This window comes from Nonomuraea sp. NPDC049758, assembly GCF_040674635.1.
Taxonomy (GTDB): domain Bacteria; phylum Actinomycetota; class Actinomycetes; order Streptosporangiales; family Streptosporangiaceae; genus Nonomuraea.
This window is the reverse complement of sequence record NZ_JBFAMZ010000017.1, coordinates 56315-112779: the sequence shown is the minus strand read 5'-3', so window position 1 is coordinate 112779 and position 56465 is coordinate 56315. Positions and strand designations below refer to the sequence as shown.

The window sequence follows — 56465 nt, the reverse complement described above, 5'->3', positions numbered from 1 at the left end:
GCACGTCCACGCCGAACAGCAGGCCGGTCAGCGCGGCGACGGCCGTCACGTACGCGCCGTGCCGGTAGAGCGAGCGGGCCAGCCGCGCCGAGAACGCCCGCGGCCGCACCCCGGCCGCCGCCGTCGCCACCACCGCGAACGCCGCGTTCGTCGCGATCAGCGCGACCAGGTACGGCCCGGCGTCCCTGATCCCCAGCACCAGCAGGCAGAAGCAGGCGGCGCCCAGGTAGGCGGCCGCGACCGCCAGCTTGAGCCGGGCCACCAGCGCGAACCGGCCGAGCCCGCGCAGGAACCCGTCCGCGAGCTGGTTGACCGTCATCGACGCCGCCAGCGCCAGCCCGTAGGCCAGCGCCGGGACGTCCACGTTCAGCGCGGGCGTGAGCAGCGGGGCGGCCAGCAGGCCCAGCCCGGCCAGCCCGGCGCTCATCGCCAGCGTCGCCGCCAGCGCCGTCGTGACCAGCGCCGGACGCTCGCCCGGCGCGGCCCGCGGCAGTTCCTGGAGCACGACGTAGTGCAGGCTCGTCAGCATGACCACGGTGACGATCAGCGCGATCGACAACACCACCGTGAACCGCCCGAACGCGCTCGCCCCCGCGCCGCGCGCGACGACCAGCGTGGTGGCCGCCGCGATGCCGCTGGCCGCCGTGCTCACCAGCGTCGGGCCCGCCGCCCACCGGCGCCCCCGGACCAGGCCCGCCGCGCGGCCCCTCAGCCCGTGCACCGCGCGTACGCCCGCCGGGCGAACTCCAGGTCGTCGGCCGTGTTGACGCCGCGCGCCTCGGCCGGGTCGGTCACCGGCACGACCGTCACCGGCCAGCCCTCGGCCCGCGACAGATGCGCCAGGAACGGCAGGAAGTTCACCTCGCCGGTGGCCGCGCCGCGCGCCGCGCCCGCCGCGTACCGCTCCCACGCCTCCCGCAGGCCCGCGGTGGCCAGGCAGAACACCCCGATGTCGCTGAGCCCGCCCGGCCGGCACACCTCACCCTCGCGTGACTGCCGCACCCGGACGAGCGCGTCCCCGGCCAGCTCGTACTCCACGTACGGGTCCTCCATCGGCACCAGCGGCAGGGTCAGCCCCTCGCCCGGATGGGCGGCGACGACCCGGCGCACGGTCCGCGCCGACAGGTTCGCCTGGTCGCCCCAGACCACGAGGATCGTCTCGTACCCGGCCCAGTGCCCGGCCGCGCCGAAGATCGCCGCGCCCATCCCGGTCGGCCGCTCCTGCACGCTCACCGACACCCCGGGCGTCCCCGCCACCAGCTCGCCGAACGGGCCCGCGCCCGCCGGGGACACCACGACGTGCACGTGCCCGGCCGCCGGGCGCAGCCGCCGGTGCAGCACGTCCCACACGGTGACGCCGTCGGCCAGGCCGATCATGATCTTCGGGAGGTCGTGGCCGAGCCGCGTCCCGCGTCCGGCGGCCGGGATCACCGCGCACACCCGCCGTTCACTCACGTCGCCGATCACCTCTCCAGCAGGGACACGATGTGGTCCAGGTCGGGGGCCGCGACCGCGCCGGGCGCGGGCTCGGCGGTGTGCACGTGCAGCGTCGCCAGCCCGGCGCCGACGGCCGAGGCCACGCCGTGCGCGCAGTCCTCCAGCGCGACGGCCGCGGCCGGCCGCACGCCCCAGCGGCGGCAGGCCGCGGCGTAGAACGCCGGGTCGGGCTTGCTCACCGGCACGTCGTCGGCGGTCAGCACGTCGCGCACCGGCAGCGGGCACGCGGCCAGCACCCGCTCCACCGAGGCCCGGCTGCCGCCCGTGACCAGGTAGGCGGCCCGGCCCGCCGCGCCCAGCGCGTCCAGCAGCCGGCGCACGCCGGGGAACGGCCGCACCAGGCCCGCCTCGACGTAGCCGCGGTAGAGCCGCTGCTTGTGCCGCGCCAGCCGGCCGGCCGCCGCCGGGTCGCCGGTCAGCCGGGCGGCCACCGCGGCGGTGCTCGCGCCCGCGTGGTCGGCGTAGCGGAAGGTCTCCAGCGCGCCGGGCGCGTGCTCGGCCAGGGCGTGGCGGAAGGCGGCCTCGTGCGCCGGGGCCGAGTCCACCAGCGTGCCGTCGAGGTCGCACAGCCAGACCGTCCAGGGCAGCATCCGGCTCACCCGGCCCGCGCCAGCGGCGCCTCGCCGAGCACCGCGAGCAGCGCCTCGGCCGTACGCGGGCCGCGGTGGGCGCCGGGCCTGGCCGGGTCCTCCAGGTCGGCGCTGATCCAGCGCGCCCCCGCCCACGAACCCCGGTCCAGCACCCGGGCCGGCACGGCGGGCGCGCCCGCGCCCCGGCCGCTGAGCACGTGCGTGATCGTGGCCCGCTCGTTGCCCGGGTCGCCCAGGTAGGCCAGCGTGCGGTCCACCAGGTCGGTGGCCGTCAGCCCCTGGACGTCGTGGTCGCCGCCGACGTTCACGACGAACACCCTGGCCGCGGCCCGGCTCCCGGACACCGCCTCGGCCAGGCCCGGGGTCAGGTAGCTGGGCAGCAGCGAGGAGTGGGGGGTGCCGGGGCCGTACACGATCAGGTCGGCCTCGGCCAGGGCCAGCAGCGCCTCGGGGTTCGGCGTGACCGCGGCGGACCGGCGGGCCAGCAGCTCGCGCACCCGCTCGGCCGGGCGGCCCGCCAGCGCGGCGCGGTCGGCCGCCGACAGCGGCTCGCGCAGCAGGAACAGGCCGGTGATGGGCAAGCCGTCCTGCGGCGCGACGATGTCGGCCTCGTCGGCCAGCACCCGGCCGTCCTGCTTGAGCGCGACGAGGAACGCGTTCTCGCCGCCGGTCACGTTCAGCAGCCGCACCGGCGAGCCGAACGTGCGCGCGCACGCCCGTACGGCCGCGTTGAAGCCCTCGCCCAGCCGCAGGTACGCCCCGGCGAACACCAGGTTGCCCAGCGCGCAGTCGGCCAGGTCCAGCCCGCCGGGCCGGTCGGCCAGACGGTCCGCGACGACCCGCAGCTCCCGCGCCGCCTCCGCCGGGCCGGTCGCGGCGACGTCGCCGATCAGCGCGTCCAGGTCGGCCGGGGTGGTGCCGGGCGGCAGCCGGCGTTCCAGCAGCGTGTGGCGCGGGTCGCCGGGGTCCAGGTGCAGCAGCAGGTTCTTGCGGAAGTCGGACGGGCCCAGCATGCCCGGCAGCCAGCGGCGCAGCGCGCCCGTGGACAGCCCGTTGTCGTACCCGTTGACCAGCAGCGACAGGCTCGTCCCCGGGGTGCGCAGCAGCGCGCGGGCGATGCCGGCGCCGCCGCGCCCGCCGCCGAACAGGGCCACCGACACGGTACTCGTCACGGTGCTCGTCACTGTGCTCATCGCACCTCCTCCAGCGGGGAGCGGCCCAGCGGGAACGGCGCGAGCGGCGCCCGCAGCACGCCCCGGCGCAGCAACCAGCGGCGCAGCCCGAGGTAGCCGACGAACAGCGCCCGGTCGCGCGCCCCGCGCCAGAACCGCCAGCCCCGGCTGCCGCCGCCCCGCTCGCGGTGCTCGATCGGCAGCTCCTCCCACACGTGCCCCAGCTCGGCCACGCGGGCGGTGATCTCGGTGGAGCAGTTCATCCCCGCCGACTCCAGCGGCAGCGCCCTGAACAGCGGGCCGCGCACCACCTTGAAGATCGAGTTGAAGTCGCGGTAGCGGGTGCGGTGCAGCAGGTTGCTGACCGCGCCGCTGGCCGCCGACCCCCACCGGTACGGCAGGCTGTCGGCCTTCCTGACCCGCGCCCCCGAGAAGGCGGGCCCGCCGCCCGCCCGGATGCGCTCCAGGAACGCGTCGAGGTTGGTGATCGGGAACTGGCCGTCGGAGTCGAGCAGCACCACCCAGTCCAGCCGGGTGCGCGCGACGGCCGCGGCGATGGCGGCCCCCGCGCCCCGGTTGCGCGCGAAGGTGACGACGACGAGCTGCGGGCAGTCCTCCCGCAGCTCGCGCAGGATCCGCCCGGTCGCGTCGGAGCTGCCGTCGTCGCACACGACGATCTCCCACGTGGCCACCCCCGGGTGGCGTTCCAGGTAGTCCCGCCATTCCGTCACCGCCGCCGCGATGTTGTCCGCCTCGTTGTACGCGGGTGCCGCCACGGAGACGTCGACGGCCGGCCTGTTCGGCAAGGGGTCACCTCCTCCGGGTGGCGTCCGGGTCGGCGCCGGCCCCGGTCAGGCGCCCGATCCAGCGGTCCAGGGGCAGCAGGTTGATCCCGGCGAGGACCGGGACGTGCGCCAGCGTGAACACGACCGCCCCCCAGAACGGGATCGGCCCGCCGGTGAACAGGTTGATGTGCGGGGCGTCGATCCGGTCGGGGATCTCGACCGGGTTGACCACCTGCCACATCACGTCGAGGAAGCCCGAGAACACGATCAGCACCCCGCTCGCCATGATCTTCAGGCAGCGGCCCGGCGAGCCGCCCCCGATCCGGTACGCGGCGGCGACCGTCAGCACGATCCCCGGGTAGAGCAGCAGGTACAGGTGCGTGTAGAAGTCGTCGCCCTGGGCCCGCGCGCCGTCGCCGTAGTAGAACCAGCTGATTCTCGGGATGAGGTAGCCGGTCAGGAACACGAACGGCGCGTACAGCAGCCAGTGCAGGCGCGGCGACACCCACGGGAAGAACGCGATCGCGCAGCACAGGCAGGCGAAGGCGAGCAGCTTGGCGGCGAGCTGCCAGGCGGCGTCGATCTCGCGGGCGTGCGGGGTGGCCAGCCAGACGAAGGCGAAGCCGGCCGCGCCGACGGCCAGGGCGATCCACCAGATGTGGGCGGCCCAGGGGCGCGGGGCGTCGAGCAGGGGGTCGGGATGGTTCACTACCGGTCCTCGTGGGCGTCATCGAAGGGTCACGGGAGCGCTCCCAACGCAGTATGTCACCTGTCACGGCGGCGGCCACCGCAATATCGGATAACGGACTCACCGGAACTTGCGGGCATGCTGACTAACCGTAGTGTCCGCCTGAAAGTCCAGCTCAGCGGCTATGGCGCGGCTGGTGGAACGATGCAGGAGAAGAGTGACCGCAAATGGCCTGCCTGCGATGTCAAGACCCGGCGCGGAGTCCGGAAGTACGGCGTTCCGCCCCTCGCTTTTTACGTGAACGTTTGACCATCTTCGGATAACTCCAGCTCGGCGGGTATTTCTGTCTGTTGGGAGCGCTCCCGCGAGTTCTCATCTTTCAGGCCCGGAACCCCTGTTTCGGGCAGGTCCAAAATGCCCGTCAGCCGACCACGCCCTCCGCGCGCAGGACGGCCACCTGTGCCGGGGGCAGGGACAGAAGCTCGCCGAGCACCTCGTCGGTGTGCTCGCCCAGCTCCGGCGCGGGCGACGGCGGGGCCTGGCGGCCGTCCAGGAGCAGGGGGCCGCCAGGGGCCAGGTGCGGGCCGACGCCCGGCTGGTCGAGCGGGGCCATCAGCGGCTCGGCGCGCAGCGCCGCCGCCCCGCCGGCGGCCAGCTCCTCCAGCGTCCGGTACCGCGACCACAGCACCGACGTGCCCTTCAGTCCCTCCTCGGCCTCGGCCGCCGTACGCGCGGCGAACCAGGGCGCGAGCAGCCCGCCCAGCGCCTCCCGGTGGGCGTAGCGGTCGGACTCGGAGCGGAAGTCGGCGGGCAGCGCCTCCTCCAGCGCCGACACCACGCGCGACAGCCCGGTGGCGGCGACCAGGTCCCGCCAGTGGCGTTCGGTGAGCACCAGGACCATGAGCCGCCGCCCGTCGGCGGTGGCGAAGTCACGGCCGAAGTCGCCGTAGAGGTCGTTGCCGATGCGCGGCCGGCCGGCGCCGCGGAGCTGGGCCTCGGCCAGCAAGCCCAGGTTGCCCATGGTCGCCAGGGCGACGTCGTGCAGGGCCACGTCGAGGCGGCGTCCCCGGCCGGTCGCGGCCCGGTGGCGGTCGGCCGCGAGCAGGCCCACGGCCAGGTACAGGCCGCAGGCGACGTCCCAGGCCGGCAGCACGTGGTTCACCGGGCCGTCGTGGCCCGCGGGGCCGGTCGCGTACGGCAGGCCGAGCCCGGCGTTGACCGTGTAGTCCACGGCGGGACGGCCGTCGCGGTGGCCGAGCAGCCGCGCGTACACCAGATCGGGACGGCGTCCGGCCAGCTCCTCGTACGACAGCCCGGCCCGGGGCGGCGCGTTGGTGAGCACCGTGCCCGCCGCGACGGCCAGGTCGGCGACCAGCGCGCGCCCCCGGGCCGAACGCAGGTCGACGGTGACCGAGCGCTTGCCCTTGTTCAGCCCCGCCCAGTAGAGGCTGCGGCCGGAGGGCGCGAGCGGCCAGCGCCGCGCGTCGGGGCCGCCGCCGACCGGATCGATCCGGACGACCTCCGCCCCGAGCTGGGCCAGCGTCATTCCCCCGAGCGGCGCGGCGACGAAGCTGGACAGCTCCACGACCCGCATCCCGGCCAGCGGTGCGGCCTGCTCCTGCGCCACGGCCACCTCCATGTCGATCCGCCGATCCTACGCGCGGACGGCGGCCTGATGATCTAGCCCGGAAGTTCTGGTAACAAACATTTCCCGAAATAACCGGTCTGCCCCATTGTCATTAACTGGAATTGTTGGAACATATGGTCTGAGTCACGAGTGAAGTCCAAAGATCGCCTACCGCAAGAGGGTGGCGGCGAGGGGAAAGGGGCAACGCTCATGCGCCAGCGTGCTGTCCGCAACTTGGCCAGGCTTGGCACGGCGCACGCCAGGATCACGCGGATACTTGACGCCGCCGCGGGCGGGAAGAACAACTTCCTCGCCGACAGAGACCTGGTGCGCCATTTCGATCAAGTAACTCCCGTCGCCACCACCGCGGCCCGTGCCGTTCTTGAATACCTGTCGCGGGTGATCCGTCATTTGGCCGCTGTCGAAGGCGTGGACCAATTCATGATCGTGGGAAGCGGGGTGCCGAACGGCCCTTCGGACGGCAGCCGCCTGCACGAGGTGGCCCGCCTGACCTCGCCCGGCCCGGACGTCCGCGTCGTGTACGTCGAGAGCGACCCGATGGCTCTGACGCTGGCCCAGGCCACCATCGAGCCCTTCTGCGACCTGGTCCGCGTGGTCGACGGCGACGTGCGGGAGATGGACGAGATGCTCGGCGACCCGGTCGTGCAGACGTTCCTCGACTGGGACCGGCCGATCGCCGTGCTGCTGCTGTCGGCCCACAGCCTTGACGACGAGTGCGCCCGTACCGTCGTCAAGCGGCTGCGGCACGCCGTCCCCGAGGGCAGCTTCCTCGGGCTGCTGCACATCACGTTCGACGGCGTGCCGGGGGAGCTGGCCCCGGCCGTGCGGGGCATGCTGGCCATGACGTTGCCCGGCCTGAACGTGCGCACCCGCGCCGAGGTCGCGGACCTGCTGGACGGTCTCGACCTGCTGGAGCCGGGGCTGGTGTGGGTGCCCGAATGGCGTCCCGCCGACGGCGACCCGGCCTGCGCGGACGCCCCGGCCTCGTCCGGCAACTACGGAGCCGTGGCCCGCATCCCCTGACCCCCCACCGGACGGCCCTCGCGGCCTCCCCGCCCCCGCCGCGAACGATGACGCGGCCTCTCCGCCCCTGCCCTGAACGATGACGCGGCCTGCGGGCGACGGCGCCGCGCTGTTCGACCGCCACGCCCGGCGATCCACCTCGACGTCCCCGCGCCGGCTCGGCCCGCAGGCCGCCGACGACATCGTGGCGCAGACGTTTCCGGCCGCCTTCCGCCGCCGCGGCTCCTGCGACCCCGCCACCCGCCTGGCGGCCAGGCCCTGGCCGTACGTCATCGCCACCAAGCTGATCGCCCGGCACCGCCGCGCCGAGGCGTGCTCCCGCATGCGCCGCGTGCGGGTCAGGCTGCTGACCGCAGTGCGGGCCTCGCGCCGCCCCGGTGGCGTCCCGCGCGTCCGGTGTGGCGGCTCGCGGCGGCTCCCGGGCACGTACGGCGTCCCTGAGCGCCCGCAATTCATCACCATTTGAAAACCTCAGGTGAAAACTACTGTAATGGGTAGTGAACACCGTCGCTCCGCCGGACGGCGGCGTCGTCCTGGCCCGTACCGGCCGGGGGGTGCGTCGAGGGCGGCCCGCCTGCTAGGACTTTCCTTTTGGTCGTCGGTGGTGTGATGAATAGGTGGCCCGTTATGTGGAAAAATGTCGGACCAGCGGCCTCGGTATTCCAGGGCCGCTCCACGACGCCGCTCGAAGGTACGGGCATGGACGACTCGGCATGGCACATCGAGGAGGCGTCCCTGGTGCTGGTGGAGGCGACGCTCGACGCCATGGCCGCGCTGGGCGACCTGTCGGTGCCCCGCCTGCGGGTGCTGCTGGCGGTCGAGCGGCACGGCCCGATGAACCTCCGCTCCCTGGCCGACCGCCTGGACATGTCGCTCTCTGCGGCCGGCCGGGTCGTCGATCGCCTGGACACCGCCGGCCTGTTGAGCCGGGCCCCGGCCGCCCACAGCCGCCGGGAGATCCGCATCAGCACGACCCCGGCCGGCCGGGAGGTGCTGGAGCGACTGCGCGCCGCGCGCCGGCAGCGCATCGGCCAGGCGCTGGAGAAACTGGCCCCGGACGACCACAGGACGCTCGTCCACGTGTTGCGGCGGCTGACCGAGGCGGCCGACTCCTGAGCACCTGATCCGCCCACATCAGCCGCTTTTTCCCCTTATTTCGCGAAATTTCGGCCAATAGACCTAATTGTGTTTTCGGGGGCGGCGAAACCCTTCTCGCGGAACTAACAGATTCCATATGGACACTGTCGCATGCTAGAAACAGTCGTCTGACTGCACGCATCAACTTTCAGTCGATTCGCCGGTTTCCGGGCGCAGGGGGAGGACCGCGTCCCGGCCGGGCCGGCGCGCATACCCGAAAGCATCATCTCCATGTGAGGAGGTCATGTGTCGTGCCTGGCGGAATACGCATGCATCTGACACGAGCCGAACGCGCCGCCGACACGGCGGCCGCGCGGTTGCTGGCGGCGGGCACCCACCTGCTGCGCGCCGACACCACGCCCGACCGGCGGGCGGTGTACCGCGGCGAGGACAAGGTCAACGACTCCCCGTACCGGCGCCGGTGGGCGCACGACAAGGTGGTGCGTTCCACCCACGGGGTCAACTGCACCGGCTCGTGCTCCTGGAAGGTCTACGTCAAGGACGGCCTGATCACCTGGGAGACCCAGCAGACCGACTACCCCAGCGTCGGCCCCGACCGTCCCGAGTACGAGCCGCGCGGCTGCCCCCGCGGCGCCGCCTTCTCCTGGTACACCTACTCGCCCACCCGGGTGCGCTACCCGCACGCCCGCGGCGTCCTGGTGGAGCTGTACCGGGAGGCCAGGGCGCGGCTGGGCGACCCGGTCGCGGCCTGGGCCGAGATCACCACCGATCCCCGCAAACGCCACCGCTACCAGTCGGCGCGCGGCCAGGGCGGCCTGGTCCGCATCGAGTGGGACGAGGCGCTGGAGATCGCCGCGGCGGCCCACGTCCACACGCTCATGACGTACGGGCCCGACCGGGTCGCCGGGTTCTCGCCGATCCCGGCCATGTCGATGGCCTCGCACGCGGTGGGCGCCCGGTTCATGTCGCTGATCGGCGCGCCGATGTTGTCCTTCTACGACTGGTACGCCGACCTGCCCGTGGCCTCGCCGCAGGTGTTCGGCGACCAGACCGACGTGCCGGAGTCGGGCGACTGGTGGGACGCGGCCTACCTCATGCTGTGGGGGTCCAACGTCCCGGTCACCCGCACCCCCGACGCCCACTGGGTCACCGAGGCCCGCTACCGGGGCCAGAAGGTCATCGTGGTCTCGCCCGACTACTCCGACGCCACCAAGTTCGCCGACGAGTGGCTGCACCCCCATCCCGGCACCGACGGCGCGCTGGCGGTCGCCATGGGGCACGTCATCCTGCGCGAGTTCTTCGCGGAACGGCAGGCCCCGCACTTCACCGGCTACGTCAAGCGCTTCACCGACCTGCCCTTCCTGGTGCGATTGGAGGAGCACGACGACGGCGGGCTGCGTCCCGGCAAGTTCCTGACCTCGGCGGACCTGGGCGGCCAGGAGGAGTCGGCCCGCTGGCGGCCGATGATCCTCGACGCCGCGACCGGCCGCCCGGTCGCGCCCAACGGCACGCTGGGCGACCGCTGGAGCGCCGAGCAAGGGCGCTGGAACCTCGACCTCGGCGACCTCGACCCGCTGCTCACGCTGCACGCGCCCGGCTGCGACGGCGCCGAGGTGGTCCTGCCGCGCTTCGACGAGCCGGGCGTCGTCCGCAGGGGCGTGCCGGTCCGGCGGGTCGGCGACCGGCTCGTGACCACCGTCTTCGACCTGCTCATGGCCCAGTACGGCGTCGCCCGCCCCGGCCTGCCCGGCCAGTGGCCCACCGGCTACGACGACCCCGACGCCCCGGGCACGCCCGCCTGGCAGGAACGCATCACCTCCACCCCGGCCGCGCAGGCGATCAGGATCGCCCGGGAGTTCGCCGCCACCGCCGAGCGCACCGGCGGCCGGGCCATGATCATGATGGGCGCGGGCACCAACCACTGGTTCCACTCCGACACCATCTACCGCTCGTTCCTGACGCTGCTGCTGCTCACCGGCTGCCAGGGCGTCAACGGCGGCGGCTGGGCCCATTACGTGGGCCAGGAGAAGGTCCGGCCGCTGGCCGGCTGGCAGCAGCTGTCCACCGCGGCCGACTGGGTGCGCCCGTCCCGCCAGATGGCCGGCACGCCGTACTGGTACCTGCACACCGGCCAGTGGCGCTACGAACGGTTCTCCGCCGGGACGCTGTCCAGCCCCGCCGGGCCCCGGCGGTTCGCCGGGCGGCACACCCTCGACCTGGTGGCGCAGTCGGCCCGGCTGGGCTGGATGCCGAGCTATCCCACCTTCGCCGCCAACCCGCTCGACCTGGGCCGCCGCATCCACGACAGCGGCGCCGACCCGGCCCGCTGGATCGCCGGCGAGGTGGAGGCCGGGCGGCTGGCGTTCGCCTGCGAGGACCCCGACGCGCCGGAGAACTGGCCGCGGGTGCTCACCGTCTGGCGGGCCAACCTGATCGGCTCCTCGGCCAAGGGCAACGAGTACTTCCTGCGCCACCTGCTGGGCGCGCCCGACAACGCCACCGCCGAGGAGGCGCCGCCGCCCGACCGTCCACGGGAGGTCACCTGGCGGGACGCGCCGCGCGGCAAGCTCGACCTGCTGCTCGCCCTCGACTTCCGGATGACCTCCACGACGCTCTTCGCCGACCTGGTGCTCCCCGCCGCCACCTGGTACGAGAAGCACGACCTGTCCAGCACCGACCTGCACCCGTTCGTGCACGCCTTCACCCCGGCGATCAACCCGCCCTGGCGGGCCCGCACCGACTTCGACATCTTCCACTCCCTGGCCCGCAAGCTGAGCGAGCTGGCCGCCGGCCGCCTCGACGTCGCCCACGACCTGGTGGCCACCGCGCTCCAGCACGACACGCCCGGCGAGATCGCCCAGCCCGGCGGCGGCGTCCCCGACTGGCGCGAGAGCGGCGAGACGCCCGAGCCCGGCCGCACCATGCCCGCGGTGACGCTGGTCGAGCGGGACTACACCGCGATCGCCGACAAGCTGGCCGCCTTCGGCCCGCTGGCCGAGCGGCAGGGCATGACCGTCAAGGGCGTCACCGTGCGGCCCGGCCCCGAGTCGGCCTGGCTGGCCGCGCGCTGCGGCACGGCCGCCGGCGGCCCGGCCGAGGGACGTCCGCTGCTGGACAGCGACGTCAAGCTGTGCGAGGCGATCCTGGCGCTGTCGGGCACCACCAACGGCAGGATCGCGGCCGAGGGCTTCGACCGGCTCGCCGAGCGCTGCGGGCCCGGCTCCGGGCTGTCGGAGCTGGGCGCGTCGGTCGCCGGGCACCGCACGGTGTTCTCCGACACCCAGGACCGGCCGGTGGCCGCCGGGGCCAGCTTCGAGTGGTCGGGCGCGGAGGGGCACGACCGCCGCTACGCGCCGTTCACCATCAACACCGAGCACCGCAAGCCCTGGCACACGCTCACCGGCCGCCAGCACTTCTACCTCGACCACGACTGGATGGCCGAGCTGGGCGAGCAACTGCCCGTCTACCGGCCGCCGCTCGACCTCGACGCGCTGGGGGAGTGCCTGCCCGCCGCGCCCGACGGCGGCAAGGGGGTGAACGTGCGCTACCTCACCCCGCACTCCAAGTGGTCGATCCACTCCGAGTACCAGGAGAACCTGCTCATGCAGACGCTGGCCAGGGGCGGCCCGGTCATCTGGATCAGCGTCGAGGACGCCGCCGCGATCGGCGTGGCCGACAACGACTGGATCGAGGCCGTCAACGTCAACGGCGTCGTGGTGGCCCGCGCCGTCGTCTCCCACCGCATGCCGCCCGGCACCGTGTTCATGTACCACGTCCAGGAGCGGCTGGTGAACGTGCCCAAGTCGCAGGCCACCGGCCGGCGCGGCGGCGTGCACAACGCGCTCACCAAGCTCCTGGTCAAGCCGACCCACCTGATCGGCGGGTACGGCCAGCTCTCCTTCGCCCCCAACTACTACGGCCCCACCGGCAACCAGCGCGACGCGGTGACCGTCATCCGCCGCCGGGATCAGGAGGTGCGTTACTGATGCGACCGATGGCCCAGATCGCCATGGTGATGAACCTGGACAAGTGCATCGGCTGTCACACCTGCTCGGTGACCTGCAAGCAGACGTGGACCAACCGGCCGGGCACCGAGTACGTGTGGTTCAACAACGTCGAGACCCGCCCCGGCCAGGGCTACCCACGGGGCTGGCAGGACCAGGAACGCTGGCGGGGCGGCTGGCGGCTGCGCCACGGCCGCCTGGTGCCCCGCGCCGGCGGCCGGCTGCGCCGCCTGGCCACGCTCTTCGCCAACCCCGAGTTCCCCGGCCTGGACGACTACTACGAGCCGTGGACCTACGACTACGACAACCTCACCAGCGCGCCGCTCGGCGACGACGTGCCGACCGCGCCGCCCCGCTCGCTGATCGACGGGCGGCCGACCAGCGTCACCTGGGGCCCGAACTGGGACGACGACCTGGGCGGCGGCCCCGAGCAGCTCTCCGCCGACGTCGTGCTGCGCAAGGTGAGCGACACCGTGCGGCTGGACTACGAGCGGGCGTTCATGTTCCACCTGCCGCGCATCTGCGAGCACTGCCTCAACCCGTCCTGCGTGGCCGCCTGCCCGTCGGGCGCGATGTACAAGCGCATGGAGGACGGCATCGTGCTGGTCGACCAGGACCGGTGCCGGGGGTGGCGCATGTGCGTGTCCGGCTGCCCGTACAAGAAGGTGTACTTCAACCACCAGACCGGCAAGGCCGAGAAGTGCACGTTCTGCTACCCGCGCATCGAGGCGGGGGAGCCGACGGTCTGCTCCGAGACGTGCGTCGGCCGCCTGCGCTACCTCGGGGTCATGCTCTACGACGCCGACCGCATCGGCGCGGCCGCCGCCGTACCGGACGAGCGTGACCTCTACCCGGCGCAGCTCGACTGCTTCCTCGACCCCGCCGACCCCGAGGTGATCGCCGCCGCCGAGGCGGCGGGCATCCCGCACGACTGGCTGGAGGCGGCCCGCCGCTCGCCCGTCCACCGGCTCATCACCGAGTTCCGCATCGCGCTGCCGCTGCATCCGGAGTACCGCACGATGCCCATGGTCTGGTACGTCCCGCCGCTGTCGCCCATCGTCGACGCGCTGGCCGAGACCGGGCACGACGGCGAGGACGCGGGCAACCTGTTCGGCGCCATCGACTCGCTGCGCATCCCGGTCGGCTACCTCGCCGAGCTGTTCACCGCGGGCGACCCGGCCCCGGTGGAGGCCGCGCTGCACCGCCTGGCCGCCATGCGCGCCCACATGCGGGCCCGCAACCTCGGCGACGAGCCGGACCCCGGCATCGCCGCCGGGACCGGCCTGTCGGCCGCCGACCTGGAACGCATGTACCGCCTGCTCGCCATCGCCAAGTACGACGAGCGGTACGTCATCCCCACCGCCTACGTCACCTCCGACCACGCCGACCATGCCGACCACGCCGGCTGCAGCCTGGACGCCCCCGGCGGCCCCGGCATGCTCGCCGAGAGCTTCCACAGCGCGCCCGTCACCAGGGACGACCGGCTGCGCGGCCGGGTCAACCTGCTCAACTGGGACGGCAAGGGCACCCCCGACGGCATGTTCCCGTCCAGGGACGAGGCGGCCGAGTGAACCGCTACGACGCCCGCCTGATCCACCAGGCCGCCTCCCTGCTCCTGAGCTACCCCGGCGAGGACTGGACCGCCCGCCTCGCCCTGGTCCGCGACGCGCTCGGCTCGACGGGCGGCGCCGCCGCCGAGCTCCTGCGCGGCTTCTGCGCCGAGGCGGCGGCCCTGCCCGCCCTCGACGCCGGCGCCGCGTACGTGTCCACGTTCGACCGCAGCGGCCGGCGCACGCTCCACATGACCTACTACGGCGACGGCGACACCCGCCGGCGCGGCGAGTCCCTGCTGGAGCTCAAGACGCTCTACCGGACACACGGCTGGCGGCCCGGCACCGGCGAGCTGCCCGACTTCCTGCCGGTGATGCTGGAGTTCGCCGCCCGCGTGCCCGGCCCCGGCGGCCGGCTGCTGCGCGACCACCGGCCCGGCCTCGACCTGCTGCACGCCGGCCTGACCGCGCGCCGCAGCCGCTACGCCGCCGTCGTGGAGGCCGTGCGGCTGACGTTGCCCCGCGCCACGTCCGCCGACCGCCGGACCGTGGACGAGCGTTCGGCGCTCGGCCCGCCCGCCGAACGCGTCGGCCTCACCGCCCTGCCCGAGGTTCCCGGAGGAGTCCGCCGATGAGGCATCTCAACATCGCCCTGTGGGGCGTTCTGCCGTACGTCGTCCTGGTGTTGTTCGTGGCCGGGGCGGTCTGGCGCCACCGCTACGACCGGTTCGGGCTGACCACCCGCTCCAGCCAGCTCCACGAGAGCCGCATGCTGCGGGTGGGCGGGCCGCTGTTCCACTTCGGGCTGCTGTTCGTGATCGCCGGCCACCTCGTCGGCCTGCTCGTCCCCGAGCGGTTCACCGAGGCCGTGCACGTGACCGAGCCCATGTACCAGCTCAACGCCCTGGTCGTCGGCGGGCTGGCCGGGCTGGCCACCGTGGCCGGGCTCGGCGTGCTGCTGTGGCGGCGGTTGCGCGTACGGGCCGTGCGGCTGGCCACCGGCCGCTCCGACCGCGTCCTGTACCCGGTGCTGGCCACCGTGCTGCTCGCCGGGCTGATCGCCACCCTGCTCGGGCCGTCCGGCCACTACGACTACCGGCTCGGCGTGTCGGTGTGGTTCCGCAGCCTGCTCGAACTGGAGCCGGACGTCGACGCCATGGCCTCGGCGCCGTTCGTGTTCCAGGCGCACACGCTGCTCGGCCTGGCCCTGTTCGCGCTGTGGCCGTTCAGCCGCCTGGTCCACGCCTTCGCCGCGCCCGTCGCCTACCTGGTCAGGCCGTACATCGTCTACCGCTCCCGCGGTGGCGCGCTGCCCCGATGAGCGCCGAAGCCGCCGCGGAAGGGGCGGAGGGGGCGGCCGGGGGCCGGGCCCGGGAGCGGGGGGCGGTCAGGGCGCGGGTCGCCGCGGCGTGCGCGGTCGCCGGGCGGGCCGCGGTGTGCATCAGCGTGCCCGCCCTGGTCGCCTGGCTGGCCCACCAGCCGTTCGTCTTCCCGTCCCTGGGGCCGACGATCTACCTGGTGCTCACCGCGCCGGGGGCGCCGGCCGCCGCTCCTCGCCGTACCGTCGCCGGGCACGCCGTCAGCGCCGCCGGCGGCTACCTGGCCCTCACCGTCACCGGGCTGACGCGTACCGCGCCCGACCTGGGGCACATCGACGGGCGCCGGGTGCTCGCCGTCGTCATCGCGCTGTCCTGCACGACGCTGGGCATGCTGGCCACCGACAGCTCGCATCCGCCCGGCGGCGCGACCACGCTGATCGTGGCGCTGGGCTTCCTGCGCACCCCGCTGAACCTGGCCGTGCTGCTGACCGCCGTGGTGCTCACGACCCTCGTCCTGCTCGCGCTGGGACGCCTGCGCCTCTCCCGCGTGGTAACTTCGCAGAAGAAGTTACTTCTTGGGGGATTTATCTTCCCCAAGAAGGAGGACAGGAAGTGAGGACCGCGTGCCGAACACCCCCGACCCGTCGGACGCCGGCCGGCGCTACCGCCGCTACCTGAGCGCGGTCATGCTGCACGGCCACGCCGGCGCCAAAGCCTGCGGCCTGGGCGCCACCGACCTGTACGCCCTGAACATCCTCGAACTGGCCGGCCCGATGACCCCCGGCGAGCTCGGCGTCCGCACCGGCCTGACCACCGGCCCGACCACCCGGCTGATCGACCGGCTGGAGCAGGCCGGATACGTCCGCCGCGTGCCCGCCCCCGACGACCGCCGCAAGGTGATCGTCGAGCCGGTCGGCAAGCCCGCCGAGCTCGACGCGGTCATGGCGCCCGTCCGGCAGAAGATCGGCGACATCCTCGCGGGCTACCCGGCCGAGCACCTCGACGTGCTCTACGACTACTTCGACCGGGCCGCCCGCGCCTACCAGGAGGCCGCCGAGGACCTGCGCTCCCGCTCCTGACGCGGCGGTCAGCGGAAGACGCGGCGGTCAGCGGAAGTCGGAGATGCGCAGCACCGCCAGCATGTCCGTCGCCCGCGAACCGGTCGAGAACGACGCCTCCACCCCGACCCAGCCGCGGAAGGCCCCCGTGTCGTCGATGATCTGCATCAGCGGCTTGACGTGCGAGTTGCCCGTGTAGCAGAACTCGCCCCGCTCCATCGCCAGGCACGTGCACCAGTGCCACAGCGTGTCACGCCGGTCGGACTTGGAGATCGTCGTCAGGTAGTACTGGATGGAGCTGACGTTGGCCTTCGTGCCGCCGCCGTACTTGGGGCAGCCGCCCGACTTCTGGCACGCCCCCCGCGAGGACGGCTGCAGGTAGGTCAGGCACGAGGTGGTCGACTTGCAGGCGCGGAAGGAGGAGTGGCCGAACGGCTGGTTCGCCGAGTTGACCAGCGTGCCGCTCGCCCAGCTCGTCAGGTCCTGCCTGAGCGAGCCGGGGAAGGCCCGCACCGAGCTCATCGCGCGCCGGGTGCCGATCGCGGCGTTGCTGCCGTAGCCGTAGCCGTGCGTGGCCAGGCTGCTGCCCTTGAGGTCGAGGCGGGCCAGCTTGCCGTCGGGGGAGGTGCGCACGTACCACTGCTCGGTCCAGGTCTGGGCGATCTTCCACCGGATCGTGAGCACGTTGCCCGCCAGCGTGTACGTCCCCGTACGGGTCTCGCTCGGGCCGCCCGTGTAGCCGCCCGCGGTGAGCACCTCGCAGCCGCGCGGCCGCGATGAGACGCCGCCGGCCTTGGTGGTGCAGCTCGGGTCGGGCACGGTGCCGGTGCGCTGCCTGGCCTTGGGGAAACGCTGCCACCACAGGTACAGGGCGGCGCTCACCGTGCCGTTCGCGGCGAAGCGGTACGTGCCCAGGCGCACCCAGTTCTGCCGGGAGGCGGCCTGGAGATGGCCCTGCGAGACGACGAAGGTGGACTTGCCGCCCGGCAGCGGCGAGGCGGCGGCAGTGGCCGTCACAGTGGCCGTCACAGTGGCCGTCACCGGTTGGACGGGGAGAAGGGCGAGGGCGAGCACGAAGGAGAGGACTGCCGCTGCGGTACGCATGGAGGGACTCCGTAGGGCTTGCGGGCGTTGGCCGATGGTCAACGGCCCACCGTATTCCGGCTCGACCGGATCTGTCCTCGAAACGCGGTCAGGAGGAAGCTGACAGCGCTCGACGTCCGCCGGTGAAGCTAGGATGAGGGGGTTCCCAGCACCGCGAGGAGGTTGATCATGTCGTTCCCACCGCCCGGCATGGTTCTCGGCGACGCCCCGGCGCGCACTTCCTCGCGGGAGGCCGCCACAGGCTGACCCTCTCCGCGTCGAAGTGCTTCTCATGGCCATCACTGGTTCGATCATGAGGAGCCCTGAGTGCTCGAGATCCGCTGGACCGAAGACGGCGAGGCCCGGTCGGCCCGCTGGCGTTCCGAGAACGGCTCGCCGCCGCCCGCGCGCGTGGTGATCGCCGACGAGCGCCTGGCCGCGGCCACGGCGTACCGGCTGGCCTGCGAGGGCACCGCGCTGCTGTGGCGCGGCGACTTCCACGCCGCCCGCCGCCTGCTACGCGCCATGACCCGCCGCGCCGACCACCCTGCACCTTCACCCCGCCCTTCCCGCTCGCCGTCACCCTCGCCCGCGCCTGCTTCTTCGCTCGTGCAGGCCTTCCACCGGCACCGGCAGGCTCGCTCCCAGCGGGCCGTCACGCTGGGCCGGTTGCTGGTGCCGCTCGACCCGGACCACAGCGTCCCCCTGCGGCGCGCCCCCGACGTGCGGAGCGCCTGCGCGCAGGTCTACGGGCCCGGGACGGAGGCTTCGGTGATCTCGCTGCGTGAGCTGCTGGGCATCGTCGGGGCCTACGAATGGCGCAGGCGCGGCGTCGAGGTGCCCGCCCTGAACGACCGCATCCACCCCCACTACGGCGTCTTCTCACCGGTGCGCGGCGAGTACGTCGACCTGGTGGCCGCGGCCCCGCTCGTCTCGCGCGCTGGGGCGCTCGACATCGGCACCGGGACGGGCGTGCTCGCCGCGGTCCTCGCCCGCAGAGGCGTCGAGCGCGTCGTGGCCACCGACCGCGACCCGCGCGCCGTGGCCTGCGCCCGCGACAACGTGCGACGGCTGGGGCTGTCCGGCCGGGTCGACGTCCTGGAGACCGACCTCTTCCCGCCGGGACGCGCGCCGCTCGTCGTCTGCAACCCGCCCTGGCTTCCGGCCAAGCCCGCCTCGCCCCTCGACCACGCGGTCTACGACCCCGGGGGCCGGATGCTCCGCGGCTTCCTCGACGGGCTCGGCGACCACCTGACTTCGGGGGGAGAGGGCTGGCTGATCCTGTCGGACCTGGCCGAACGGCTGGGGTTACGGACCCGCGCCGAACTGCTGTCCGCCTTCGCGAGCGCGGGCCTGCGGGTCGTGGACCAGCTCCGGACCCGGCCACGCCACCCACGCGCCTCCGACCCGACCGACCCCCTGCACACGGCCCGCGCCACCGAAACCACCTCCTTGTGGCGCCTCCGCCGCACCTGACCCCCTCCACCCCGGGGACTCGGGTGCACGGAACCTTCACCTGGTGTCCCTGGGATCTGCGAACTCGTCTGGTTGGCTGGGTTCATGATCGACATTGATCCCGCCTCCCGTCCCGACCCCATCGCCTACCTCGACCACGTCGCCTCGACCGACGTCGGCAGGGGCTACAAGCGGCAGGTCCTCGAACTGCTGGACCTGCGGCCCGGGCAGACCGTGCTCGACCTCGGCTGCGGCCCCGGGACCGACCTCGCCGCCATGGCCGACGCCGTCACCCCTGCCGGACGGGTGATCGGCCTCGACCGCGACCCGGCGATGGTCACCGAGGCGGCCGCCCGTCTGGCCGGACGTCCCCAGGTCGAGGTGCGTCCCGGAGACGTGCAGGAGCTGCCGTTCGCGGACGGGAGCGTCGACCGGGCCCGTACCGACCGGGTGCTGCAGCACGTGGACGACCCGGCGCGGGTGCTGGCGGAGTTCCGCCGGGTGGCGCGCCCGGGGGCGCGGATCGTCATGGCCGAACCCGACTGGGAGGGCATGCTCGTCGACTCCCCGCGCCCGGACGTCGGCCGGACGCTGGCCCGGTTCATCTCCACCGAGATGATCCGCCACGGCACGCTCGGCCGCAGCCTGGCCCGGCTGTGCGAGGAGGCGGGCCTCACGGTGCGGTCGGTGGCGACGGTCGCGCCGGTCTTCCGCGACCTGGCCACCGCCGACCAGGTCCTCGGCCTGCGCCGCAACCTGGTCAGGGCCGTCGGCGCCGGATATCTCGAACCCGGCGCCGAGGAGTGGTTCGACGACCTGCGCTCCCGCCCCTTCCTGGCCTCCGCCCTGCTGTTCCTGGTGACGGCCGAAGTGCGCTGAGCGCCGCGCGTCCGCCGGGGTGAGGGGACGGGCGAGGGTCAGGCGATGCGGAGCGGGAGGGTGCGGGGGCCGCGGACCTGGCCCGTCGCCCAGGTGACGGCGTCGGGGTCGGCGAGGGTGAAGGCGGGGATGCGCTGGAGCCAGACGTCGAGGGCGGTGCGCAGTTCCATGCGGGCCAGGTGGGAGCCGACGCAGCGGTGGATGCCGAGTCCGAAGGCGGCGTGGCGGTTGACTTCGCGGTCGATGCGGATGTGGGCGGGGTGGTCGAAGTGGGCGGGGTCGCGGTTGGCGGCGGGGAAGGAGAGCAGGACCCAGTCGTCGGCTTTCATGTCGACGCCGTTCCAGTGCATGTCGTGTTTGACGAGGCGGGCCATGGTGACGGGGGCGTAGGCGCGCAGGAACTCCTCCATGGCGGTGGGGAGCAGGGCGGGTTCGGCGACCAGGCGTTCGCGGTCGGCGGGGGTCTTGGCCAGGTGCCACAGGGACGCCCCGATCGCGCTCCAGGTGGTGTCGATGCCCGCGATCAACAGCAGGGCGATCGTGCCCGCCACGTGCCCGGCCTCCAGCTTGTGGCCGTACAGCTCGGCCTCGACCAGGTACGTCGTGAGGTCGTCGCGCGGGTGCTGCACGTGGTCGCGGATCTGGTCCAGCAGGTAGTCGAAGAGCCGTCCCATGTTGGCGGTCCGCTGCTCGGGCGGCAGGTTGACGCCTTCCAGGGCGTTCTCGATGAACTCGCGGAAGCGCGGGCCGTCCTCGGGCGGGAAGCCCAGCATGTCGGCGATCACCCGCATCGGGATGTGCTGGGCGTAGTCGCGGGCGGCGTCCACGACGTCCTGGCCCTCCAGGCCGTCGATCAGCTCATGGCACAACGCCCTGGTGCTCGCCTCCCGCTTGGCGACCGCCGTCTTGGTGAACGCGGGCAGCAGCAGCTTGCGCGCGTCGTGATGGAAGGGCGGGTCGGACGAGATCGGCGGCGTGCCGCCCACGGGCGCGCTCTCCAGCGGCGGCCGGAAGTTGCTCATGATGATCGAGCGCGAGGAGAACCGCTCGGTGTCGTAGGCGACGGCCGCGACGTCCTCGTAGCGGGTGGGCAGCCAGCCGCCGCCGAACCGGTCGGTGTGCGCGATCGGGCAGCGCCGCCGCAGGTCGTCCTGGATCGGGTACGGGTCGGCGGCCCATTCCGGCTCCAGGTGGGAGAAGTCGGTGGCCCAGTCCGAGACCGGGCCGGTGACGATCTCGCTGCGGGTGCCGATCTCCTCGCCGTCGCCCGGTTCGCCGAAGTTCTTGACGAAGCGCTCGTCCACGCTCATGTCACGCCTCCCCGAGCAGGTCGATCGCCCGCTCCGGGCAGTTGGAGACGGCCAGCCGCGCCGTGCGCTCCTGGCCGGGCGGCACCTCGCCGTCGCCGAGGACCGTTCCGTAACCTTCGTCGTCCTCGCCGAACAGGTCGGGGGCGAGGTCGTAGCAGCGGCCATGTCCCTGGCAGCGCTCGGGGTCGATCTGTACTCTCACGGCGTTCCTTCGTGCGGTGGGGCGGGGGAGAGGGCGGCGACGACGCGGATGAGCAGCCTGGCCCACTCCTCCTCGTCCACCTGGTGGGGGTCCGGGGCGATGAGCGCGCTGCCCATCGCGAGCAGGAGGCAGAAATGGGCGATCGCCTCCGGTGACAGCGCGTGGTCCAGCTCGCCGCCGTCCTGGCCGGCGCGGACCAGGCCGGCCAGCCGGTGGGCGCGCTCGCCGACGTAGTCGCGCATGGGCAGGGCCACGTCCTCGTCGCGGCGGGCGGCGGCCAGCGCCTCGACGACGAGGTCGCCGCCGGCGTCCAGGGGGCGGGGGAGCCGGCGGCCGGCGGCGACGAGCAGGTCGGCGACCGGCCGATCGGGGTCGTCGGCGAACAGGCCGTCCATCAGCCGCCGCCCGTGCGCGCCCAGCGCGGCCACGAGCAGGCCGGCCTTGGAGCCGAAGTGGGCGTACAGGGCGCCGTTGCTCACCCCGGCGGCGGCGGCGATGTCGGCGACGCGGGTGCCGTCGTAGCCGCGCCTGGCGAAGACGTCCGCGGCGGCGCGCAGCAGGCGTTCCCTCGTCTCGGCGGCGGTGACGCCGGCGATACGTCCCATGGACGAATTAAAAGATCGTTCATTTCATACGTCAAGAGCGGCCTCCCTATCCCGTGATCGGCGCCTTCACCACCAGCACCTCCTCTCCCGCCGCGCCGCTCAGCCGGACCGACAGCTCCCACACCCCGGCCATCGGGAACAACTCGCCCTCGGCCACGTAGCGGCCCGGCTGCCGCGGGTCGGCCACGATCTCCGGGGTGGCGTGGCCCATGCCGGGCATCACCGTGGACAGCGCCACCGTGTGCGGGTCGCCGGAGGTCACCCGCACCTCGGCCGTGACGCGGCCCGTCGTCGGCCTGGGGACCAGGACGGTGACGGCGTACCGTTCGCCGGTGCTGGTGAGGGTGAGCGGGCCGGGCGCCGAGCCGCGCACGTACAGGAACACCGCCAGGGCCGCGGCCAGCAGGGCGGCGACGGCCAGGATCCGCCTCATCCGAGAGCCTCCGCGACCTCGACGATGAAGGGCACGGTCACGATCCGGTCGGCGGCCGCGTACTGCGCCCAGGCCAGGTAGCGGCCCGGCGCCGGGAAGGTGAACGTGAAGCGCAGCCGGGGCGCGGGAGCGCCCATCTCGTGCACGTGGCCGAGGAACGCGCCGTCCTGGCTGCGCACGATCAGGTGCCCCGACATGCCCAGCCACTGCCGCGGCGTGACGCCGAGCCCCACCTCGATCGCCGCCGGACGCCCCGCGACCGGCACGGACGGCCGCACCACCGGCGTGCCCCCCGTCCCCGGCGGGACCGGCGGCGGGGCGGCCACCGCGGGCCCGGCCACCCGGAACTCGCCGTCGAGCAGCTGGCCGCCGGAGTCCTCGCGTTCCAGCTCCGCGTAGGCCAGGAACCGGCCCGGCCGGTCGGCGCGCAGCCGGACCTCCAGCCGTCCGGGCGCGGTGCGCAGCGGGTGCAGGTGCCGGAAGTAGGCGCCGTCCTCGCTGGTGACCACCAGGTGGGCGAGCGCCTCGTGGTGCAGGACGAGGTCGTCCACCGGATGGCCGGTCGAGCCGTCGGTGAGGTCGAGGCGCAGCGTGAACTCCTCGCCGGCCGCCGGGCGGGCCGGGACGGTGGTCACCCGTCCCTGCGCGAAGGGCCGTCCGAGGGCCGTCGTGTTCACCGCCGGGGCGGCGCCGTCCGGCGACGGGGGCGGCAGCGAGGGCTCGAACACGACGACCATCGCGGCCACCGTCACCGCGGCCGCCGCGCCACCGGCCAGCAGCATCGCCGGGGTCCTGCGCGACAGCGCCCCGGTGAGCAGGCCGCCCACCAGCAGCAGCGCGGCCACCAGCAGGCCGCCGTAGATCAGGAACTCGCCGGCGGAGCCGCGGTCCACCAGGACGCGGAACGGCAGCACGGCGACCTCGCCCCCCGCCGTCAGCCTGAGCTCGTGCGGCCCGGTGCGCTCGACCGTGATCCTGACGTACCGGGGGGTCGCGGACGGCTGCGCGGTGGCCGTCGCCTTGTGGCCGTCCTCGACCGAGCGCACCTCCAGGCCGATCGGCGGCCCGGTCGCCGGCTCGTAGGCGATCACGCCGATCTGCAACGGTCCCGGCACCCGCGACGTGCCCTTGATCACGACCGTGAGCTCGGCGCCGGCGATGGTCTGGGCGAAGCGCAGGTCCGCCCCGGCCGTGACGTTGTGGGCCGCGGCCGGGGCGGCGCCCGCGAGCAGGAGTACGGCGACGAGACACAGGACCCGGAGCGGCCGGATCATGCCCGTCCGGCGTCGGCCGCGTCCGCGGGGAGCGCGTTCGGCAGGAACAGCGCCCCGAGCGCCAGGCCGATCAGCCCGGCCACCACCGGCGCGCCGGTCCACAGCTCGGGCACCGCGGGCAGCCCGCCCCCGGCCGCCGAGGCGACCCCGATGTAGAGCGACCAGGTGACGAAGGCCGACAGCCCGGCGAAGGCCCAGTAGGCCCCCCGCCGCGCGCCGGACGGGCGCAGCAGGCGGATCAGCACGTCGCTGGCCAGGCCCGCGGCGACGAACGTGAGCAGGGTCGGCGCGTTCTCGAACGCCGTCTGCGCGCCGGGCATCAGGACGGCGATCGTGTACATGACGGTCACCGCGCCGAACGGCAGGTTCCAGCGCCGGGCCACCAGCAGCACCGGGGCCAGCAGGACGACGTTGCTGATGACCATGGAGGTGGCCAGATGCTCGGCGCCCGGCCCGTCCACGCTGGAGAACGCCTCGACGACGCGCGCGGACCGGTACTGCAGGGCGTCGCCGTACGACAGGAACAGCGACACCAGCGTGGCCGCGAACGCGAGCCCGGCCAGCGCCGGGAACAGCCGCCCGAGCGAGGGCCGGACGCCGGCGTCGGGGGCGTTCCAGGCCGAGCGCAGCGGCGTGGTGATGATGAGCAGCATGGTCACGATCAGCCCGAGATGCGACGGGCTGAACAGGATGTCGACGCTCGTCTCGATGCCGAGCACGGTGTGCCAGGTCATGTCGGCCAACCCGAAGAGCGCGAACGCCGGGATGGCGACCAGCCCGGCCAGATAACCCTGGGGAACGGCCGCGACCCCCTGCCGGCCGAGCCGCACGTTGCGGAACACCTGCCAGATGATCCAGCCGGACACCGCCGCGAACCCGGAGTAGAACGCCGCGTGCCACGGCGTGAAGAACGTCTCCAGGTCGCTGCGATTGGTGTGCGCCCAGGCGTCGATCATCAGTCCGACGCCGAACCAGACCCCCAGCAGCGCCGTGACGAGATCCGCCCGGAGCGGCACCCATCCGCGCGGCTCCCCAGAGTCCGCAAGTAATCGCCGTACGCCCGCGTTGGCCTCTGCCACTTCGCGTCTCCCTTCTTCCATGATCGAATACTTTCAGAAGCCGCGAAGTGGCGGAAAGCCCAAGATCACCATCGCCGAGCGGCCCGGGCCGACGCCCGTGGCCGCCAGTCTCGCCGACGGCCGCCGCCGGTGCGCGGCGGCCGGAGGCTCACGCCGGAGCCGGGCGCTGCCCGGCCACCACCAGGTGCAGCCCGTGGGGGAGCGGCTCGGTGCGGGCGACGTGCAGCCCCGCGGCCCCCAGCAGGCTCTCGACCTCGGTCAGCGTGCGTTCCTGGCCGCCGCTGAACAGCGTGAGCATCTTCATGTCCAGCGCGACCGCCGACGTCGGCGAGCGGTGCGGGTCGTCGTCGAGGACGGCGTCCACGATCCACAGCTCGGCGCGGCCGTCCATCAGGGCCGCGAGCCGCGCCAGCAGCTTGGCGGCCTGCTCGTCGGGGTAGTTGTGCAGGATGTTGCCCAGCAGGTACAGACCCGCCCGGGGCAGCGGGTCGGTGAACATGTCGCCCTCGGCCACCGTGATGCCCGCCCGCCCGTCCAGGTGACGGCGGGCCTGGGCGGCCACCTCGGGCAGCTCGAACAGCACGCCGCGCAGCCGCGGGTGGGCCGCCAGGATCGTGGCCAGGACGATGCCGGTGCCACCGCCGATGTCGGCGACCACGTCCACGCCGGTCACGTCCTGCTCGGCGAGCGCGCGGGCCACGGTGACGCTGCGGGTGGCCATGAACTCGTTGAACAGCGCGCCGGCCGCGGGCCGGGCGCCCAGCCAGGCGTAGGGGGAGTCCACCTGGTGCAGCTCCAGCGCGGCGGGCGCGCCCCTGGTGATCGTCCGGTGCAGCAGGTCGGCCGAGTCGCGCCACAGCTCCTCGCCCCACATCAGCGCGGCGGGGGCCAGCGAGTCGTCCCGGCCGCTGGTGAGCAGGTCGCCCTCGCCGGTGAGCAGGTACCGGCCGCGGGCGTCCCGCTCGACCAGCCGCAGGTGCTCCAGCGCGCGCAGCAGGCGGCCGAGCAGCATCTCGTCCGGACGGCCGGCGCCGCCCGCGGAGATCTCGTCGGCCAGCTCGTGCACGGCGCACGGCCCGGCGGCCAGCAGGTCGAACACCGACAGCCGCAGGGCGGCCCGGACGGCTGCGTACAGGATGAAGTCGTCGATCAGGCGCAGCACCCGCGCCCGCTCCGGCGTCTCGCTCATGGGTTCCCCTTCCCCGACTCCCAGGCCGGCCGGACGATCATGTCTTCGGCCCGCAGCGGCGCGGGCAGGTAACCGAACCTCACCATGGTGTCCACGACCGACTGCAGCCCTTCGGGCTCCAGCGCGGCGGGGAACGTGCCGAGCGTGATGGTCGGCAGCACCTCGCGCGGGATCTTCGTGTACGTGCCCAGCACCCCGGTGACCAGGTTCCGGTCCCGGGCGTCGAGCTGGGCGTGCGCCATGGCCCGCTGGAACCCGGCGACCGCCCGGGGATGCGCGGCCGCGTACGAGGCGGTCGTGGCCCACCCCGCGATCGGCCACCCGGCGGGGACGTTCGCCATGGCGTCGCCCAGCGACCGGCCGCCCTGCCGGCGGTAGGCGGTGATGAACGGCTCGGTCATCCATGCCACGTCCACCGCGTGCGCGGCCAGCGCGGCCGGCATGTCGGGCAGGGGGATCTCCTTGAACGCGACGTCGTCGGCGGAGACCCCGGCCGCGGCGAGCACGGTCTCGGCGCTCAGCGTGCCGACCGAGCGCAGCGTGGCCACCGCGACGCTCCTCTTCACGCCGCCGGAGCGCCGCAGGTCGCGGGGGCTCCTGATCGGGCTGCCGGGCGCCACGAAGAGCTGGAACGCGCCCGGCGCGGCGTGGTAGGCGTCGGCGACCAGCTTCAGCCGCCCCGGCTCGCGCCGCTGCTGCAGGAACGCCGTCACGTAGTTGACCAGCCCGAACTCCAGGGCGCCGCCCTTCATCCGGTCGATCGCCGGGCCGCCGCCCTGCACGGTCACCGGCTCGGCCGACAACCCCTCGGCCGCGAAGTAGCCGCGGTCGCGGGCGAGGTAGACCAGCGCGCTGTCGGGGATCGGGATGACGCCGATCCTGATCTTCTCCAGCGGCGCGCCGGAACCGGTCGCCCGCGGGCCGCCTGGAGCGGGTCCGCCGCAGGCCGCGAGCAGGGCGGCGAGCAGGAACAGCAGTAGGGGACGTAATCGTCGCACGGTTCTCCCTTCGAGGTCCGCCGCCGGCCCTCGCTCCCGCTGGCGGCCTGGACACAGGTCGGAACCAACGTCCTTGAGTGCACCATCGGGAGGCCCGCCTTGCAACGCCCGGTCAGAACGGGACGGCCGCCATGTCAGAAGCGCGCCCGCTGTTGACCCCGCTTGGACCTCACGCTCGCGCCCCGCTCGGTGCTGTCGGTGACCGTGCACCTCGCGCAGGGCCAGGCGTCGAACGCCCTCACCTCCCACCCCGGCTCCAGGACCACCTCCTACCTGGCCCACGGTGACCAGACCGAGGCCGCAGAACTGGCCGGCGCGACGCCCGTGGACCACTGGTACCTGCTCAGCGCGGTCGAGGTGCGGGCCGGATGGTCCACCGCCGCGCTCGCCGTGCTGGGCGACTCGCTGACCGACGGCAGAGGCTCCACCGCCAACCGCAACAACCGCTGGCCCGACCGGCTGCTCGACCGGCTGCAGCCGCGCCTGCCCGGCCTCGCCCTGGCCAACCAGGCCGCCGGCGGCAACCGGGTGCTGAACGACGGCCCCGGCCCGGCCGCCCTGGCCCGGCTGGACCGCGACGTGCTGCCCGCCTACGACGTGGGCGACCCCCTGCACCTGAACCCGGCGGGGTACAAGGCGCTGGCCGAGGCCGTGCCCGCCGGGCTGCTGCGCCGGACGGGGGGCCGCGACGGGCTGAGCGCCGTCCTTCGCGGTCCGGACGGATGAGAAGATCGAGAGTGCTCCGAATCGCAGAAGCAGTACTCGCGAGGTTACCGGCGCCGCTGCAGGCGCTCGTGCTGAGGCACCGTGAACTGCTGAAGTTCGCGGTGGTCGGCGGAGCGACGTTCGTGGTGGACAACGCGGTGTTCTACGGGCTGAAGCTGACCGTCCTGCAACCGAAGCCGGTGACTGCGAAGATCATCGCGGTGCTCGTGGCGACGATCGTGTCCTACGTGCTCAACCGCGAGTGGTCGTTCCGGCTCAGGGGCGGTCGCGAGCGCCGCCACGAGGCGGGGCTGTTCTTCCTGGTCAGCGGCATCGGCCTGGTGCTCAGCTCGGCGCCGCTGTGGGTCTCCCGTTACGTGTTCCGCCTGGAGGCCCCCGACGTGGGCCTGGCGGTCCAGGAGATCGCCGACTTCGTGAGCGCGCAGCTCGTCGGCACGGTGATCGCCATGGTCTTCCGCTTCTGGGCGCTGCGGAAGTGGGTCTTCCCCGACGAGAAGACCCACCCCGTCGGCGTGCGGCCGGCTGGCGTCCCCCGGTACCACGGACGCCGCACCCTGCCGGTGGCCAAGCGCAAGCCCCGCAGGTCCGGCGTCCGGCAGGGTCAGCGGTAGGCGGGGCCAGCGGTAGACAGCGTCAGCGGTAGGCGGCGGCCTGGAGGGTGTAGAGGTCGGCGTAGAGGCCGTTGAGCGCCATGAGCGCCTGATGGTCGCCCTGCTCGGTGACCTTGCCGTGGTCGAGGACGTAGATCCGGTCGGCGTAACGCACGCTGGCCAGGCGGTGGGTGATGAGCAGCACCGTGCGGCCCTCGGAGTGGTCGCGGATGCGCTCGAACAGGGCGTGCTCGGCGCGGGCGTCGAGGGCCGCTGTGGGCTCGTCGCAGATGAGCAGGTCGGCGTCGCGGTAGAAGCCCCGGGCCACCGCGATGCGCTGCCACTGGCCGCCGGACAGCTCGCAGCCGTCCTTGAAGCGGCGGTCGAGCAGCGTGCGGTAGCCGAGGGGCAGGCCCGCGACCACCTCGTCGGCCCCGGCGACCGAGGCCGCCGCGACCAGGGCGGCCTCGCCCTTGTCGGCGCCCATGGTGATGTTGTAGCGGGCGGTGAGCGGCCAGCGGGTGTGGTCCTGGGCGATCACGGCCGTGCGCAGGCGCAGCTCGTCGGGGGCGACGTCGGCCAGGTCGACGTCGTCCCAGGAGACGGTGCCGGTGTCGGGCTCGTACAGGCCGGACAGGATCTTGGCCAGGGTGGTCTTGCCGGAGCCGTTCTCGCCCACGAACGCGATGACCTCGCCGCGCTTGATCTCGACCGTCACCCCGCGCAGCGCCGGCTGGTCGGCGCCCGGGTAGGTGAACGTCACGTCGTCGGCCACGACGCGCTCGAACCCCTCGGGCACGGCCGCCGAGCGGGCTGTGGGCACGCGGCGCTCGGCGTCGGCGCAGAACTGGAGGAAGTCGGTGAAGTAGAGGCCGTCCTCGTAGAGGCGGTTGGTGGCGTACAGGAGGTTGGCCAGCGAGGACTGGCCGGTCCTGATGGCCAGCACCGCGGTGCCCGCGACCGCGAGCGGGATCGCCGCCACGGCCAGCAGCACGCCCAGCGCGACGTAGACCAGGGCGGTGCCGAGGCCGCCCAGGGCCTCGCCGACCAGGCCGGCCAGGGTCTGGCGTCTGGCCAGGGTGAGCAGCACCTCCTGCTCGGCCCTGGCGACGGCGTCGTACATGCGCAGCAGGAAGCCCCGCATGGTGAACGAGCGCACCTCGGCGGCGGGCTCGCGGTCGGCCAGCAGCTCGGCGATGATCCACTTGCGGCGGCGGGCGGGGATGAGGGAGTACATCGTCGAGTAGCGCATACGGGCGCCGCGCACGGTGGCCCACGCATCGGGCAGCACGGCCAGCAGCAGCAGCGGCAGCAGCACCGGGTGGAGCACGCCCAGCACGCCGGCCGCCGCCGCGATGCCGACGGCCGCGGTGACGACGTTGATGGCCGAGCTGACCACCGCGCTCGCCACGCTGACGCCGCGGATGTTGGCGCGTTCGAGACTGTCGTGGAACTCGGGGTCGTCGTAGGCGACCAGCTCCACCTGGCTGGTCAGGCCGTAGAGACGTTCCTCGGTGTGGCGGGAGATCTGCGGGGTGAGGCGTGACTGCGCCCAGCCCGCGCCGGCCTGCACCACCGTGCGCAGGACGGCGGCCACGCCCACCAGGACGAGGCTGGGCAGGGCGGCCAGCACGCGGCCGGGGGTCGGGCCCTCGCTGAACAGGGCGCTCAGCACGCCGGTGGTGGCCAGCAGGCCGAAGGCGGTGAAGACGCCGCCGAGGAGGTTGAGCGCGATGGTGGCCACGGTGTCGCGGGGGCCGGCCCGCCAGGACATGCTCATCGCCTGCGTCACGAGCGAGGGCAGGCGCCTGGCGATGGTCAGGAAGCCGACCTCGGCCATCTTGTCGTTGTGGGCGTACCAGTCGGAGACGGTGATCTCACCGAGTTCCAGAGGCTCATCGGGCATGCGCTGAGTGTGCGGGCGGGCACCGACGGTTTCCGTCGCCTCACGCGCCGGAGTGACAGGACGGTGGCCCGTGCGCCACCGGCCTGTCCACGGCCCGCCAGGCAAAGACGCGCGGGCGGCGGCGTGTCCCGGTCGCCCCGACGGGCGCCGGCACGATTTCATGTCCCCCGGTCACTCCACGTAACCAGAACGACACAGGGGACGGAATGCGAAGAATCACGGGGTTCGCGGTCGCGTGCGCGGTCGCCATGAGCGTCACCCAGCCCGCCTGGGCGGCCCCGCGGGAGGAGGTCCGCATCACCCGGTATCTGGGGGAGCAGCGCCTGCCGTACCTGATGCAGTTCGACGGCACCACCGTCGGCGGGGTGTCGGGCATCGACCGCGACCCGCGCACCGGCGCCTGGTATCTGATCTCCGACGACCGCTGGCGCTACGGTCCCGCCCGCTTCTACACCGCCCGCCTGGACATCGACCGGGACTCGGGCGCGTTCACCGGCATCAGCCTGACCGGGGTCACCACGCTGACCAGGCAGGACGGCACCCCCTACCCCGGCTACGGCAAGCCCGGCTCGGCCGACCCCGAGTCCATCAGGTACGACCGCTGGTCCGGCCGCCTGCTGTGGGGCGACGAGGGCGACCGCCCCGACGCCGGCCACCCCGACCTGCCGCTGGCCGCCTCCGGCGTGCGCGCCGCCGACCTCCAGGGCCGGCATCAGGGGGACCTGCGCCTGCCGGGCAACCTGCGCCTGACCACCACCGAGCGCGGCCCGCGGCGCAACGCCGGTTTCGAGGGCCTGGCCGTCACCGCCCGCCGGATCACGGCGATGACCGAGGGCCCGCGGTACGAGGACGGCGAGCCGTCCACGGTCCGGCACGGCGCGCCCGCCCGGCTCACCGTGTGGGACCGGCGGGGCGTCCCGCGCGGCCAGTTCGTCTACCCGCTCGACGCGCTCCCGGCCGCGCCGGTGCCGTCCACCGGGGAGTCCGACAGCGGGGTCTCCGAGATCCTGCCCATCGACGACCACCGCTACCTGGCCCTGGAACGCTCCTGGATCGAGGGCGTCGACTACAAGGTCAAGCTGTACGAGATCGACCTGACGGGCGCGACCAACGTGCTGAGCCAGGACGACCTGAGCGCGGGGTACCGGCCGGTGAGCAAGCGGCTGGTCTACGACCTGGGCGACTTCCGGCCGCCGGTGCAGAACCTGGAGGCCATGTCGTGGGGGCCGCGGCTGGCCAGCGGTGAGTGCACGCTGGTGATCGGCTCGGACGACAACTTCAGCAGGAACGAGGTCAGCCAGTTCACGGCCTTCGCCGCCACGGGCTGCCCCTGACGCCCCGCCGCCGGGCAGGGGCCGCGTAGGAAGGCCCGCCAGGCCACCGGCCCGGCCCCGCGTAGGCGGGCTCGCCCCGCCGCAGGCCCGGCCCCCGCGCGCGGGGGCCGACCGGGCTGAGGGTGGCGGATATATACGAATTGGAATATTTTCCCGGGAAAGCATCATGGCTACGCTCGACAGCCATGACTCTCCTGAAGCCCGCACGCCGGGCGGCCGCCGCTCTGGCGCTCGCGCTCGCCGCCGGGTTAACCGCGGCCGTCCCCGCGCACGCGCGCGAGGCGGCCCCGCCGTCCGGCACCGTCCTGCGCGGGCTGGACCTCGACCGCGCCACTGTGCTCGACCTGCAACGCGCCATGGACCACGGCCGCTTCGACGCGGTGACGCTGACCCGCTTCTACCTCGACCGCGTCCGCGCGGTGGACCCGCTGCTGCACGCGGTCGTCCAGACCAACCCCGGCGCGCTGGGCGAGGCCGAGCGCAGCGACCGGCGTCGCCGCCGGGGCGCGCACGGGCCGCTGGAAGGCGTCCCTGTCCTGCTCAAGGACAACATCGACACCGCCGCGCCGCTCCGCACCACCGCCGGCTCGCAGGCGCTGCTCGGCGCCCGGCCGGCCGCGGAGGCGTTCCTCGTCCAGCGGCTGCGCGCGGCCGGCGCGGTGATCCTGGGCAAGGCCAACCTGTCGGAATGGGCGAACTTCCGTTCCAGCCCGTCCTCCAGCGGGTGGAGCGCGATCGGCGGGCAGACCAACAACCCCTACGTCCTCGACCGCAACCCCTGCGGGTCGAGCAGCGGCTCGGCGGTCGCCGCCGCCGCCACCCTGACCGCCGTCACCATCGGCACCGAGACCGACGGCTCGATCGTCTGCCCGGCCGGGATCAACGGCGTGGTCGGCATCAAGCCCACGATCGGGCTGGTCAGCCGGGCCGGCGTGGTGCCGATCTCGGCCCGGCAGGACACCGCGGGGCCGATCACCAGGAACCTCACCGACGCCGCCGCCGTGCTCTCGGCCATCCAGGGGCCGGACCCGCGCGACCCCGCGACCGTCCCGGGCGGCGACCGCGACTACCTCAGGGCCCTGCGTCCCGGCGCGCTGAACGGCGCCCGCGTCGGCGTGTGGCGCTCGGTCGCGGGCGACAACCAGGAGGTGCGCGCCGCCCTGGACGCCGCCGTCGCCACGCTCAGGGCCCGCGGCGCGACCGTGGTGGACGTCGAGCTGGAGGGCATGGACCAGGCCGGCGAGGCCGAGTTCCCGGCGCTGCTGACCGAGTTCAAGCACGACCTGAACGCCTACCTCGCCGCCACCCCCGGACGGCACCCAGCCGACCTGGCCGGGCTGATCGACTTCAACCGGCGGCACGCCGGAACCGAGCTGCGGTACTTCGGCCAGGAGGTGTTCGAACAGGCGCAGGCCACCACCGGCGACCTGGACGACCCCGCCTACCGCGCCCTCCGCGACCAGGCCACCACGCTGGCCCGCCGCGCGATCGACTCGGCGATGGCCGCCGGCCGCCTGGACGCGCTGCTCGCCCCCACCAACCACGCGGCCTGGCTGACCGACCTGACCAAGGGCGACGACTTCACCGGCTTCGTCTCCTCCTCCGCGCCCTCGGCGATCTCCGGTTACCCGGCGGTCACCGTCCCGGCCGGGTACGCCAGGGGCGTCCTGCCGCTCGGCGTCACGTTCTTCGGCGGGCGGTTCTCCGAGCCGTCCCTGATCGCCCTCGGATACGCCTTCGAGCAGGCCACTCAGGTCCGCAAACCGCCGACGTACCTGCGCACCCTGCCCTGAGCGGCCCGGCGGCGGGCTACGGTAGGGGCGACGGTCACGACGGGAAGGAGGCGAGGTGCGCAGCAGACTGCCCGCCGCGCTGCTTCTCGTCCTGTCGTGGCTGCTCCCCGCGACGGGCCATGCCGAGGTCGCCGCCCAGGTCGCCGCCCAGGTCGCCGCCCAGGTCGCCGCCCCGGCCGTCACACAGGCCGTCACGCAGGCCGTCACGCAGGTCACGGCGATTCAGGCGGCGGCCGACCGGCCCGCCGTCGCCCAGCTCGGCTCCACCCCGCCGCCGCCTCCGCTCGCGCAGGTCAGGCAGGCGGGGCACGACCAGGCCGGGCCCGGCGGGCAGGCGCTGCCCGCCGCGACCCCGGCCCGGTCGCTCCACGCCTGGTCGGCCGTCGTACGGCGGCCCGCCGTCCGTGCCGCCGCCGACCGGCCCGGGGGCGCGGCGGCGGCCCGCGCGCCTCCCTCCACGGTGCTCTGAAGATCCCTCTTCCGCACACCTGAGCCTGTGGAGGCCTCATGTCACGTGCGCCCATGTGGCGCGCGCTGGCGGCGTTCGCCGTCATCGCGACCTCGATCATCCTGTCCCTCACCGCCACGCCACGCCTCGGCCTCGACCTGCGCGGCGGTACCCAGCTCGTCTTCGAGGCCAGAGACTCCCCGACGGTCACGGCCGACTCCTCGGCCACCGACCGCGCCCTCGACGTGCTCCGCCGCCGGGCGGACGCGCTGGGGGTCGTCGATCCCACCCTGGCCCGCTCCGGCGAGAAGCGGATCATCGTCGAGCTGCCCGGCGTGCTCGACCCGAGCAAGGCGGCCGAGGTCATCGGCCGCACCGCCCAGCTCGCCTTCCACCCGGTCACCGGCCCCGGCAAGACCGGGGACGCCACCGCGCTGCCCGACGAGAGCGGCAGCCCGCTCGCGCTCGGCCCGGCGGCGATCAGCGGCGACGGCGTCAGCGACGCCACCGAGCGCAGCGACCCGCAGCGCGGGCCCGGCTGGTCGGTCACGGTCGACTTCCGCGACGCCGACGCCTGGCAGCGGATGACCGGCGAGGCCGCCTGCCAGCCGGCGGGCGATCCGAAGCGGCGCGTCGCCATCGTGCTCGACAAGAAGATCATCTCGTCGCCGCAGCTCGACCCGTCCGTGCCGTGCGGCGCCGGCATCCCGGGCGGCAACACCGAGATCACCGGGTCCTTCACCCACGAGGAGGCCCGCGACCTGGCCGTGCTGATCAAGGGCGGCGCGCTGCCCGTGCCGCTCGACCTGGTCGAGCAGCGGACGGTCGGCCCCACGCTGGGCGCCGACGCCATCGAGGCCAGCGTCAAGGCCGCGATCGCCGGGCTGGTGCTGACCGCCCTGTTCATCATCGTGATCTACCGCCTGTCCGGCCTGCTCGCCGCCATCGCGCTCACCTGCTACGGCCTGATCTCCTACGCCGCGCTGGTCGCGATGGGGGCGACGTTCACGCTGCCCGGCCTGGCCGGGTTCGTGCTGGCCATCGGCATGGCGGTCGACGCCAACGTGCTCGTCTTCGAACGCGCCAGGGAGGAGTACGGCCTGGCCCCGGCGCGCGGGCTGGCCCCGGCCCTGAACCGGGGGTTCAAGAACGCCTGGAGCGCCATCGCCGACTCCAACGTCACCACGCTCATCGCCGCCGCGCTGCTGTTCGGGCTGGCCTCCGGGCCGGTCAAGGGGTTCGGAGTGACGCTGGCGATCGGCGTGCTGGCCTCGCTGGTGTCGGCCATGCTGATCACCCGCGTGCTCACCCAGGCCGTCATCGGCCGGATCGGGCCGCGACTGTCGGGCCTGGCCTCACCGGGCGCGGTCCGGACGTGGCTGGCCCGCCGGAACCCCCAGCTCATGAAGGCCAGGAAGTTGTGGCTGGCGGTCGCGGGCGGCCTGGTCGTCGCGGCGCTGGCCGGCCTGTTCACCCGCGGCCTGGACTTCGGGGTCGAGTTCACCGGCGGCCGGCTCGTGGAGTTCGGCACGTCCAGGCCGGTCGACGCCGACACGGCCCGGCGGCTCGTGAGCGAGGCCGGCTATCCGGGCGCGGTCGTGCAGGCCGCCGCCGACGGCGTGACCGTGCGCGCGGGGCAGCTCGACCCGGCCAAGGTCCAGGCCGCGCTGGAGGGGCGGGGCGGCGAGGTGAGCAAGGTGCGCGACGAGTTCATCGGCCCCACGCTGGGCGAGGAGCTGCGCCGCAACGCCGTCATCGCGCTCGGCGTGGCCGTGGCGGCGCAGCTGCTCTACCTGGCGGTGCGCTTCCGCTGGACGTTCGGCACGGCGACCGTGCTGGCGCTGCTGGTGGACCTGGCCGTGGTGATCGGGCTGTTCGCCTGGCTCGGCAAGCCGGTGGACGGCGTGTTCCTCGCCGCGATGCTGACCGTGGTCGGCTACTCGGTCAACGACAAGGTGGTGGTGTTCGACCGGGTGCGCGAGCTGTGGGCCGCCCGCCGCACCGCGCCGCTGGCCGAGGCGGTGAACACGGCGATCCTGCAGACCGTGCCGCGGACCGTCAACACCGGGCTCGGCGCGCTGTTCGTGCTGGTCGCGCTGGCCGTCTTCGGCGGCGACTCGCTGCGTGACTTCGCGATCGCGCTGGTCACCGGCATCGTCGTGGGCACGCTGACGTCGTCGTTCGTGGCCGGCCCCGCGGCCATCGGCCTGGCCCGGTACGACCGCCGTCCGGCCCCCCAGCCGCCCGCGCCCAAGGCCGCCCGGCGGCCCCGCGAGGGCTCGGGAGCCGTGTTGTGACCGGCGCCGCGGGCCCGCCTCGCGCGGGCGGGCCCGCGGCCTCGCGGGTCAGAGCCGGGCGAGCCAGTCCAGGAGGATGGCGTTGACCTCGTCCGGGCGTTCCTGCTGGATCCAGTGGCCGCAGTCGTCCAGGAGCCGGGAGGAGATCAGGCCGGGCAGGGTGGTGGGGAAGGCGTCGATCGCGCCGGAGAGCCACCGGGTCGTGTCGTCCTGCGCGCCGCCGATGAACAGCGAGGGCTGGACGATCGGCGCGCCGTCGTGGGGCGCGAGGTCTTCCCAGTCGCGGTCCATGTTGCGGTAGCGGTTCAGCGCACCGGTCAGGCCGGTGCGCTCGAACTCGGCGGCGTAGAAGTCCAGGTCGGTCTCGCTCAGCCAGCCGGGCAGCGTGCCGTCCGCCGGGAACCGGTCGCGCAGCCTGCCGCCCGGGGCCACGAACAGCGGGTGGGGCGCGTCCGGGCCCGGCATGGTCCCGGCGGACAGGGCCGCGTACACGCCCGCCAGCCAGCCCCGGACGTCCGGCTCGATCTCGGCCTCGGCCCGGCCGGGCGTCTGGAAGTAGCTGACGTAGAACTCGTCCGTCCCGCCCATGGCGGCGAACGCCTCGGTGGGACGTGGCCCGCCGCGCGGCGTGTACGGCACGCTGAGCATGGCGACCGCGCGGAAGACGTCCGGCCTGAGCAGGGCGCTGTGGGCGGCGATCGAGGAGCCCCAGTCGTGGCCGACGATCACCGCGGTCCGCTCGCCCAGCGCCCGCACCACCGCCACGCCGTCCTCGACCAGCTCGGTCATCCGGTACGCGGCCACGTCCGCCGGCTTGGACGAGCGGCCGTAGCCGCGCACGTCCACCGCCACCGCCCGGTACCCGGCGGCGGCCAGCGCCGGGAGCTGGTGCCGCCAGGAGTACCAGGACTCGGGGAAGCCGTGCACCAGCAGCACCAGCGGCCCCTGCCCCGCCTCCACGAGATGGACCCGGCCGGCGGGGGAGGGCACCAGGCGGTGGACGCCCTCGGCGACCGGGGTGAGCTGCGACATCGTTCCTCCACGCACGTGAGTCCTGGTCTGTCACCAGGATCATGCGCGGCCCGTGCCGCGGCGCGCGAACTCCGTTGCCGTTTCGGCAAACCCTGCGCTAAAGGTCGGTGGCGATGATCTTCTCGATGTTCCGCTCGGCCAGCGCCGTGATGGTGACGAACGGGTTCACCGTGGTGTTGCCGGGGATCAGCGAGCCGTCGATGACGTACAGGCCGGGGTGGCCGGTCAGGCGGCCGTAGTTGTCGGTGGCCCGGTTCAGCACCGCGCCGCCGAGCGGGTGGTAGGTGAGGTGGTCGCCCCAGATCTTGTAGACGCCGAACAGGTCGGTGCGGTAGATCGTCCCCTCCTTGGCGTTGATCTTGTCGAAGATCGTTTTCGCCATGTCGATGGACGTCTGCTTCCAGGCGGTCTGCCAGCTCAGGTCCACCTTGCCGGTCGCGGCGTTCCAGGAGAACTGCGCGCGGCGCGGGGTGTTGGTGATCGACAGGTAGAACGAGGCGTACGTCTCGATCCCGGTCGGCAGCGGCGCGACCTCGGCGAACGCGCCGCCGGCCGTCCAGTTGTCGATGCCCGCGCACGGGATGGCCGACTGCAGCTTGCCGGTCGGGTCCCACAGGTGGTTGGCCCGGCCGCACATGACGTTGCCGTTGTCGCCCCAGCCCTTGCCGACCTCGTCGTCCAGGCCGGGCAGCGCGCCGGTGGCCTTCAGCCTGACCAGCAGCTTGCTCGTGCCGACGCTGCCCGCGGCGAAGAACACCCGGGCGGCCGTGACGGTCTTGGCGGCGGTGACCGAGCCGTCGGTGGCGAGCTGGTCGATCCGGACGGTGTAGCCGCCGCCCGCCGCGGGGGCGACCGAGGTGACCTGGTGCAGCGGCGAGATCGTCACCCTGCCGGTCGCACGGGCCCGCGCCAGATAGGTCTTCTGCAGGGACTTCTTGCCGTGGTTGTTGCCGTAGAGGATCTCGCCGGCCAGCGCCGACTGGGTGGCCGTGCCGGCCGCCTCCTGCTTCATGTAGTCCCAGTCGTACACGTCTGGGACGAAGGTGAACGGGAAGCCGGAGCGCTGGGCGTGCTTGCGGCCGACGCGGGCGTACTGGTAGCAGGCGGTGGTGTCGAACCAGGCCGGGTCCACCAGGCCGACGCCGAGGCCGGAGTTGGCGCGCGGGTAGTAGACGCCGTACATCTCGTCGGCGTCGACCGACGGGAGCACGGCGGCGAAGTTCTCCCGCTTGGGCGTGACGGCCATGCCGCCGTTGACCAGCGAGCCGCCGCCGACCCCGCGGCCCTGGTAGACCGTGATGCCGGCGAACTCCTCGGCGTCCAGGATGCCGGTGTAGCGGGGGATGTCCCGGTCGATGGGGAAGCCGAGGAAGTAGTTGAGCGGCGCCTTGGTCCTGGTGCGCAGCCAGTACGAGCGATAGTCGGGCTCGCGCGTGTTGCAGAAGATCTTGCCGTCCGAGCCGGGCGTGTCCCAGGCCATGCCCATCTCGATCATGTGCACCTCGACGCCCGCCTGGGCCAGGCGCAGGGCGGCCACCGAGCCGCCGTACCCGGTGCCGATCACCAGGACGGGCACGCGCGCGCCGTCGGCGATCGGCCCGGCGGCGGCGGTGGCGGCGGTGGCGGCGGCGCGGCCGGGCAGTGCGGCGGCGCCCAAGAGGGAGGCGGTTCCGGCGATGAAGGTGCGGCGGCTGGTGTTCATGTCACGTGCCCTCGCTCGGTCGGTCTGACGCGGACTCGGTCGGTCTGACGGAGGGTGCCGGGCCGCCGGTCAGCATGCAGGCCGTGTCCAGGCCCAGCACGTGGTTGAGCCGGCCGAAGGCCCACCAGGAACCGATGCTCATGCTCAGTTCCACGATCTCGTTCTGGCTGTAGTGCTCGGTCATCCGGGACCAGAACTCCTCGTCGAGCCCGTGGTGGTCCAGGGCGTAGCGCTCGGCGTACTCGGCGGCGAGCCGGGTGCGCGCGTCGAAGGCGTCCGTGGCGCGCCAGTCCGCGACCGCGTCGGCGAAGCCGTCCTCGACCTTGACGCCGTCGCGCTCGGTGCGCCAGTCGAGGCAGAAGACGCATCCGTTGATCTGCGCGATCCGCAGCCGGGCCGCCTCGAACTCGCGCAGGCCCAGCGTGGTGTGGGCGTAGACGGCCATGGAGAACTTCGAGGCGGCGGTCCCGATGCCGGGGACCAGCTCGCCCCAGACGTACGCGATCGGGTCCTTGCCGCCGGGAACGTCGACGATCATGGGTTCTTCCTTCCGAGCCGGCCGGACGCGGGGCGCAGCGGGACGTCGAGCGCGTCGTACAGGCCGGGCGGGGCGGCGGCGAGCCAGTCGATGGCGTTCACCAGCCGGCCCGCCGCGGTGGCGTTCCCGCCCGCCGAACGGCTGCCGCCCTCGTCGGTGGCCTCGATCGTGACCTCGATCCGCGGGCGGCCCTCGACGATGACCCGGTGGGCGCCGTCGCCGCCGTCCGGGGGGAGCGGCCAGTCGGGGGCGCAGGCGGGGTGGATGCGGGTGACGTGCTCGATCACGATGCGCGGCTCGCCCTCGACGACGCCCTGCACCTCGAAGCGCACCGCGCCCTGGGTGCCGGCCTCGAAGTCGCCCATGCCGGCGGTGGTGACCGTGCGGTCGAGCGCACGCCGCTCGACGACCTCGCGGATCTCCTCCAGCGTGACGCCGAGGGCCCGCGCCATCAGCCGTACCTGCCCGCCCCACACCATGGACGGGACCGTCGGCGCGATCATCGGCGGCTCGTAGTCCATGGGCTGGCCCATGCCGACCATGTACCGGACCGCGTCCGGGCGGTCGTAGCCGGAGTAGTCGAAGATCTCCTGGCAGCGGATGGCGTCCACGACCGAGCCGAGGCCGCTGAGCAGCAGGGGCAGCAGGTCGTTGCCCCAGCCGGGGTCGATGCCGGAGGCGAACAGCGAGCCGCCGCCCTCGGCGACGGCGGCCAGCACCTGGTCCCGCAGCTCGGGCGGCGCGCCGCGGTGGTCGTAGAGGGCGTACAGGGAAGGCGTGACGACGACGGCGCCGGCCCGGACGGCCCGCAGGACGTCGGCCAGGGCGTCGTCGGGACGCAGGTCGCCGGAGGCGGCGTACACGACGGCCCTCGGGCGGGCGGCCAGGACGGCGGCGGCGTCGTCCGTGGCGGTGACGCCGAGGTCGCGGCCGAGTCCGGCGAGCTCCCCGGCGTCGCGGCCGGCCTTGTCGGGGGAGTGCACGACGACGGCGGCGAGACTGAGGTCGGGATGGGCCTCCACGGCCCTGATGGCGGCGCGGCCGACGTTGCCGGTACCCCACACCACGGTGGACGTCATGGGCGGAGCGTAGCAAGCGCTTGGTTTGGTGTACAGGGCCCCACGACTCGCCGCCCGCCCGGCCCTCCTCAGCCCTCGACGGCCTCCGGCAACGGACGTTCCCCAGCCTTCGCCGGCCTTGACGACGGACGCTTCTCAGCCCTCGACGGCCTTGTTGAACAGGTCTCCGGTAGCGGTCTTGACGAGGTCGGCCTCTCCGGTGGCGTGGTCGCCGCCCAGGGCCGCCACCCGGCCGTCGGCGGAGGCGGCCGGCTCGGCGTCCCAGGGAGCCCGCAGGGCCGTCACGGTGCGGATGACGTTGAGGCCGAGGTCGTAGAAGCACAGCCGGCCGCATGGCGGCGAGAACACGGCCGGCCCGGTGCCGGGGACGTACACCAGGCTGTCGCCGAAGCCGGCGCAGGGCCTGCCGTCGTCGTCGCGCGGGCCGAGGGCGGGCCGGTCGGCGAAACGGTCGGAGACCTCGGAGGTGCCGGGCACGCCGGGCGTCTCCTGGGTGATCCGCCGGACGAACACGCGGCCAGCGCCCCCACCAGCAGCACCACGAGCGGACGGCCCCGGACCCGCGTACGACGACCTCCCCTTGTCGATCGCGCCATCCTCGTCCGCACCTCCGACTCCCGACAACCGGGGCCCAGGGCCGCCCGTCCGGCTCGCGGCACCGGGGCCCGGCGCCTGCCCGCCCGTCCGGCTTCCGGTGACCGGGGGCGCTGGTCAGGCGGCGTCGAGGGCGATGCCGTACAGGTGGTCCACCCGGATCCTGATGACCAGGCGGCGGCCCCTGGCCATCTCCGCCAGGAAGGCGGCCTCGTCCGCCGGGTCGGGGAAGCCGCCGGCCATCTCCAGCAGCTCGCGTCCGGTGGCGTCGCCCGGGGTGAGCGACGGCTCGGAGACCTCCGCCCGTCCTTCGGCGACGGCGTACGACAGGACGTCGTCGCCCTGGAGGTGCACCGTCGCCCGCGGGTCGGCGAGCAGGTGGCGCACCTTGATGCGGCCCTCGGCGGAGGAGATGCGCAGGACGCGTCCGGCGGCGTCCCAGCGCAGGGCCATCGAGGCCAGGTGCGGGCGGCCGTCGCGCTTGAGCGTCGCCAGCACGCCGAAGGGCTGGCGGGCGATGATCCGCAGGAGCTCGTCCTCGGTGAGGGGGCGGGCGCCGGGGCCCTGTCCGGGGCCGTAGGAGGGTTCGGTCATGATGATCGGCTCCGTTTCGCGGTGAGAGGAAGGGGATTCAGAGGGCGGCGGGCTGGTCGATCCGCGGTGCGTCGGCGGCCGCGGCGGCGCGGGGCCGGCGCAGGACGGCCAGGGCGACCACGACGGCCGCCGCCAGCAGCCCGGCCGAGGTGGCGAAGGCCAGGTGGTAGCCGCCGGTCAGCGCCGCCGCCTCGGCCGCCCCGCCGGCGCGCAGCTCCTGCGTACGGGAGGCCGCCAGCGTGGTCAGGACGGCCACGCCCAGCGCCATGCCGATCTGCTGGGTGGTGTTGAACACCCCGGAGGCGAGGCCGGCGTCGTCCGCCCGGGCGGCCGACATGCCGAGCGTGGTCAGCGCCGGCAGCGCCAGCCCGCCACCCGCGATCAGCACCATGACCGGCAGCAGGTCGGTGACGTAGTCGGCGTCCACCGGCACCCGCGTGAGCCAGGCCATCGCGGCCAGCAGCAGCACCAGCCCGGCCAGCAGCACGGCAGGCGCGCCGAAGCGGGCGCTCAGCCGAGCCGACACGAACAGCGACACCCCGCCGATCGCCACGGCCGCCGGGAGCATCGCCAGCCCGGTGGCGAGGGCGCCGTACCCGAGCACCTTCTGCATGTAGAGCGCGACGATGATCTGGAAGGCGAACATCGCCGACAGCGCCAGCATCTGCACGACGTTGGCCCCGGCCACGTTGCGGGAGCGCAGCACGCGCAGCGGCATCAGCGGCGTGCGCGCGGTGGCCTGACGCACGAAGAAGCCGGCGAGCAGGGCCAGCGACACCGCGCCGAACGCCAGGGTGTGCACGGCGAGCCAGCCGTGCTCCTCGACCTTGACCACGGTGTAGATGCCCAGCATCAGGCCCGAGGTGACCAGCAGCGCGCCGGTCACGTCGGCGCCCCGCGCGAGCCCGAGGCCCCGGTCGGCGGGCAGCGCGGGCAGCGCCAGCACGATCGTCGCCAGCCCGATCGGCAGGTTGATGAAGAAGATCCAGTGCCAGCTCAGCGCGTCGGTGAGCACGCCGCCGAGCACCTGCCCGATCGACGCGCCGGCCGCGCCGGTGAAGCTGAAGACCGCGATCGCGCGGCCCCGCTCGCGCGGCTCGGTGAACAAGGTCACCAGGATGCCGAGCACGACGGCCGAGGCCATCGCGCTGCCGACGCCCTGCAGGAACCGGGCGGCGATGAGCAGGCCCTCGCTGTTGGCCACGCCGGCCAGCAGGGACGCGCCGGTGAACACCGCGTTCCCGGCCAGGAACATCGTCCGGCGGCCCACGAGGTCGCCGAGCCGTCCGGCCAGCAGCAGCAGCCCGCCGAACGCGAGCAGGTACGCGTTGACCACCCAGCTCAGCCCGGCGGGGGAGAACCCCAGGTCGCGCTGGATGGCGGGCATGGCCACGGTGACGATGCTGCCGTCGAGGATGGTCATCAAGGCGGACGTCGACAACACGGCCAGGGCGGTGCGCCGGGAGGTGAGGGACATGGTCGTCTCCTGTTTCAAGGGGTGCAACAGGAGAGACCGTAGCAGATAGTTCCGTTACAGACGATATGCCACGGAACTAATTAGCCGCGCTCCCTGGCCCGCCGGACCGGCTGCGGCGCCTCGGCCGGGGTCTCCAGGTGGCCGGTGACCAGCCGGTTCAGGGCGCGTACCAGCACCTCCCGCTCGTCGTCCGGGATCGAGCCGAGGGCCGCGGCGTGCACGCCGTCCACGATCTCCTGGCTGCGCCGCGCCACCTGGGCGCCCTTCTCGGTCACGGCGATGATCCGGGCCCGCCGGTCGGTGCTCGACGGCCGCCGCTCGGCCAGCCCGGCCTTCTCCAGGGCGTCGACGGTGACCACCATCGTGGTCTTGTCCATGTCGCCGATCTCGGCGAGCTGGATCTGTGTGCGCTCCTCCTCCAGGGCGTGCACGAGCACGCAGTGCATGCGCGCGGTCAGCCCCAACTCGGCCAGGGCCGCCGCCATCCGGGTGCGGAGCACGTGGCTGGTGTGGTCGAGCAGGAACGACAGGTCGTGCTCGGTGCGGGAGGGCGCCATCGAAGTCATGTCATCGAGGCTACCAACTCATCCCGTAGCGGATTATCCGCTGAAGAACGTCCACCCTGACGGTCTAGCGCAAGTTGATCTCACTATGTATGTTCGGACCGAAGGAAAGTTTCGTCCATGGAGGCATGGTGGGCAAGAAGTTTCACGTTCTGGCGTTACCGATCGCCGTGGCAGCGCTGGCCGCACTGGCGTCCCCCGCGCAGGCGGCGACGGGATACGACCGCTGCCAGGAGGGCAACTACTGCCTGTTCTCCGGTCTCGACGGCACCGGCGACATCGTCCAGCTCCAGGCGAGCACGGCCAACCTGGCGGCCCTGGGCATGGGCGACCGCGCCAAGTCCGACTGGAACCGCACCGACACGCTCATCCATCTCTACTCCGAGGCCGACTACGGCGGCTGCTCGGCCGTCACCGGCCCGCGCGGCAAGGGCAACTTCTACATCACCTTCCGCGACTTCTTCGACTCCGTCCGCTTCGGCGGCCCGAACGGGCCCTCCTGCTCCATCGGCGGCGACGAGCTGAGCATCAAGCGCGCCGCGACCACCGACTCCCACGGCTGACCTTCGAACCCTCCGGCCGGCCCCGCGAACCCCGCGGCGGCCGGCCGTCGCCGTCCCCGACCCGTGGGGTGTCGCAGCTGATCGTTGCGCCCGTACGCTCCCTCCATGCCGGACCTCGTCTTCCTGATCGTCCTCCTGGCGCTGATAGGCGTGCCCGTGATGCTGGCCTGCGGCGCGACCGTCTTCGCCGCCGAGACCGCCCCGCGCGGGCGGCACGGCCGGATGCACTCCGGCCATCTGGTCGCCGGCGCGTGGGTGGCGGCGGCCGGGCTCGCGCTGATGGCGCTGGTGGCCTGGTCGACGCATGAGGACGTGCACTATGACGACTTCGGATCCGCGCTCACCCTGCTGGCGGCCATCGTGGGCGCCGCGACGTTCGTCCTCGGGCTCGGGCCCTTCGTTCCCTGGCTGCTGGGCGTGCTCGGGCAGGGTGGCGCCCGGCTTCCGGCGGCCCTGCGGCTCTCGGCCCGGCACCTGGCCGACCGGCGCGCGCGGACGGCCCCCGCGGTCGCCGCGACCATGATCGCCACGGCCTTCGCCGTCACGGTGGCGATCACGGCGACGGCCGGGACCGCGCAGTCCAGGGCGCAGTACGTCCCGCAGGCGCGGCCGGGGGCGCTCGTCGTGCGGCTAGATCCCGGACGACCGGGGCTCGGGATCGCCGCCGTCCAGGCGGAGCTGCCCGGAACGGACGTCGCCCAGGGCGCGGCGCCGGCCGACCCGTCCAGCCTCACCGTGTCGACGGCCGACTCCGTCACGATCGAGTACCGCGCCACCGAGGACCCGCCGGGCGAACCGAGAATCTCCAGGACGGTTCCCGCGACCGTCGCCGCCCCGGCCGCCGCAGGCGTCGAGGCGGTCTTCCTGCCCGCGCAGATGGTGCTCGGCATGGGCGTCAAGCTGCAGTTGGAGGCGCTGATCGTCGATCCCTCCCTGCACCGGGTCACGGCGGCCGACCGGGACCGCGTCCAGGAGCGGCTGGGCGAGAGCGGGCAGGCGTACCTGGAGGAGGGCTTCAGGCCTTCGCTCGCCTGGCTGCTCTTCGCGGGACCGGCCGTGCCGGCCGCTCTCGCCGGGGCGCTCGCGGCCACGGTCAGGTCGCGCCGTCCGGTCCGCCTCCTGCTCCTGGCCGACGGCTCTCCCGCCGCCGCGCGCGGCCTCACCGCCTGCCGGGCGGCCCTGGCGGCGGCCTGCGGCGCGGTGCCCGGCGCCGCCGCCGGATGTGTCGCCGGGCTGCTGCTGGCCTGGCCCTTCACGGCCTCGGTGGACTGGGACCCGGTGCCGCGGGTGCCGTTCGAGACGCCGTGGAGCTCGATCGCCCTGGCGGCCGTCGCGCTCCCCGTGCTCGCCGCGGCGGTCGCGCTGCTGCTCAGGCCCGGCCGCCGCCCGTAGGCGGGCGGTCAGGAGAAGGCGGATTCATCGGTCAGGTCGGCGGAGAGTCGCCACAGGCGGGCGGCGGAGTCCGGGTCGAGGGCCCAGGGTTTGACGCCGCCGATCAGCATGTCGTCGCCCGTCGCCGGCTCGGCCAGGTCGCAGTCCTGGCAGTAGGCGCCGCCGTGCGCGTCCAGCAGGGACGACGTGGCCGCCCACACCGCGGTCGCCGCGCCCTGTTCCGGGGTCTTGAAGCCGTCGGCCCGGCGTCCGTCGGCCGTGATCCAGCCCTGGGCGACCTGTTCCTCGTGCGGGATGCGGCGTTGCAGCGGGGTGAGGATGCTGCCCGGGTGCACGGCGAAGGCCCGCAGGCCGTCGGCCGCGCCGAGGGCGTCGAGATGGACGGCGAACAGGGCGTTGGCCGTCTTGGACTGCCCGTAGGCCGCCCAGTGGTCGTGGCCGTGGCGGAAGTGCGGGTCGTCCCAGCGGATGTCGGACAGGAAGTGCCCCGAGGAGGAGACCGACACCACCCGGGCCCCGGCGAGCGCCGGGCGCAGCCGGTTGACCAGGGCGAAGTGGCCGAGGTGGTTGATGGCGAGATGCGCCTCCCAGCCTGGGCCGACCGGCCGGTGGGGGTAGGCCATGACGCCCGCGTTGCCGATGACGATGTCGAGGCCGCGGCCGGTCTCCAGGAACCGGTCGCCGAAGGCGCGGACGCTGCCGAGGTCGGCCAGGTCGAGCTCGGCCACCTCCGTGCGGGGGAGGTCGCGCAGCGCGTCCCTCGCCACGCCGGGACGGCGGGCGGGCACGACGACGTGCGCTCCCGCCCGTACCAGCGCGCGGGTGGCCGCCAGGCCGAGGCCCGAGTAGCCGCCGGTGATCAGGACGTTCCTGCCGGACAGGTCGATGCCGGCCAGGACGTCGTCGGCCGTGCTGTGCGCGCCGAAACCCGAGCCGATCTTCTGCTGTGTACGTGCCATGCCCACGACCGTAGAATCTAGAGTGCAATCTAGGTCAAACTATGGCGAGGTGCCATGAGCAGGGACGCGGACCGCCTGTCCATCGGGGACGTCGCGCGGGCCACCGGGCTCGGCGTCCACGCGCTGCGCTTCTTCGAGCGCGAGGAGCTGTTCCTGCGGCCGATCCCGCGGACGGCGGGCGGGCAGCGGGCCTACGACCGGGCCGACGTGGAGTGGCTGCTGCTGTGCAACCGGCTGCGGGAGTCCGGCATGCCGATCGCCACCCTGCGCAGGTTCGCCCACCTCGTACGCTCGGGGCCGGGCAACGAGCCGGAGCGGCTCGCGCTGCTGGAGGAGCACGAGCGGGCCGTCCGCGACCGGATCGCCGACCTGACGGCGAGCCTGGACATCATCCACGGCAAGGTCGTCGCCTACCGCCGGCACGTCCGGGACGGGACCGCGGCCGGGGTCTGGTCGCCGACCCCGTCGCCTTCACCGTAGAGCCGCGGGGGCTGGCCTAGGATCAAGGACCCATGAGCCCGTTGCCCACGCTGTCCGCCATGGAGATCCGCGCCGAACGCCTGCTGCTGCGCAAGGCCCACGACGGCGACCGGGACGGTCTCGTCGAGCTGATGACCGACCCCGAGGTGCGCGAGCACCTGGGCGGCCCGCGGCCGCGGGACGACGTCGAGCGTTTCCTCGACGCCGCCGGAACCGCCGCCGCGACGGCCGCGCCGGGCGGCTACGTCATCGCCGACCTCGTCACCGACCAGCTCCTCGGGACGCTGGCGCTCGACCGCCGCGCGGCCGACCGTCCCGGGCACGTCACCGGCGACGGCGAGGAGCTGGAGCTGTCCTACGTGCTGCGCCGCCCGGCCTGGGGCAGCGGGTTCGCCCACGAGGCGGCGACGGCCGCGCTGCGCGCCGCGGCGGGCGAGCTGCCCGACCAGCCGGTGGTGATCGTCACCCGGACGGCGCACGGACGATCGCTGAGACTGGCCGCCCGCCTGGGCTTCCGGCCGGTCGCCGCCTTCGAGGAGTTCGGCGCCGAGCAGACCCTCTGCGCCGCCCGGCTGTCCTGGTTCGAAGGCTGACCTCACCGCCGGCGGGCCGGCTCCTCCGGGGTGAGCAGGAGGGCCATGATGCGGTCGAGCGCGGCCAGGTCGCCGGGGTCCAGCGCCAGCAGGGACCGCGGCGGGCGGGCCAGGATGCGCTCGGCCTCCTCGGCGGCGGCCGTCCCCGCCGGGGTGAGCGTGACGATCTTGCTGCGGCGGTCGTCGGGGGAGACGCTGCGGGTCACGTAACCGCGCCGCTCCAGGTCGTCGACCATCAGGGTGGTGTACGGCTTGTCGGTGGACAGCTCGGCGGTCAGCTCCCGCATGCTCATCGGCCCGGCCAGCAGGCGGCGCAGCGCCTTGACCCGGAAGAAGCTCATGCCGAGCGTCTCGGCCACCTCCTTGCGGCGGTCCTCCTGCCGCAGGACGAGGTCGTACATCGCCGCCCAGACGCGGGCCACGGCGTCGTGCCCGGAATCGCCGGAGCTGCCGGAGGTGTCGGTCATGAGGCGTCCGCCGTTCTGTCGGGAGCGTGGGCGAGCCGTTCGGCGGTACGGGTGGCGCTGCGGCGGGCCCAGCCGGTCGTGGTCAGGATACCGAGCAGCAGGATGGCCAGCCCGCACCCGGCGACGATCCACCAGCCGATGTGGCTGGCCTGCGGGAACCCGGCGGCGAACGGGCCGGCCACCGCCGAGGTGACCAGCGAGCCGATGACCGCGACGCCGAGCGACTGGCCGATCTGGCGGCTGGTGGAGGCCACCGCCGCGGCCACGCCGGCCTGGGCGCGCGGCATGCCGGACACGGCGGTGTTGGTGATCGGCGCGTTCAGCATGCCGAACCCCACCCCGAACAGCACGTACGCGGCCATGAGCCGCCAGGTCGGCGTGTCCGCCGCCAGCCCGGTCATGATCAGGCCGCTGGCCGCCATGGTGACCCCGGCCACCACCAGCGGGACGCGCGGCCCGGCGGTCCCGACGATCCGGCCCGACAGCGGCGCGCAGACCACGGTGAGCCCGGCCATGGGCAGCGTGTAGAGGCCGGCGTGCAGGGCGGACAGGCCCAGCACGTCCTGGAGGTAGAGGGTGTTGACGAACAGGAACCCGGCCAGCGCGGCGAAGCCGCACACCGCGATGACCGTGGCCCCGGTGAACGGCGCGCTGCGGAAGAAGCGCAGGTCGATCAGCGGGTCGGTGCGGCGCAGCTCGTACGGCGCGAGGACGGCCAGCGCCAGCGCCGCGACCGCGAAGCAGCCCAGCGTGCGCGGGGACGTCCAGCCGGCCGCCGGCGCCTCGATGAAGCCGTACGTCAGGGTGGCCAGCAGCACGATGACCAGCGCCTGCCCGACCGGGTCCACCCGGCGCGGGCGCGGCGCGCGCGACTCGGGCACGAACCACGCGCACAGGGCGAACGCGGCCAGGCCCACCGGGATGTTGATCCAGAAGATCGCCTGCCAGCCGACCGAGTCCACCAGCGTGCCGCCGACCAGCGGCCCGAGCGCCATGCTGATGCCGATCACGCCGCCCCACACACCGATCGCCCGCGCCCGCTCGCGCGGCTCGGTGAAGGTGTTCGTGATGATCGACATGGCGACCGGGTTGAGCATGGACCCGCCGACGGCCTGCAGCGCCCGCGCCGCGATCAGCCAGCCGAGGCTGGGCGCGAGCGAGCACATGAGCGAGCCGAGCGTGAACAGCGCCAGCCCCGTCTGGAACGTGCGCCGGCGGCCGACCCGGTCGCCGGTCGAGCCGGCCAGCATGAGCAGGCTCGCCAGCACCACCGTGTAGGCGTCGATGATCCACTGGAGGCCGGACATGGAGGCGTTGAGGTCGCGGCGGATGGCCGGCAGCGCGATGTTCACGATCGTGTTGTCCAGCCCGACGATGAACAGGCTCATGCAGCAGATGGCCAGCACGAGCATCCGCCGGCGGGGGCTGAGCGCGGGGGCGGGGGAGAGGGGCGCTCTACTCGTTATAGGCATATAACGATTATATTCGCACAACTAAACACATGTCCGCCCCGCCCCCCGGAACGCCGTAAGGCCCCCGGCAGCCCGGACGGGCTACGAGGGGCCTTACGGCTCAGTCGAGGAAGGTCGCGGCGGCCACCGTGAGCGCGGTCACCGCGTACACCGACACCTCCTCGGGCAGCAGGAGGACCGCCAGCACGTCCACCACGGCCAGCATTCCGACGACCGCCCACGTACGCGGTCTGCGCAGGATCTCCGTCAGCCGGCTCATGGCTTGTGGAACTTGAACCAGTTGGTGAACGACCAGGTCGCCTTGGGTTGTGTGGTCATGTTCTTCGCACCTCTCAGCACTTCGGTGCCCATCGGCAGTTTCACCCCCGCCTGGGCCTTGGCCAGTTCCTGGCCCGCCTTCAGATAGCGGCCGGCGCCGCCCAGCGCCGCCCCGGTGAGCCCGGCGAAGGCCAGGCCGGTCACGCTGAACCGGTCGGAGCCCGCGTTCTGCACCGAGTAGCTCGCCATGCCGACCGCGGCCCCCAGCGCCACGCCGCACACCACGGTCACGCCGCACGCGGCCACCGCGACCGCGCCGACGACGCCGACGGCCACCGCCGCCACCGTCCGGCCCCACCGGTCCCACCAGCCGCGCTTCTTCTTCTGCTTCTCCTTCTGCAGCGCCTCCTGCGCCTGCCTGAGCTTGGCCTGCTCCTCGGCCAGCGCGTCGCTGATGCGCTTGTTCTCGGCCATCAGCTCCGCGATGCGCTGGGCCGCGGCGGGATCGGTGTACCGCAACATGCACGACTGGCTCGTGCACGCGCCGGGGTTGCTGGTGCCGCCGCTGCTGCGCCCGGTGCCGCCGCCCCTGGAAGGAGCGGGGGACGGCGCGGCGCCGACGGAGGCCAGTTGCACCTGTGCCGGCGCGGGCGGGGGCGGCGGCTGGATGGGCCGGCCGTCGGGACGGATGCCCATGTCCTTGCACTCCTGGCCGTCGCAGACCCGCAGGCCGGTCGGGTCGGACCAGGCGACCGGGTTGTTGCTCGCGTAGGCGTAGCCGTTGATCTGCTGCGGGTCCGTCAGGTCCATGACCGGGTCGGCCGAGACGAACCGGCCGGTGGCCACGTCGTACTCGCGCGCGCCCAGGTGGGTCAGGCCCGTCGAGTCGTCCACGGTGCCGCCGACGAACCCCTTCTGGCTCGGCCAGGACGCCGGCGCGGCGCCCCGGGACCCGCCGTAGGGGGTGGTGGACCTGCGGCCGTAGGCCAGCGTGGTGGCGTTGACCACCAGCTCCTCGGTGTCGTGCCGGTCGCCGAGCAGGTAGTTGACCTTCCCGTCGCCGGTGCGCACCACCGTGGCCTGCGGGCCCTCGTAGTAGCGGGTGCCGCTCACCTTGCCCCCGGCCAGCGTCAGCTCCTGGCCGTCGAGGTAGAGGGTGACCGAGCCGGGGTCGCGGCGGATGATCCGGTTGCCGTCGGCGTCGTGGACGAAGGTGCTCGTCCGGCCCGCGACGGTGGAGGCGCTCAGGTCGCCCTCGGCGTTCCAGGTCAGGGTCTGGTCGCCGAGCGCGGTGACGCGCCGCCTGGTGTTGCCGGTGGCGTCGTACTCGTAGGTGTCGGTACGCGCGCCGGGCCCGGTCGTCTCCACCTTCTGCAGCGTGTGCGGCTGCGGCCGGCCGGCGGCGGGGTAGGTGTAGACCCGGGTGACGTCGCCCGCCCCGCCGTGCTGGACCTCCTTGGTCCGGTTGCCCACCACGTCGAAGGAGAACGACTGCCAGTAGGGGGCCGGCCCGCCGACCGTCGAGGCCGACGGTGCCGCCGCGCAGTCGTCCGTGGCGGTCCACGCCTCGGTCAGCCGGCGCCGGTGGTCGTAGGCGTAGCACTGGGTGTCGGTCGCGGACCTGTCGTCCCGGTCGTCCCGGACGCTGGTGACGTCGCCCGCCGGGTTGTAGGTGAACACCGCGTCGTCCATGGTCTGCGGCCCGCTCCTCTCCCGGTCGTCGACCGACCGCGCCAGGCGGCGGGTGGCGTCCTGGTACTCCAGGGTGCGCACGACCCGGGCGCCCACGTCGCCGAGCACCGTCTGCAGGACCTCGCCGTAGGGCGAGTACTGCGTGCCGCCGACGTACACGCGGGAGCCGTTGTCGAGGGAGGCGAGCGCGCCCAGGCGGGTGTAGCCGGGCCGGACGGTCTCGGCGGGCAGCCCGCCGGCCGCCTGGTAGGACGTCGAGGCCGGCAGCCCGCTGACCGGCCGGTACGTCGTGCCGACGGTGTACGTCCCGGCCAGCAGACCCTCCGACGGCGGGATCGTCACCGTCGTGCCGGTCTGGCGGCCCGCGGCGTCGTAGCCCTTGACCGCGGTGACGTACGCGCCGCCCTCGTCGTACCGGGTGGAGGAGGCGGGCAGGCCCTTGCCGCCGGGCAGGGTGTCGTAGGCCCACTCGGCGAGCCTGGCGGCCCCCTGCGCGACCGACGTCTTGCGGCCGAGCTCGTCGTAGGCGTACGTGAGCGTGACGCCGCGGGCGTCGGTGGTGCCGGTGCGGCGGCCGGCCGCGTCGTAGGTCCAGCGGGTCAGGCCGACGTCCGGGTCGGACAGCGACGTCCTGCGCCCGCGCAGGTCGTAGGTGTAGGCCCAGGTGTTGCCTGCCGGGTCGACCACCTTGGTCACCCGTCCCGCGTGGTCGTAGTCGTAGGTCGTGACGTCGGCCCGGGAGTCGGCGAAGTCGGCGACGCGGCCGGGGTACTGCCGCAGCTCGGTCGTCCGGCCCCGGACGTCGGTCACCGTCAGCGTCGCGGCGGCGCCCTCGGGCGGGACGGTCGCGGTGTAGTTGCCGCCGTAGGAGGTGGTGCCGCGCCACTTCTCCACGTTCAGCGACTTGAAGATCTCGGCCGTCTGGCGGCTCTGGCCGTCGTACTCGGTGACGGTCTGCGCGGGGACCACGTTGTCCGGCGCGCCGAACAGCGACGTGTCCGGCGCGGCGGCGTTCCAGTAGGTGGCGTTCGTCTTCCACGGCCGGCCGTGGGAGTCCAGGAACGTGTCGGTGACCAGGCGGCCGCCGCCGTGGGCGTCCTGCTGGGTCTGCCGCTCGCGCAGCAGGCCGTCGTACAGGGTGGTCGTCGCCTTGTAGGAGCCGTCGTCGAGCAGCTCCTTCTTCGTCACCGCCGTCGGCGCGGCGCCGGAGATGGCGTAGCCGTAGACGATGTCGGCGGCGGCGCTCCGGTCGTGGCCCGGCAGCCACACCTTGACCAGCCGGCCCAGCGCGTCGTGGTCGGTGAAGGTGGTGCGGCCGTTGGCGTCGGCCGAGGACAGGGTCAGCCCGCGCACGCCGTCCAGGGTCGTGGTGGTGGTGAAGCCCTTGGGGTCGGTGACGGTCGTGCCCGTCGGCAGGCCGGTGGCCGGGGTGTAGGCGGTGGTGGTCAGGCGGCCCAGCTCGTCGGTCGTGCCGGTGGTCCGGCCGTAGGCGTCGTAGGTCGCGGTGGTGGCCACGTGCACGGGGGTGGCGCCGTCGAGGTGGTCGAGCGTCTCGGTCCGGGTGGCGTGCGCCTGGCCCGGCTTCGGCGCGGCCCCGAGAGTCTGGCCGTCGTAGAAGGTGCGGGTCTCGGAGAGCACCGCGCCGGGCGCGGCGCAGGTGCCGCCCGTGGTCCTGACCACCGACGGGTACGACACCAGCCAGGCGGCGGTGTCCCGGGCGGTGTAGGCGGTGGTGACGCACTCCTCGTCACCGGTGACCGCCGTGTCGCCCTGGTCCGCGGACGACAGCACCTGGCCCAGGTCGTCATGGGTGTAGTCGGCGCGGGTGCGCCGCCAGGCGGTGCCCGTCGCCGTGCTGATCAACGTGCGGCTGCGCTTCACGGCCGTCCCGGTCCGCCGCGCGGTGAGCGCCGCCCGGCCCTTCACCGCCCTGGTCGCGGTGACCGGCGACGACCACGGCTCGGAGACGGCCGCCGAGGCGAGCGCGCCGCCCTCACCGGTGTAGGTGAGGGTCTCCAGCGTGGTCCCGGCCAGCGCCGGGTCGTCGCTCACCTGGTTGCCCTCGGAGTCGGTCACCGTCCCGCCCAGGCCGCGCAGGTAGACGGTGTCGCTCTGGCTGCGCGCGGACGCGCCGACCTTCGTGCGGACGGTCCGGTAGCCGCGGAACTGGTTGTACGTGCGGTGCTTGTCCAGGGTGAACTCGCTCTCGTCCCGCACCCAGGCCGCGCCGTCCAGGTAGTCGTAGGACGTGACGACGGACTCCGAGCCGGAGCCGGCGACCTTGTCGTCCTCGACCACCTGGGTCACCACGTACTTGTGGAACCAGTCCTGGACCGGCTCGGCGTAGCCCTCGGGCGTCCACCACGACGGGTAGCAGCGCCGGGTGTTGGCCGCCGGGTCCGGCGTGGCGCCGGCGGCGCAGTCCTTGGCCGAGTAGGCGACCAGGGTGTCGGCCCCGGTGTCGGTGCCGATCCGGGTGATCCGGTACTTGTACAGCGGCGGGCGTCCCTCGTCGGAGTCCACCCGGTTCTCCATGAGCGTCCCGGCGAACGTGGTCGCGGGCAGGGTGATCGGGTCCCCGGCGCCCGACCCGGTACGGACGATCTTCGCCAGCCACAACCCCGCCGCGGTGTTGTCGCCCGTGCCGGGGAAGTCCTGCGTCAGCGCCCAGGAGTCGACGACCCGGCCGCCCGCCTGCGTGCTGATGGACGTCAGCCGCTTGCGCGTCCAGAACGTCGGCCCGGCCGTCGCGCACTTGGCGCCGCGCGCGCAGTTCTGGTCGACCGGCGTGTCCGGCCAGCTGGCGGCGTGCGCGGCGTCGAAGACGTCGCAGCCGGACAGGCAGCGCTCGGCCACGCCGAAGCTCACCTTCGCCGCGGGGGCCGCGTAGACGTCCGAGGCGCGCAGGCCGTACTCGATGCGGTTGAGGTGACCGGCGCGGACGTAGTCGGCGTTCGCGGTGGGGGAGCCGGCCTTGGCGTAGGAGTTGGTCTGCCGGTCGTAGTAGTAGGCCATGGCGTTGCCGTGCGGGTCCACGACGTAGTCGAGCTGCCAGCGCCAGCCCTGCGCGCAGGAGGAGTCGGCGAAGGCGGCCGCGTGGCAGGGCTCGCCGGCGTGGTTGCCGAAGACCGGCACGGTGTAGGCCGACCCGGTCTCCGGCTTTCCGGCGCTCCAGCCGGGCAGCCGGTTCCTGCCGAACCAGTACTGCGTGCCGTCGGGCCTGGTGATCCGCCAGTACTCGTTGTCGTCGTCGCCGTTGGCGGTGTCGGCGGCGGTGCCGTTGAGGTGCTCGACCCTGGAGCCGTCGTCGCGGGCCGGCCGCCAGACGCCCGAGGCGTCGTCGCGGACGAGCGCGGTGGTGGTGCCGTTCAGCGACAGGGTCGCGTTGCCGGACTTCCAGCACAGGTCGCCCGTCCTGGTGCTGTTGTTGGCGCCGTCGCCCTGGTCGTCGGCGCACCCCTGGTAGCTGCGCTCGATGAAGCCCGGCTCGTACTCCCAGCCCTCGCCCAGCCAGGACGGCTGGTTGTTGGTCGAGGCGACCCGGCCGTCCACGGCGGAGGAGGAGTAGGACAGCTCGACGGGCGGGACGAGCCCGCCGGGCACCTGCGGCACCTCGATGCCGTAGGTGTAGCCGAACCCGCCGGAGCTGCCGCCGTCCGACCAGGTGCCGGACGGCGCGAGCGAGGTGGCGGCGTAGCTGCCGCTCGCGCCCTTCGGCGCGGCGACCGCCGCGAGCACCGCCCCGCCGGGGTCCGGGACGTCGGCGGTGAGCGTGCCGGCCCCGGTGTCGTTGACCGCCGCGACCGGCGTCCTGGTACGGCACTGCGGCAGGTCGGGCGTCGTCAGCGCGCACCCGGGCAGCGTGACCAGGGACAGGCGCGCCGCCCAGTCACCGCCGAAGGCGCCCCGGACGGCCGCGTACCCCACCTTGACCGACAGCGCGCCCGGCGTGTCGGGCCGGACGGCCAGCAGCAGGCCCGCCACCCCCGCCCTGGCGGCGTCCTCGCGGGAGGACAGCTCGACCTCGGCGCCGGCCGGCCCGTCGGTGGCGGTGGCGGCCACCGTCACCGGCAGGCCGCCCGCCCGGACGCCCTTCCAGCCCGGCGAGCCCGCGCCCGCCCGCGCGACCTGCCGCCCGGCGGCGCGCAGGTCCACCCGCGCCCTGCCCGCCGCGGGCCAGGCCACGGCGGCCGGCGCCCGCCACGCGCGGGTCTGGGAGTCGGACGGCGGCGCCGGGACGTCCCCGCGCACCTTGCCGCCGGCGACGGAGTGCTCCCGCTGCACCGGACGGATCTTGAATGCCGGCCGGGCGGCCGGCGCCGGCGACGGGTGTAACATCCCCGCCGCCAGCGCGGCCACGACGGCCAGGACTGTCGTTCGCATCATCGTCAGGCCCCGTTTCAGGAGATTCCGGTGATCCAGCCGGTCCAGCCAGGACCGCCGACGTTGACGGCCGGCTCCCGGCCCGCGGGCGAGCCGGCGTAGAGGTACAGGCCGTCGGAGAGCGCCGCCGTCTGCGCGGCCACCCAGAAGTCGGGGCCCTCCTTGCCGGCGGCCGGCTGGAAGGTCCTGACCCCCTCGACGTCGACGACCTGGCCCTGGAGGTCGCCGGGCGCGGCGATCCACGGGTGGCTGCCGGCCGGCCAGGGCTCGGCGCCGTAGGGGCACGGCGCGCCGAGCACGTACGTGCCGGCGTCGTCGAACGAGCCCGGGTAGAGGGTCACCGCGCCGCTGTCACGCCGGCGCAGCACCAGGTCGGCGGCGTTGCCCGGGTCGGGGACGCCGTCGCCGTCGGCGTCGGAGACCACGTCGCCGGGCACGAAGGCGTCGTAGCCGTCCAAACCGAGCGGCGCCGACCCGGCCGCCCCGGACGGGACGTCGAGGACGCGCGGCGCGGCCAGCTCCCCGTTGCCCGCCAGGGCGAGCATCCCGGCCGCGGTGCCGGTGTAGAGATCGAGCCGGCCGCCCTCGACCACG

The 56465-nt window shown here is 73.8% G+C and carries 52 protein-coding genes (2 of these 52 running past the window's edge); 21 read left to right on the top strand and 31 right to left on the bottom strand.

All coding sequences use genetic code 11. The annotated features are described in order from the left end of the window. From AB0J46_RS36300 to AB0J46_RS36270, 7 genes are all read right to left on the bottom strand, one after another. Positions 1–721: the 5' portion of a hypothetical protein gene (locus tag AB0J46_RS36300; protein ID WP_364338627.1), read on the bottom strand. Its footprint begins 533 nt before the window's first position; the window shows 721 of its 1254 coding nt (coding positions 1–721); its start codon is at positions 719–721; its stop codon lies beyond the left edge, outside the window. Next, a complete protein-coding gene (locus AB0J46_RS36295; RefSeq protein WP_364338626.1) occupies positions 709–1455 on the bottom strand; it encodes an NTP transferase domain-containing protein in 747 nt (248 codons plus the stop codon). Before AB0J46_RS36295 ends, AB0J46_RS36300 begins: the two co-directional genes overlap by 13 nt. Positions 1456–1463: 8 nt before the next feature. Beyond that, a complete protein-coding gene (locus AB0J46_RS36290) occupies positions 1464–2087 on the bottom strand; it encodes an HAD family phosphatase (protein ID WP_364338625.1) in 624 nt (207 codons plus the stop codon). Between the two features lie 5 nt (positions 2088–2092). Next, positions 2093–3280, bottom strand: a complete 1188-nt coding sequence (locus AB0J46_RS36285; protein WP_364338624.1) for a 2-phospho-L-lactate transferase CofD family protein — start codon at positions 3278–3280, stop codon at positions 2093–2095. Then, the gene (locus AB0J46_RS36280) at positions 3277–4065 is read right to left on the bottom strand and encodes a glycosyltransferase family 2 protein (protein WP_364338623.1); all 789 of its coding nucleotides are present in this window, start codon (positions 4063–4065) and stop codon (positions 3277–3279) included. Before AB0J46_RS36280 ends, AB0J46_RS36285 begins: the two co-directional genes overlap by 4 nt. 4 nt (positions 4066–4069) lie before the next feature. Beyond that, positions 4070–4753 (bottom strand): hypothetical protein, encoded by a 684-nt coding sequence (locus AB0J46_RS36275; RefSeq protein WP_364338622.1) that lies wholly within the window; start codon positions 4751–4753, stop codon positions 4070–4072. 400 nt (positions 4754–5153) lie between these two features. After that, positions 5154–6371, bottom strand: coding sequence for a CoA transferase (locus AB0J46_RS36270; protein ID WP_364338621.1), 1218 nt, complete (start codon positions 6369–6371; stop codon positions 5154–5156). Between the two features lie 198 nt (positions 6372–6569). Between AB0J46_RS36270 and AB0J46_RS36265 the strand changes: the two genes are divergently transcribed. The 9 genes from AB0J46_RS36265 (at position 6570) to AB0J46_RS36225 (ending at position 16453) form a co-directional block, all read left to right on the top strand. Then, positions 6570–7403 carry an SAM-dependent methyltransferase gene (locus AB0J46_RS36265; RefSeq protein WP_364338620.1) on the top strand — a complete coding sequence of 278 codons (834 nt, stop codon included), beginning with the start codon at positions 6570–6572 and terminating at the stop codon, positions 7401–7403. Between the two features lie 79 nt (positions 7404–7482). Beyond that, a complete protein-coding gene (locus AB0J46_RS36260) occupies positions 7483–7869 on the top strand; it encodes a hypothetical protein (protein WP_364338619.1) in 387 nt (128 codons plus the stop codon). A 233-nt stretch (positions 7870–8102) separates the two neighbouring features. Beyond that, on the top strand, positions 8103–8519 hold the full coding sequence (locus tag AB0J46_RS36255; protein ID WP_364338618.1) for a MarR family transcriptional regulator: 417 nt from the start codon (positions 8103–8105) through the stop codon (positions 8517–8519). A 290-nt stretch (positions 8520–8809) separates the two neighbouring features. Beyond that, complete coding sequence (locus AB0J46_RS36250; protein ID WP_364338617.1) at positions 8810–12487, top strand: nitrate reductase subunit alpha; 3678 nt, start codon at positions 8810–8812, stop codon at positions 12485–12487. After that, on the top strand, positions 12487–14076 hold the full coding sequence (gene narH, locus AB0J46_RS36245; protein ID WP_364338616.1) for a nitrate reductase subunit beta: 1590 nt from the start codon (positions 12487–12489) through the stop codon (positions 14074–14076). The genes AB0J46_RS36250 and narH overlap by 1 nt, the downstream gene beginning before the upstream one ends. Further along, entirely contained in the window at positions 14073–14690 is a 618-nt protein-coding gene (gene narJ, locus AB0J46_RS36240; protein WP_364338615.1) for a nitrate reductase molybdenum cofactor assembly chaperone, read from the top strand. Before narH ends, narJ begins: the two co-directional genes overlap by 4 nt. Then, positions 14687–15376 (top strand): respiratory nitrate reductase subunit gamma, encoded by a 690-nt coding sequence (gene narI / locus AB0J46_RS36235; RefSeq protein WP_364338614.1) that lies wholly within the window; start codon positions 14687–14689, stop codon positions 15374–15376. The genes narJ and narI overlap by 4 nt, the downstream gene beginning before the upstream one ends. Next, positions 15373–15990: an HPP family protein gene (locus tag AB0J46_RS36230; RefSeq protein WP_364338613.1), complete on the top strand. Its 618-nt coding sequence runs from the start codon at positions 15373–15375 to the stop codon at positions 15988–15990. Before narI ends, AB0J46_RS36230 begins: the two co-directional genes overlap by 4 nt. Before the next feature lie 7 nt (positions 15991–15997). Beyond that, entirely contained in the window at positions 15998–16453 is a 456-nt protein-coding gene (locus tag AB0J46_RS36225) for a MarR family transcriptional regulator (RefSeq protein WP_364338612.1), read from the top strand. Positions 16454–16480: 27 nt separating this feature from the next. Here AB0J46_RS36225 and AB0J46_RS36220 read toward each other — a convergent pair whose 3' ends face one another. Next, a complete protein-coding gene (locus AB0J46_RS36220) occupies positions 16481–17536 on the bottom strand; it encodes a hypothetical protein (protein ID WP_364338611.1) in 1056 nt (351 codons plus the stop codon). Between the two features lie 306 nt (positions 17537–17842). Between AB0J46_RS36220 and AB0J46_RS36215 the strand changes: the two genes are divergently transcribed. Together AB0J46_RS36215 and AB0J46_RS36210 are read left to right on the top strand one after the other, a co-directional pair. After that, positions 17843–18991, top strand: a complete 1149-nt coding sequence (locus AB0J46_RS36215; protein WP_364338610.1) for a class I SAM-dependent methyltransferase — start codon at positions 17843–17845, stop codon at positions 18989–18991. A gap of 84 nt (positions 18992–19075) precedes the next feature. Further along, positions 19076–19849 carry a methyltransferase domain-containing protein gene (locus AB0J46_RS36210; RefSeq protein ID WP_364338609.1) on the top strand — a complete coding sequence of 258 codons (774 nt, stop codon included), beginning with the start codon at positions 19076–19078 and terminating at the stop codon, positions 19847–19849. Positions 19850–19887: 38 nt separating this feature from the next. Here the strand turns inward: AB0J46_RS36210 and AB0J46_RS36205 are convergent, their stop codons facing one another. The 8 genes from AB0J46_RS36205 to AB0J46_RS36170 form a co-directional block, all read right to left on the bottom strand. Next, positions 19888–21159: a cytochrome P450 gene (locus tag AB0J46_RS36205; RefSeq protein ID WP_364338608.1), complete on the bottom strand. Its 1272-nt coding sequence runs from the start codon at positions 21157–21159 to the stop codon at positions 19888–19890. A gap of 1 nt (position 21160) precedes the next feature. After that, positions 21161–21361 carry a ferredoxin gene (locus AB0J46_RS36200; RefSeq protein ID WP_352354927.1) on the bottom strand — a complete coding sequence of 67 codons (201 nt, stop codon included), beginning with the start codon at positions 21359–21361 and terminating at the stop codon, positions 21161–21163. Beyond that, complete coding sequence (locus AB0J46_RS36195) at positions 21358–21966, bottom strand: helix-turn-helix domain-containing protein (protein ID WP_358302609.1); 609 nt, start codon at positions 21964–21966, stop codon at positions 21358–21360. The genes AB0J46_RS36200 and AB0J46_RS36195 overlap by 4 nt, the downstream gene beginning before the upstream one ends. Before the next feature lie 46 nt (positions 21967–22012). Beyond that, positions 22013–22399 (bottom strand): FixH family protein, encoded by a 387-nt coding sequence (locus AB0J46_RS36190; RefSeq protein ID WP_364338607.1) that lies wholly within the window; start codon positions 22397–22399, stop codon positions 22013–22015. Further along, positions 22396–23673: a hypothetical protein gene (locus AB0J46_RS36185; RefSeq protein WP_364338605.1), complete on the bottom strand. Its 1278-nt coding sequence runs from the start codon at positions 23671–23673 to the stop codon at positions 22396–22398. Before AB0J46_RS36185 ends, AB0J46_RS36190 begins: the two co-directional genes overlap by 4 nt. Next, on the bottom strand, positions 23670–24752 hold the full coding sequence (locus AB0J46_RS36180; RefSeq protein WP_364338604.1) for a hypothetical protein: 1083 nt from the start codon (positions 24750–24752) through the stop codon (positions 23670–23672). The genes AB0J46_RS36185 and AB0J46_RS36180 overlap by 4 nt, the downstream gene beginning before the upstream one ends. A 148-nt stretch (positions 24753–24900) precedes the next feature. Beyond that, positions 24901–25941: a methyltransferase gene (locus AB0J46_RS36175; RefSeq protein ID WP_364338603.1), complete on the bottom strand. Its 1041-nt coding sequence runs from the start codon at positions 25939–25941 to the stop codon at positions 24901–24903. After that, positions 25938–26939, bottom strand: a complete 1002-nt coding sequence (locus tag AB0J46_RS36170; RefSeq protein ID WP_364338602.1) for an ABC transporter substrate-binding protein — start codon at positions 26937–26939, stop codon at positions 25938–25940. Before AB0J46_RS36170 ends, AB0J46_RS36175 begins: the two co-directional genes overlap by 4 nt. Positions 26940–27101: 162 nt before the next feature. Between AB0J46_RS36170 and AB0J46_RS36165 the strand changes: the two genes are divergently transcribed. Together AB0J46_RS36165 and AB0J46_RS36160 are read left to right on the top strand one after the other, a co-directional pair. After that, positions 27102–27665, top strand: a complete 564-nt coding sequence (locus AB0J46_RS36165) for an SGNH/GDSL hydrolase family protein (protein ID WP_364338601.1) — start codon at positions 27102–27104, stop codon at positions 27663–27665. A gap of 68 nt (positions 27666–27733) precedes the next feature. Next, a complete protein-coding gene (locus AB0J46_RS36160; RefSeq protein WP_364338599.1) occupies positions 27734–28276 on the top strand; it encodes a GtrA family protein in 543 nt (180 codons plus the stop codon). 22 nt (positions 28277–28298) lie between these two features. On the opposite strand, the gene AB0J46_RS36155 is transcribed toward AB0J46_RS36160, so the two are convergent. Beyond that, a complete protein-coding gene (locus tag AB0J46_RS36155) occupies positions 28299–30161 on the bottom strand; it encodes an ABC transporter ATP-binding protein (protein WP_364338598.1) in 1863 nt (620 codons plus the stop codon). Between the two features lie 206 nt (positions 30162–30367). On the opposite strand from AB0J46_RS36155, the gene AB0J46_RS36150 reads away from it, so the two are divergent. From AB0J46_RS36150 to secD, 4 genes are all read left to right on the top strand, one after another. Then, complete coding sequence (locus AB0J46_RS36150; RefSeq protein WP_364338597.1) at positions 30368–31495, top strand: esterase-like activity of phytase family protein; 1128 nt, start codon at positions 30368–30370, stop codon at positions 31493–31495. Between the two features lie 185 nt (positions 31496–31680). Further along, positions 31681–33288 carry an amidase gene (locus AB0J46_RS36145; protein WP_364338596.1) on the top strand — a complete coding sequence of 536 codons (1608 nt, stop codon included), beginning with the start codon at positions 31681–31683 and terminating at the stop codon, positions 33286–33288. Positions 33289–33343: 55 nt separating this feature from the next. Continuing rightward, entirely contained in the window at positions 33344–33757 is a 414-nt protein-coding gene (locus AB0J46_RS36140; RefSeq protein ID WP_364338595.1) for a hypothetical protein, read from the top strand. 38 nt (positions 33758–33795) lie between these two features. Beyond that, the gene (gene secD, locus AB0J46_RS36135) at positions 33796–36033 is read left to right on the top strand and encodes a protein translocase subunit SecD (RefSeq protein WP_364338594.1); all 2238 of its coding nucleotides are present in this window, start codon (positions 33796–33798) and stop codon (positions 36031–36033) included. A 48-nt stretch (positions 36034–36081) separates the two neighbouring features. Here secD and AB0J46_RS36130 read toward each other — a convergent pair whose 3' ends face one another. The 8 genes from AB0J46_RS36130 to AB0J46_RS36095 form a co-directional block, all read right to left on the bottom strand. Then, positions 36082–37065 (bottom strand): alpha/beta hydrolase, encoded by a 984-nt coding sequence (locus AB0J46_RS36130; protein ID WP_364338593.1) that lies wholly within the window; start codon positions 37063–37065, stop codon positions 36082–36084. A gap of 97 nt (positions 37066–37162) precedes the next feature. Further along, positions 37163–38767, bottom strand: a complete 1605-nt coding sequence (locus AB0J46_RS36125) for a GMC oxidoreductase (RefSeq protein WP_364338592.1) — start codon at positions 38765–38767, stop codon at positions 37163–37165. A gap of 1 nt (position 38768) precedes the next feature. After that, positions 38769–39305 (bottom strand): carboxymuconolactone decarboxylase family protein, encoded by a 537-nt coding sequence (locus AB0J46_RS36120; RefSeq protein ID WP_352325308.1) that lies wholly within the window; start codon positions 39303–39305, stop codon positions 38769–38771. Then, positions 39302–40384, bottom strand: coding sequence for a dihydrodipicolinate reductase (locus tag AB0J46_RS36115; protein WP_364338591.1), 1083 nt, complete (start codon positions 40382–40384; stop codon positions 39302–39304). The genes AB0J46_RS36120 and AB0J46_RS36115 overlap by 4 nt, the downstream gene beginning before the upstream one ends. Before the next feature lie 135 nt (positions 40385–40519). Further along, positions 40520–40897: a hypothetical protein gene (locus AB0J46_RS36110; RefSeq protein WP_364338590.1), complete on the bottom strand. Its 378-nt coding sequence runs from the start codon at positions 40895–40897 to the stop codon at positions 40520–40522. A 198-nt stretch (positions 40898–41095) separates the two neighbouring features. Next, entirely contained in the window at positions 41096–41572 is a 477-nt protein-coding gene (locus tag AB0J46_RS36105) for a TIGR03618 family F420-dependent PPOX class oxidoreductase (protein ID WP_364338589.1), read from the bottom strand. A gap of 37 nt (positions 41573–41609) precedes the next feature. After that, positions 41610–43049, bottom strand: a complete 1440-nt coding sequence (locus AB0J46_RS36100; RefSeq protein WP_364338588.1) for an MFS transporter — start codon at positions 43047–43049, stop codon at positions 41610–41612. An 80-nt stretch (positions 43050–43129) separates the two neighbouring features. Further along, on the bottom strand, positions 43130–43615 hold the full coding sequence (locus AB0J46_RS36095) for a MarR family winged helix-turn-helix transcriptional regulator (RefSeq protein ID WP_364338587.1): 486 nt from the start codon (positions 43613–43615) through the stop codon (positions 43130–43132). Between the two features lie 125 nt (positions 43616–43740). Between AB0J46_RS36095 and AB0J46_RS36090 the strand changes: the two genes are divergently transcribed. Both AB0J46_RS36090 and AB0J46_RS36085 read left to right on the top strand, forming a co-directional pair. After that, positions 43741–44175: a peptidase inhibitor family I36 protein gene (locus AB0J46_RS36090; protein ID WP_364338586.1), complete on the top strand. Its 435-nt coding sequence runs from the start codon at positions 43741–43743 to the stop codon at positions 44173–44175. A gap of 105 nt (positions 44176–44280) precedes the next feature. After that, a complete protein-coding gene (locus AB0J46_RS36085) occupies positions 44281–45567 on the top strand; it encodes a hypothetical protein (RefSeq protein ID WP_364338585.1) in 1287 nt (428 codons plus the stop codon). A gap of 8 nt (positions 45568–45575) precedes the next feature. On the opposite strand, the gene AB0J46_RS36080 is transcribed toward AB0J46_RS36085, so the two are convergent. Beyond that, positions 45576–46526: an SDR family NAD(P)-dependent oxidoreductase gene (locus AB0J46_RS36080; protein ID WP_364338584.1), complete on the bottom strand. Its 951-nt coding sequence runs from the start codon at positions 46524–46526 to the stop codon at positions 45576–45578. A 54-nt stretch (positions 46527–46580) separates the two neighbouring features. Here AB0J46_RS36080 and AB0J46_RS36075 point away from each other — a divergent pair, with 54 nt between their 5' ends. Together AB0J46_RS36075 and AB0J46_RS36070 are read left to right on the top strand one after the other, a co-directional pair. Beyond that, positions 46581–47006: a MerR family transcriptional regulator gene (locus tag AB0J46_RS36075; RefSeq protein WP_364338583.1), complete on the top strand. Its 426-nt coding sequence runs from the start codon at positions 46581–46583 to the stop codon at positions 47004–47006. Between the two features lie 32 nt (positions 47007–47038). After that, complete coding sequence (locus tag AB0J46_RS36070) at positions 47039–47599, top strand: GNAT family N-acetyltransferase (RefSeq protein WP_364338582.1); 561 nt, start codon at positions 47039–47041, stop codon at positions 47597–47599. Between the two features lie 2 nt (positions 47600–47601). Here the strand turns inward: AB0J46_RS36070 and AB0J46_RS36065 are convergent, their stop codons facing one another. The 5 genes from AB0J46_RS36065 to AB0J46_RS36045 all read right to left on the bottom strand — a co-directional run. Then, entirely contained in the window at positions 47602–48066 is a 465-nt protein-coding gene (locus tag AB0J46_RS36065) for a MarR family transcriptional regulator (protein ID WP_364338581.1), read from the bottom strand. Continuing rightward, the gene (locus AB0J46_RS36060; protein ID WP_364338580.1) at positions 48063–49538 is read right to left on the bottom strand and encodes an MFS transporter; all 1476 of its coding nucleotides are present in this window, start codon (positions 49536–49538) and stop codon (positions 48063–48065) included. Before AB0J46_RS36060 ends, AB0J46_RS36065 begins: the two co-directional genes overlap by 4 nt. Before the next feature lie 100 nt (positions 49539–49638). Continuing rightward, on the bottom strand, positions 49639–49797 hold the full coding sequence (locus AB0J46_RS36055) for a hypothetical protein (protein WP_352354877.1): 159 nt from the start codon (positions 49795–49797) through the stop codon (positions 49639–49641). Beyond that, positions 49794–55874 carry an RHS repeat-associated core domain-containing protein gene (locus AB0J46_RS36050; RefSeq protein ID WP_364338579.1) on the bottom strand — a complete coding sequence of 2027 codons (6081 nt, stop codon included), beginning with the start codon at positions 55872–55874 and terminating at the stop codon, positions 49794–49796. Before AB0J46_RS36050 ends, AB0J46_RS36055 begins: the two co-directional genes overlap by 4 nt. 14 nt (positions 55875–55888) lie before the next feature. Continuing rightward, a protein-coding gene (locus AB0J46_RS36045; protein ID WP_364338578.1) for a DNRLRE domain-containing protein crosses the window boundary here: on the bottom strand, positions 55889–56465 show its end. 2615 nt of this gene lie beyond the right edge of the window; only the last 577 of its 3192 coding nucleotides appear in the window; the start codon falls outside the window, past its right edge — the gene reads right to left on this strand; the stop codon is at positions 55889–55891.

Coding starts and splice junctions, on each gene's coding strand:
- AB0J46_RS36290 (WP_364338625.1), bottom strand. CDS start 2,087: ATGCTGCCCTGGACGGTCTGGCTGTGCGACCTCGACGGCACGCTGGTG.
- AB0J46_RS36285 (WP_364338624.1), bottom strand. CDS start 3,280: ATGAGCACAGTGACGAGCACCGTGACGAGTACCGTGTCGGTGGCCCTG.
- AB0J46_RS36270 (WP_364338621.1), bottom strand. CDS start 6,371: ATGGAGGTGGCCGTGGCGCAGGAGCAGGCCGCACCGCTGGCCGGGATG.
- AB0J46_RS36265 (WP_364338620.1), top strand. CDS start 6,570: ATGCGCCAGCGTGCTGTCCGCAACTTGGCCAGGCTTGGCACGGCGCAC.
- AB0J46_RS36260 (WP_364338619.1), top strand. CDS start 7,483: ATGACGCGGCCTGCGGGCGACGGCGCCGCGCTGTTCGACCGCCACGCC.
- AB0J46_RS36255 (WP_364338618.1), top strand. CDS start 8,103: ATGGACGACTCGGCATGGCACATCGAGGAGGCGTCCCTGGTGCTGGTG.
- AB0J46_RS36250 (WP_364338617.1), top strand. CDS start 8,810: ATGCATCTGACACGAGCCGAACGCGCCGCCGACACGGCGGCCGCGCGG.
- narH (WP_364338616.1), top strand. CDS start 12,487: ATGCGACCGATGGCCCAGATCGCCATGGTGATGAACCTGGACAAGTGC.
- narI (WP_364338614.1), top strand. CDS start 14,687: ATGAGGCATCTCAACATCGCCCTGTGGGGCGTTCTGCCGTACGTCGTC.
- AB0J46_RS36230 (WP_364338613.1), top strand. CDS start 15,373: ATGAGCGCCGAAGCCGCCGCGGAAGGGGCGGAGGGGGCGGCCGGGGGC.
- AB0J46_RS36220 (WP_364338611.1), bottom strand. CDS start 17,536: ATGCGTACCGCAGCGGCAGTCCTCTCCTTCGTGCTCGCCCTCGCCCTT.
- AB0J46_RS36210 (WP_364338609.1), top strand. CDS start 19,076: ATGATCGACATTGATCCCGCCTCCCGTCCCGACCCCATCGCCTACCTC.
- AB0J46_RS36205 (WP_364338608.1), bottom strand. CDS start 21,159: ATGAGCGTGGACGAGCGCTTCGTCAAGAACTTCGGCGAACCGGGCGAC.
- AB0J46_RS36195 (WP_358302609.1), bottom strand. CDS start 21,966: ATGGGACGTATCGCCGGCGTCACCGCCGCCGAGACGAGGGAACGCCTG.
- AB0J46_RS36190 (WP_364338607.1), bottom strand. CDS start 22,399: ATGAGGCGGATCCTGGCCGTCGCCGCCCTGCTGGCCGCGGCCCTGGCG.
- AB0J46_RS36185 (WP_364338605.1), bottom strand. CDS start 23,673: ATGATCCGGCCGCTCCGGGTCCTGTGTCTCGTCGCCGTACTCCTGCTC.
- AB0J46_RS36175 (WP_364338603.1), bottom strand. CDS start 25,941: ATGAGCGAGACGCCGGAGCGGGCGCGGGTGCTGCGCCTGATCGACGAC.
- AB0J46_RS36155 (WP_364338598.1), bottom strand. CDS start 30,161: ATGCCCGATGAGCCTCTGGAACTCGGTGAGATCACCGTCTCCGACTGG.
- AB0J46_RS36150 (WP_364338597.1), top strand. CDS start 30,368: ATGCGAAGAATCACGGGGTTCGCGGTCGCGTGCGCGGTCGCCATGAGC.
- AB0J46_RS36145 (WP_364338596.1), top strand. CDS start 31,681: ATGACTCTCCTGAAGCCCGCACGCCGGGCGGCCGCCGCTCTGGCGCTC.
- secD (WP_364338594.1), top strand. CDS start 33,796: ATGTCACGTGCGCCCATGTGGCGCGCGCTGGCGGCGTTCGCCGTCATC.
- AB0J46_RS36130 (WP_364338593.1), bottom strand. CDS start 37,065: ATGTCGCAGCTCACCCCGGTCGCCGAGGGCGTCCACCGCCTGGTGCCC.
- AB0J46_RS36125 (WP_364338592.1), bottom strand. CDS start 38,767: ATGAACACCAGCCGCCGCACCTTCATCGCCGGAACCGCCTCCCTCTTG.
- AB0J46_RS36120 (WP_352325308.1), bottom strand. CDS start 39,305: ATGATCGTCGACGTTCCCGGCGGCAAGGACCCGATCGCGTACGTCTGG.
- AB0J46_RS36115 (WP_364338591.1), bottom strand. CDS start 40,384: ATGACGTCCACCGTGGTGTGGGGTACCGGCAACGTCGGCCGCGCCGCC.
- AB0J46_RS36105 (WP_364338589.1), bottom strand. CDS start 41,572: ATGACCGAACCCTCCTACGGCCCCGGACAGGGCCCCGGCGCCCGCCCC.
- AB0J46_RS36100 (WP_364338588.1), bottom strand. CDS start 43,049: ATGTCCCTCACCTCCCGGCGCACCGCCCTGGCCGTGTTGTCGACGTCC.
- AB0J46_RS36095 (WP_364338587.1), bottom strand. CDS start 43,615: ATGACTTCGATGGCGCCCTCCCGCACCGAGCACGACCTGTCGTTCCTG.
- AB0J46_RS36090 (WP_364338586.1), top strand. CDS start 43,741: ATGGTGGGCAAGAAGTTTCACGTTCTGGCGTTACCGATCGCCGTGGCA.
- AB0J46_RS36085 (WP_364338585.1), top strand. CDS start 44,281: ATGCCGGACCTCGTCTTCCTGATCGTCCTCCTGGCGCTGATAGGCGTG.
- AB0J46_RS36080 (WP_364338584.1), bottom strand. CDS start 46,526: ATGGCACGTACACAGCAGAAGATCGGCTCGGGTTTCGGCGCGCACAGC.
- AB0J46_RS36075 (WP_364338583.1), top strand. CDS start 46,581: ATGAGCAGGGACGCGGACCGCCTGTCCATCGGGGACGTCGCGCGGGCC.
- AB0J46_RS36070 (WP_364338582.1), top strand. CDS start 47,039: ATGAGCCCGTTGCCCACGCTGTCCGCCATGGAGATCCGCGCCGAACGC.
- AB0J46_RS36065 (WP_364338581.1), bottom strand. CDS start 48,066: ATGACCGACACCTCCGGCAGCTCCGGCGATTCCGGGCACGACGCCGTG.
- AB0J46_RS36060 (WP_364338580.1), bottom strand. CDS start 49,538: ATGCCTATAACGAGTAGAGCGCCCCTCTCCCCCGCCCCCGCGCTCAGC.
- AB0J46_RS36055 (WP_352354877.1), bottom strand. CDS start 49,797: ATGAGCCGGCTGACGGAGATCCTGCGCAGACCGCGTACGTGGGCGGTC.
- AB0J46_RS36050 (WP_364338579.1), bottom strand. CDS start 55,874: ATGATGCGAACGACAGTCCTGGCCGTCGTGGCCGCGCTGGCGGCGGGG.